General features: G+C 65.2%; 58 protein-coding genes and 1 riboswitch (2 of these 59 cut by a window edge). Of the genes, 23 read left to right on the top strand and 35 right to left on the bottom strand.

What is annotated here, in order from left to right:
* On the bottom strand, positions 1–898 hold the 5' portion of the coding sequence (gene xseA, locus XI03_RS18370; protein WP_271592871.1) for an exodeoxyribonuclease VII large subunit. The gene continues 725 nt to the left of window position 1, outside the view; only the first 898 of its 1,623 coding nucleotides appear in the window; its start codon is at positions 896–898; its stop codon lies off the left edge, out of view.
* Between the two features lie 136 nt (positions 899–1,034).
* Here xseA and XI03_RS18365 point away from each other — a divergent pair, with 136 nt between their 5' ends.
* From XI03_RS18365 to XI03_RS18335, 7 genes are all read left to right on the top strand, one after another.
* A complete protein-coding gene (locus tag XI03_RS18365; RefSeq protein ID WP_271592870.1) occupies positions 1,035–2,141 on the top strand; it encodes an alpha/beta hydrolase in 1,107 nt (368 codons plus the stop codon).
* A complete protein-coding gene (locus XI03_RS18360) occupies positions 2,138–2,692 on the top strand; it encodes a hypothetical protein (RefSeq protein ID WP_038947494.1) in 555 nt (184 codons plus the stop codon). Before XI03_RS18365 ends, XI03_RS18360 begins: the two co-directional genes overlap by 4 nt.
* A 65-nt stretch (positions 2,693–2,757) precedes the next feature.
* The gene (locus XI03_RS18355) at positions 2,758–3,348 is read left to right on the top strand and encodes a hypothetical protein (RefSeq protein ID WP_271592869.1); all 591 of its coding nucleotides are present in this window, start codon (positions 2,758–2,760) and stop codon (positions 3,346–3,348) included.
* A gap of 2 nt (positions 3,349–3,350) precedes the next feature.
* On the top strand, positions 3,351–3,650 hold the full coding sequence (locus tag XI03_RS18350) for a winged helix-turn-helix domain-containing protein (RefSeq protein ID WP_011090236.1): 300 nt from the start codon (positions 3,351–3,353) through the stop codon (positions 3,648–3,650).
* A 163-nt stretch (positions 3,651–3,813) separates the two neighbouring features.
* Positions 3,814–4,620, top strand: coding sequence for an acetoacetate decarboxylase family protein (locus XI03_RS18345; RefSeq protein ID WP_271592868.1), 807 nt, complete (start codon positions 3,814–3,816; stop codon positions 4,618–4,620).
* Positions 4,621–4,770: 150 nt separating this feature from the next.
* Positions 4,771–5,946, top strand: coding sequence for an ABC transporter substrate-binding protein (locus XI03_RS18340; RefSeq protein ID WP_085971675.1), 1,176 nt, complete (start codon positions 4,771–4,773; stop codon positions 5,944–5,946).
* Positions 5,943–6,701 (top strand): SDR family NAD(P)-dependent oxidoreductase, encoded by a 759-nt coding sequence (locus XI03_RS18335; protein WP_271592867.1) that lies wholly within the window; start codon positions 5,943–5,945, stop codon positions 6,699–6,701. Before XI03_RS18340 ends, XI03_RS18335 begins: the two co-directional genes overlap by 4 nt.
* Here XI03_RS18335 and XI03_RS18330 read toward each other — a convergent pair.
* Positions 6,698–7,465, bottom strand: a complete 768-nt coding sequence (locus tag XI03_RS18330; protein ID WP_049801865.1) for an IclR family transcriptional regulator — start codon at positions 7,463–7,465, stop codon at positions 6,698–6,700. The two genes, XI03_RS18335 and XI03_RS18330, sit on opposite strands and share 4 nt — an antisense overlap.
* A 212-nt stretch (positions 7,466–7,677) precedes the next feature.
* On the opposite strand from XI03_RS18330, the gene purD reads away from it, so the two are divergent.
* Positions 7,678–8,961 (top strand): phosphoribosylamine--glycine ligase, encoded by a 1,284-nt coding sequence (gene purD, locus XI03_RS18325; RefSeq protein ID WP_271592866.1) that lies wholly within the window; start codon positions 7,678–7,680, stop codon positions 8,959–8,961.
* 189 nt (positions 8,962–9,150) lie between these two features.
* Positions 9,151–10,056 carry an alpha/beta fold hydrolase gene (locus tag XI03_RS18320; protein WP_271592865.1) on the top strand — a complete coding sequence of 302 codons (906 nt, stop codon included), beginning with the start codon at positions 9,151–9,153 and terminating at the stop codon, positions 10,054–10,056.
* Here the strand turns inward: XI03_RS18320 and XI03_RS18315 are convergent.
* Positions 10,053–10,511: a nucleoside deaminase gene (locus XI03_RS18315; protein ID WP_038947486.1), complete on the bottom strand. Its 459-nt coding sequence runs from the start codon at positions 10,509–10,511 to the stop codon at positions 10,053–10,055. The genes XI03_RS18320 and XI03_RS18315 overlap by 4 nt on opposite strands.
* Positions 10,512–10,631: 120 nt before the next feature.
* Here XI03_RS18315 and XI03_RS18310 point away from each other — a divergent pair, with 120 nt between their 5' ends.
* Together XI03_RS18310 and rsmD are read left to right on the top strand one after the other, a co-directional pair.
* The gene (locus XI03_RS18310) at positions 10,632–12,761 is read left to right on the top strand and encodes a pseudouridine synthase (protein ID WP_271592864.1); all 2,130 of its coding nucleotides are present in this window, start codon (positions 10,632–10,634) and stop codon (positions 12,759–12,761) included.
* A 1-nt stretch (position 12,762) separates the two neighbouring features.
* Positions 12,763–13,317 (top strand): 16S rRNA (guanine(966)-N(2))-methyltransferase RsmD, encoded by a 555-nt coding sequence (rsmD, locus tag XI03_RS18305; RefSeq protein WP_095424801.1) that lies wholly within the window; start codon positions 12,763–12,765, stop codon positions 13,315–13,317.
* Positions 13,318–13,437: 120 nt separating this feature from the next.
* Here the strand turns inward: rsmD and mutL are convergent, their stop codons facing one another.
* A complete protein-coding gene (mutL, locus tag XI03_RS18300; protein ID WP_271592863.1) occupies positions 13,438–15,252 on the bottom strand; it encodes a DNA mismatch repair endonuclease MutL in 1,815 nt (604 codons plus the stop codon).
* Positions 15,253–15,507: 255 nt separating this feature from the next.
* Here mutL and XI03_RS18295 point away from each other — a divergent pair, with 255 nt between their 5' ends.
* Positions 15,508–15,825 carry a ribbon-helix-helix domain-containing protein gene (locus XI03_RS18295; protein ID WP_095424803.1) on the top strand — a complete coding sequence of 106 codons (318 nt, stop codon included), beginning with the start codon at positions 15,508–15,510 and terminating at the stop codon, positions 15,823–15,825.
* A 220-nt stretch (positions 15,826–16,045) separates the two neighbouring features.
* Here XI03_RS18295 and XI03_RS18290 read toward each other — a convergent pair whose 3' ends face one another.
* From XI03_RS18290 to XI03_RS18275, 4 genes are read right to left on the bottom strand one after another with little or no spacing between them, the layout of a single operon-like run.
* A complete protein-coding gene (locus XI03_RS18290; RefSeq protein ID WP_018321944.1) occupies positions 16,046–17,614 on the bottom strand; it encodes a GMC family oxidoreductase in 1,569 nt (522 codons plus the stop codon).
* Between the two features lie 30 nt (positions 17,615–17,644).
* Positions 17,645–18,193, bottom strand: a complete 549-nt coding sequence (locus XI03_RS18285) for a gluconate 2-dehydrogenase subunit 3 family protein (protein ID WP_271592862.1) — start codon at positions 18,191–18,193, stop codon at positions 17,645–17,647.
* Positions 18,194–18,228: 35 nt separating this feature from the next.
* Entirely contained in the window at positions 18,229–18,624 is a 396-nt protein-coding gene (locus XI03_RS18280) for a VOC family protein (protein ID WP_028140132.1), read from the bottom strand.
* Complete coding sequence (locus XI03_RS18275; protein ID WP_028140133.1) at positions 18,625–19,011, bottom strand: c-type cytochrome; 387 nt, start codon at positions 19,009–19,011, stop codon at positions 18,625–18,627.
* 301 nt (positions 19,012–19,312) lie between these two features.
* On the opposite strand from XI03_RS18275, the gene XI03_RS18270 reads away from it, so the two are divergent.
* Positions 19,313–19,621 carry a hypothetical protein gene (locus XI03_RS18270; protein ID WP_028140134.1) on the top strand — a complete coding sequence of 103 codons (309 nt, stop codon included), beginning with the start codon at positions 19,313–19,315 and terminating at the stop codon, positions 19,619–19,621.
* Positions 19,622–19,691: 70 nt separating this feature from the next.
* Here the strand turns inward: XI03_RS18270 and arfB are convergent, their stop codons facing one another.
* The 7 genes from arfB to XI03_RS18235 all read right to left on the bottom strand — a co-directional run bounded on the left by arfB (position 19,692) and on the right by XI03_RS18235 (position 28,683).
* Positions 19,692–20,108 carry an alternative ribosome rescue aminoacyl-tRNA hydrolase ArfB gene (gene arfB / locus XI03_RS18265; protein WP_271592861.1) on the bottom strand — a complete coding sequence of 139 codons (417 nt, stop codon included), beginning with the start codon at positions 20,106–20,108 and terminating at the stop codon, positions 19,692–19,694.
* 116 nt (positions 20,109–20,224) lie between these two features.
* Positions 20,225–21,592, bottom strand: coding sequence for a M16 family metallopeptidase (locus tag XI03_RS18260; protein ID WP_271592860.1), 1,368 nt, complete (start codon positions 21,590–21,592; stop codon positions 20,225–20,227).
* Positions 21,589–22,983, bottom strand: coding sequence for a M16 family metallopeptidase (locus XI03_RS18255; protein WP_404515391.1), 1,395 nt, complete (start codon positions 22,981–22,983; stop codon positions 21,589–21,591). The genes XI03_RS18260 and XI03_RS18255 overlap by 4 nt, the downstream gene beginning before the upstream one ends.
* 190 nt (positions 22,984–23,173) lie before the next feature.
* The gene (locus tag XI03_RS18250; protein WP_271592859.1) at positions 23,174–23,899 is read right to left on the bottom strand and encodes a hypothetical protein; all 726 of its coding nucleotides are present in this window, start codon (positions 23,897–23,899) and stop codon (positions 23,174–23,176) included.
* 95 nt (positions 23,900–23,994) lie between these two features.
* Entirely contained in the window at positions 23,995–24,489 is a 495-nt protein-coding gene (gene lspA, locus XI03_RS18245) for a signal peptidase II (protein ID WP_271592858.1), read from the bottom strand.
* Positions 24,490–24,499: 10 nt separating this feature from the next.
* A complete protein-coding gene (gene ileS, locus XI03_RS18240; protein WP_271592857.1) occupies positions 24,500–27,508 on the bottom strand; it encodes an isoleucine--tRNA ligase in 3,009 nt (1,002 codons plus the stop codon).
* Positions 27,509–27,711: 203 nt separating this feature from the next.
* Positions 27,712–28,683 carry a bifunctional riboflavin kinase/FAD synthetase gene (locus XI03_RS18235; protein WP_271592856.1) on the bottom strand — a complete coding sequence of 324 codons (972 nt, stop codon included), beginning with the start codon at positions 28,681–28,683 and terminating at the stop codon, positions 27,712–27,714.
* Between the two features lie 229 nt (positions 28,684–28,912).
* Here XI03_RS18235 and XI03_RS18230 point away from each other — a divergent pair, with 229 nt between their 5' ends.
* Positions 28,913–29,308, top strand: a complete 396-nt coding sequence (locus XI03_RS18230; protein WP_008567674.1) for a response regulator — start codon at positions 28,913–28,915, stop codon at positions 29,306–29,308.
* A gap of 185 nt (positions 29,309–29,493) precedes the next feature.
* On the opposite strand, the gene XI03_RS18225 is transcribed toward XI03_RS18230, so the two are convergent.
* From XI03_RS18225 to uvrC, 9 genes are all read right to left on the bottom strand, one after another.
* Positions 29,494–30,348 carry a TIGR01459 family HAD-type hydrolase gene (locus tag XI03_RS18225; RefSeq protein WP_028140142.1) on the bottom strand — a complete coding sequence of 285 codons (855 nt, stop codon included), beginning with the start codon at positions 30,346–30,348 and terminating at the stop codon, positions 29,494–29,496.
* Between the two features lie 15 nt (positions 30,349–30,363).
* Complete coding sequence (locus tag XI03_RS18220) at positions 30,364–31,869, bottom strand: EAL domain-containing protein (RefSeq protein WP_271592855.1); 1,506 nt, start codon at positions 31,867–31,869, stop codon at positions 30,364–30,366.
* Positions 31,870–32,018: 149 nt separating this feature from the next.
* A complete protein-coding gene (locus XI03_RS18215) occupies positions 32,019–33,149 on the bottom strand; it encodes a YihY/virulence factor BrkB family protein (RefSeq protein WP_271592854.1) in 1,131 nt (376 codons plus the stop codon).
* The gene (locus tag XI03_RS18210; RefSeq protein ID WP_028140145.1) at positions 33,150–33,737 is read right to left on the bottom strand and encodes a hypothetical protein; all 588 of its coding nucleotides are present in this window, start codon (positions 33,735–33,737) and stop codon (positions 33,150–33,152) included. It abuts the gene before it with no gap.
* A 91-nt stretch (positions 33,738–33,828) separates the two neighbouring features.
* Entirely contained in the window at positions 33,829–34,788 is a 960-nt protein-coding gene (gene prmB / locus XI03_RS18205) for a 50S ribosomal protein L3 N(5)-glutamine methyltransferase (protein ID WP_271592853.1), read from the bottom strand.
* On the bottom strand, positions 34,788–35,270 hold the full coding sequence (locus tag XI03_RS18200) for a molybdenum cofactor biosynthesis protein MoaE (RefSeq protein ID WP_271592852.1): 483 nt from the start codon (positions 35,268–35,270) through the stop codon (positions 34,788–34,790). The genes prmB and XI03_RS18200 overlap by 1 nt, the downstream gene beginning before the upstream one ends.
* 3 nt (positions 35,271–35,273) lie before the next feature.
* Positions 35,274–35,525 carry a molybdopterin converting factor subunit 1 gene (moaD, locus tag XI03_RS18195; protein WP_018318355.1) on the bottom strand — a complete coding sequence of 84 codons (252 nt, stop codon included), beginning with the start codon at positions 35,523–35,525 and terminating at the stop codon, positions 35,274–35,276.
* A complete protein-coding gene (gene pgsA / locus XI03_RS18190; RefSeq protein WP_018318354.1) occupies positions 35,522–36,139 on the bottom strand; it encodes a CDP-diacylglycerol--glycerol-3-phosphate 3-phosphatidyltransferase in 618 nt (205 codons plus the stop codon). The genes moaD and pgsA overlap by 4 nt, the downstream gene beginning before the upstream one ends.
* 97 nt (positions 36,140–36,236) lie before the next feature.
* Complete coding sequence (gene uvrC / locus XI03_RS18185; RefSeq protein ID WP_271592851.1) at positions 36,237–38,291, bottom strand: excinuclease ABC subunit UvrC; 2,055 nt, start codon at positions 38,289–38,291, stop codon at positions 36,237–36,239.
* A 249-nt stretch (positions 38,292–38,540) separates the two neighbouring features.
* Here uvrC and XI03_RS18180 point away from each other — a divergent pair, with 249 nt between their 5' ends.
* Positions 38,541–39,164, top strand: coding sequence for an outer membrane protein (locus XI03_RS18180; RefSeq protein ID WP_028140149.1), 624 nt, complete (start codon positions 38,541–38,543; stop codon positions 39,162–39,164).
* Between the two features lie 114 nt (positions 39,165–39,278).
* Here the strand turns inward: XI03_RS18180 and XI03_RS18175 are convergent, their stop codons facing one another.
* The 4 genes from XI03_RS18175 to XI03_RS18160 all read right to left on the bottom strand — a co-directional run bounded on the left by XI03_RS18175 (position 39,279) and on the right by XI03_RS18160 (position 42,064).
* Positions 39,279–39,494 carry a cold-shock protein gene (locus XI03_RS18175; protein ID WP_008544396.1) on the bottom strand — a complete coding sequence of 72 codons (216 nt, stop codon included), beginning with the start codon at positions 39,492–39,494 and terminating at the stop codon, positions 39,279–39,281.
* A 268-nt stretch (positions 39,495–39,762) separates the two neighbouring features.
* The gene (locus XI03_RS18170; RefSeq protein ID WP_271592850.1) at positions 39,763–40,623 is read right to left on the bottom strand and encodes a 23S rRNA (adenine(2030)-N(6))-methyltransferase RlmJ; all 861 of its coding nucleotides are present in this window, start codon (positions 40,621–40,623) and stop codon (positions 39,763–39,765) included.
* Between the two features lie 155 nt (positions 40,624–40,778).
* A complete protein-coding gene (locus XI03_RS18165; RefSeq protein ID WP_271592849.1) occupies positions 40,779–41,471 on the bottom strand; it encodes a ribonuclease T2 in 693 nt (230 codons plus the stop codon).
* Positions 41,472–41,602: 131 nt separating this feature from the next.
* Positions 41,603–42,064, bottom strand: coding sequence for a hypothetical protein (locus tag XI03_RS18160; RefSeq protein ID WP_028140152.1), 462 nt, complete (start codon positions 42,062–42,064; stop codon positions 41,603–41,605).
* 185 nt (positions 42,065–42,249) lie between these two features.
* On the opposite strand from XI03_RS18160, the gene XI03_RS18155 reads away from it, so the two are divergent.
* Entirely contained in the window at positions 42,250–42,549 is a 300-nt protein-coding gene (locus tag XI03_RS18155) for a hypothetical protein (RefSeq protein WP_028140153.1), read from the top strand.
* 45 nt (positions 42,550–42,594) lie between these two features.
* The gene (locus tag XI03_RS18150; protein ID WP_028140154.1) at positions 42,595–43,125 is read left to right on the top strand and encodes a DUF3617 domain-containing protein; all 531 of its coding nucleotides are present in this window, start codon (positions 42,595–42,597) and stop codon (positions 43,123–43,125) included.
* Between the two features lie 66 nt (positions 43,126–43,191).
* Here the strand turns inward: XI03_RS18150 and XI03_RS18145 are convergent, their stop codons facing one another.
* From XI03_RS18145 to XI03_RS18135, 3 genes are read right to left on the bottom strand one after another with little or no spacing between them, the layout of a single operon-like run.
* Positions 43,192–44,580: an ATP-binding protein gene (locus tag XI03_RS18145; RefSeq protein ID WP_028140155.1), complete on the bottom strand. Its 1,389-nt coding sequence runs from the start codon at positions 44,578–44,580 to the stop codon at positions 43,192–43,194.
* Positions 44,581–44,598: 18 nt separating this feature from the next.
* Positions 44,599–45,330 carry a response regulator gene (locus tag XI03_RS18140; RefSeq protein WP_028140156.1) on the bottom strand — a complete coding sequence of 244 codons (732 nt, stop codon included), beginning with the start codon at positions 45,328–45,330 and terminating at the stop codon, positions 44,599–44,601.
* Positions 45,327–45,869, bottom strand: coding sequence for a MarR family winged helix-turn-helix transcriptional regulator (locus tag XI03_RS18135; RefSeq protein ID WP_028140157.1), 543 nt, complete (start codon positions 45,867–45,869; stop codon positions 45,327–45,329). The genes XI03_RS18140 and XI03_RS18135 overlap by 4 nt, the downstream gene beginning before the upstream one ends.
* A 337-nt stretch (positions 45,870–46,206) precedes the next feature.
* Here XI03_RS18135 and XI03_RS18130 point away from each other — a divergent pair, with 337 nt between their 5' ends.
* The 5 genes from XI03_RS18130 to XI03_RS18110 all read left to right on the top strand — a co-directional run bounded on the left by XI03_RS18130 (position 46,207) and on the right by XI03_RS18110 (position 50,537).
* Complete coding sequence (locus XI03_RS18130; protein WP_028140158.1) at positions 46,207–47,289, top strand: branched-chain amino acid aminotransferase; 1,083 nt, start codon at positions 46,207–46,209, stop codon at positions 47,287–47,289.
* Between the two features lie 135 nt (positions 47,290–47,424).
* Positions 47,425–47,949: a YegJ family protein gene (locus XI03_RS18125; RefSeq protein ID WP_271592848.1), complete on the top strand. Its 525-nt coding sequence runs from the start codon at positions 47,425–47,427 to the stop codon at positions 47,947–47,949.
* Positions 47,950–48,093: 144 nt separating this feature from the next.
* The gene (gene hisS, locus XI03_RS18120) at positions 48,094–49,614 is read left to right on the top strand and encodes a histidine--tRNA ligase (protein WP_271592847.1); all 1,521 of its coding nucleotides are present in this window, start codon (positions 48,094–48,096) and stop codon (positions 49,612–49,614) included.
* A 55-nt stretch (positions 49,615–49,669) separates the two neighbouring features.
* Positions 49,670–49,936: a tautomerase family protein gene (locus XI03_RS18115; RefSeq protein ID WP_109866587.1), complete on the top strand. Its 267-nt coding sequence runs from the start codon at positions 49,670–49,672 to the stop codon at positions 49,934–49,936.
* A 196-nt stretch (positions 49,937–50,132) separates the two neighbouring features.
* The gene (locus XI03_RS18110; RefSeq protein WP_271592846.1) at positions 50,133–50,537 is read left to right on the top strand and encodes a thioesterase family protein; all 405 of its coding nucleotides are present in this window, start codon (positions 50,133–50,135) and stop codon (positions 50,535–50,537) included.
* Between the two features lie 121 nt (positions 50,538–50,658).
* Here XI03_RS18110 and proC read toward each other — a convergent pair whose 3' ends face one another.
* Both proC and XI03_RS18100 read right to left on the bottom strand, forming a co-directional pair.
* Positions 50,659–51,534, bottom strand: a complete 876-nt coding sequence (proC, locus tag XI03_RS18105; protein ID WP_271592893.1) for a pyrroline-5-carboxylate reductase — start codon at positions 51,532–51,534, stop codon at positions 50,659–50,661.
* Positions 51,535–51,660: 126 nt separating this feature from the next.
* The gene (locus XI03_RS18100; protein WP_028140163.1) at positions 51,661–52,161 is read right to left on the bottom strand and encodes a YbjN domain-containing protein; all 501 of its coding nucleotides are present in this window, start codon (positions 52,159–52,161) and stop codon (positions 51,661–51,663) included.
* 411 nt (positions 52,162–52,572) lie between these two features.
* Positions 52,573–52,733: riboswitch (FMN riboswitch) on the top strand.
* Between the two features lie 75 nt (positions 52,734–52,808).
* Here XI03_RS18100 and XI03_RS18095 point away from each other — a divergent pair.
* Positions 52,809–53,369, top strand: a complete 561-nt coding sequence (locus tag XI03_RS18095) for a 6,7-dimethyl-8-ribityllumazine synthase (protein WP_038947465.1) — start codon at positions 52,809–52,811, stop codon at positions 53,367–53,369.
* A gap of 113 nt (positions 53,370–53,482) precedes the next feature.
* On the opposite strand, the gene XI03_RS18090 is transcribed toward XI03_RS18095, so the two are convergent.
* Both XI03_RS18090 and XI03_RS18085 read right to left on the bottom strand, forming a co-directional pair.
* The gene (locus XI03_RS18090) at positions 53,483–54,436 is read right to left on the bottom strand and encodes a ribose-phosphate pyrophosphokinase (RefSeq protein ID WP_026202002.1); all 954 of its coding nucleotides are present in this window, start codon (positions 54,434–54,436) and stop codon (positions 53,483–53,485) included.
* 191 nt (positions 54,437–54,627) lie between these two features.
* Position 54,628, bottom strand: partial view of a hypothetical protein gene (locus XI03_RS18085; RefSeq protein ID WP_028140165.1) — a 1-nt sliver only. The gene runs 614 nt beyond the window's last position; only 1 of the gene's 615 nt is visible here; its start codon lies beyond the right edge, outside the window; only part of the stop codon is in view: it crosses the right edge, with 1 base visible at position 54,628.

Here is a 54,628-nt window from a genome sequence, read left to right as displayed (position 1 = left end):
TCTCCTGGCTGCGTTGCCAATAGGCGCGGGTGCGGCGTCCGAGATCGGCGACCTCGACGAACAATTCGCTGCGCACGGGGACCGCCATCTCGGCCGCCGCCGTCGGCGTCGGCGCGCGCTTGTCGGCGACGAAGTCGATCAGCGTGATGTCGGTCTCGTGCCCCACCGCCGAGATCAGCGGGATCATGCTCTCGGCTGCCGCCCGCACCACGATCTCCTCGTTGAACGACCAGAGGTCCTCCAGCGAGCCGCCGCCGCGCGCGACGATCAGCACATCGGGGCGCGGAATCTTGCCGCCCGGGGCAATCGCGTTGAAGCCGCGGATCGCGGCCGCGACCTGCTCGGCCGAGCCGTCGCCCTGAACTTTCACCGGCCACACCAGCACGCGGCGGGGGAAGCGGTCCTCCAGCCGGTGCAGGATGTCGCGGATCACGGCGCCGGTCGGCGAGGTCACGACGCCGATCACCTCCGGCAGCCACGGCAGCAGCTGCTTGCGCGCCTCGTCGAACAACCCTTCCGCGGCGAGCTTCTTCTTGCGCTCCTCCATCAGCGCCATCAGCGCGCCGATGCCGGCCGGCTCCAGCGCCTCGATCACGATCTGGTACTTCGAGGAGCCCGGATAGGTCGTGAGCTTGCCGGTGGCGATGACCTCGAGCCCTTCCTGGGGCTTGAAGCGCATCCGGCCGTGCACGCCCTTCCAGATCACCGCCTCGATCTTGGCGCTCTCGTCCTTGAGCGCGAAATAGCAATGGCCGGAGGAGTGCGCGCCGCGGAACCCCGAGATCTCACCGCGGACCCGGACATGGCCGTAGGTGTCCTCCACCGTCCGCTTCAGGGATTGGGAGAGCTCGGTGACGGTGAATTCAAACGCGTTGTTCAGTTGTTCCGCAGGCGGCATCGCAAACGATTCGGCATTTTGGGGTCAGACCCGACGTTAAGGATTTTCGCCGCGCGGCGCCAATCCAGGGATTGATCGGGAGAGTACTCTGTGTTATAGAGTTCTCTATTAATTGATCTGTTTGAGGGAGAAGGTCATGGCGGTCCGGTTGCTGCGCGGCATTTTGAGCGGTCTGAAATGGGCCCTGTGTGCGGTCGGCGGCGTGGCGCTGATCCTGACTGCGATGATCGCAACTCCGCTGGAGCGGCCGCCCGAGATGCGGTCGGTCTCCGACTCCGCCAAGGGGATCGACTGGTCCACGCTGCCTCCGCTGGAGCGCTTCCAGGCCCGCGACGGCACCTGGATCGGCTATCGCCACTACGCGGCCAAAGCGTTTTCAAGCGAAGTGGAAGCCGGTTCGCGTGAAGAAAACGCGTCAAAACAGGAATCCGGAGCCCGATCCCATCGGAACGGAAATGGCTCCGGGGGCCCGGCGGCGGGCCGCGGCGCGATCTTCATCCATGGCTCGTCCGGCTCCAGCGGCACCGTCAACCATGCGCTGACCCACGCGATCGCCTCCCGCGGCGTGGAGACCTGGGCGCTCGACATCCGCGGCCATGGCGGCTCCGGCACCCGCGGCGATATCGGCTATGTCGGCCAGCTCGAGGACGATCTCGTCGATTTCGTCGCCGAAATTCGCAAGACCGCGCCGGACCTGCCGCTCACCTTGATCGGCCATTCCGCCGGCGCCGGCTTCTCGCTGCGAGTCGCCGCGACGCCGATCATTCAGGACATGTTCGTGCGCACCGTGCTGCTCGCGCCCTATCTCGGCTATGACGCACCGACCAACCGACCGAGCAATGGTGGCTGGGTCAGTGCCGACATTCCACGTTTCCTGGGACTGACGGCCCTGCGCAAGCTCGGCATCGACTGCTGCGCGCAGCTTCCGGTGCTCGCCTTCGCGGTGCCGGCAAGTTCGGCGAAGTATCTCACCTCGACCTATTCCGATCGCCTGACGCGCAATTTCGCGACGCGCGGCTATCGCGTCGATCTTCCGGCAACCACACGTCCGATCACCATCTTCGGCGGTGCCGAGGACGAGATGATGATCTCGGACAAATATGCTGAAGTGGTGCAGGCGGTGAAGCCGTCGGTCGACGTCAAGGTCATTGACGGCATCAATCATATGGGCATCGTCACCCATCCGAAGGCGATCTCGGTGATCGCCGAGGACGTGGCAACGCGCGGGGCAGGGCAATCATGATCGACAGCAGGGAGGCGTCCGCAGCGCTGGCCGATATCGACGACATCGTCCAGCGCGTGAAGCAATCGCAGCTCTATGAGCTGGCGAGCCTCGCCGCGGTCTGGTGGGGCGTCCTGGTGTTCGCAGCCAATCTCGTGACCTGGCTTTGGCCGATCTACGCCGTCTACGCCTGGGTTGCTGTAGACGTACTGGGCGTCGGTGGTCTGATTGCACTTCGCGTGTTCGATCCGAAAAGCCACCCCTTTGGCGCCGGCGTTGGCATCAGGCTGTTCCTGGTATTCGCACTGTTCTTCGCGTTCGGCTATCTCGTCACCAGCGTTGTCGGTCATTTTGGTCCGCGCCAGTTGGGAACGTTCTGGCCGATCTATTTCATGCTGTTCTACACGCTCGCCGGGCTCTGGTTCGGCTACGCGTTCGTTGCGATCGGCCTCGGCATCACCGCGCTGACGCTGTTCGGCTTCTTCTACATCGGCGAGGCGTTCCCGCTCTGGATGGCCTTCGTCAACGGCGGTGGCCTCGTCCTCGGCGGCCTCTGGATGCGGCGGATCTAGCGCATGCCCGAACTCGACGACATCATCCACCGGCCTGCAGCAAATACCCAGGAAGGAGCGCTCCCGTGACCGACAGCAAGCGGGCTTCCGATGCGCTGAACGAGCGCGAGAATACCATTCGTCCTGTGCGGCGGTCGCAGATCTACCTGGTCTCTGGCCTCGTCCTGCTGCTGTGGGCCGTGCTGCCGTTTGCCGACGATGCCCTGATCTGGTTCTGGCCGCGCTACGGGGCCCATTATTGGAACAGCTGGTTCGTGGTGAATGACGGGCTCTATTTCTGGTTTGCACTCTACGTCGTCTCGGCCTTCGGCCTCGTTGCTCTCGGCGCCTATCATCTTTCGCGAAACGGAATCCGTCTGTCCGACGGCCGCCATCTGCGGGCGCTGCTGCTGATCGTCTCCTTTGGCCTGCTCTTCTGCTATTTCGGCAGGCTCTTGCCGCGCCAGCAAACGGTGTTTTGGCAGGTCTACATCACACTGGTCTACATCGTGGTGGCGGTTCGCTTCGGCTACGCCTTGCCGGCGCTCGGCGCGAGCGTGATCGCATTGACGTTGATCGGACATCTCACCATTGCCGGCGTGCCTCTGTTGCCGTGGATGGCGGCCGTCAATGGCGGCGCGCTGATCGTCGGCGTCCTCCGGCTGCGGCGGGGCTAGCTGTGGCGGAGCTCGACGACATCATCCACCAGCCGCTGCGGCTGAAGATCATGGCAGCGCTGAACGCGCTGCCTGCGACCGCGGGACTGGAGTTCTCGCGGCTGAAGAAGCTGACCGGCGCCACCGACGGCAATCTCGGCGCCCATATCGAGACCCTGGCGAAGGCGGGGTACGTCTCGGTGGAGAAGGCGTTCGTGGGGAAGAAGCCGCAGACCACGGTGACGGCCACCGCTGCGGGGCGGGGGGCGTTTGCAAGGCATGTTGCGACGTTGCAGGAGATTATTGCGGGGAAGCAGGTTTAGGCCGTCAGCCGATAGAGGCTGCCAGCCGAAGCCTTGCCGGAGACCGCCATGCTCGCGCGACCGTGCGAGCCTCGCATGCGGTCGGAAAGCCGCGGCTTGACTCAGCCTTAATTTCATATATGCAATTATAAAATCATATATAAAAACAAAGCGAGCCGAGCCGATGAGCGATGTGATCACCGATCCCGACGATCCGCGTCGGCGCGTGTTTGGCGAATACCGGCTCAAGCCGAACAGCGGGGTCAATCCGCCCTATTCGCCGGCCTATCCGGTGGAGTGGGGCTGCACCTTGCGCACCGTCGAGATCATGACCCGCGTCGCGCCGGGCAAGGTCGCGGCGCTGCTTGCCGACACGCCGTTCGAGATCGCGAGCGATCGCGTCGCTTTCCGCTTCATGCGCTCGCCCGGCCATTCCCTGGCGGTGCACGCCGGAGAGATGTTCGATCTGATGATCTCCGTGCCGGTGCGCTACAACGGGCTGTTCACCGAGACGCATATCTTCATGTATTGCAGCGATCCCATGGGGATCTGCGCGGGGCGCGAGGTGTTCGGCTACACCAAGAAGGATACCCACTACGCCTTCGATGAGCATCCGGACGGATCAATCACCGGGTGGGTCCGTCGTCGCGGCATTTCACTTGCCGATTTCTCCTTCACGCCTGACGCGTCCGCACCGGTCGTCAGGATCGTCGACGGCGATGAGCTGCCGGCCGGTGAAATCCACGTGCGCCGCTTGCCGCATCCCGAGCGGCTCGGCACGGCCTATGCCGACATCGTCTATCGCCGCACGCCATTGAAATACTCCAAGCCGGTGCCGGGCCGCGCCTCCATGACCCTGCACGCCAGCGCGTACGATCCCATCGCCGAACTGAATCCGGAAATCCTCGGCGCGCATTTCATGGTGTCGGACGTCTATGGCGGCGGGTTCGAGGTCGAGGACCGGCGGCTCATCGAGCGGCTTACCCCGTAAACAAAAGATCAGCCTGCGCGCGATGTACGTGCGGGCGGCTAATAGCGCGCGGAAAGCGCGGGCAAAGCAAGGGAGGGTTCGGACATGGCAGGACAATATCGTGTAAGCCGCCGCCGACTTTTGGCCGGCGCCGGCGGCCTTGCGTTGGGCATGACGGGCCTCGGTGCGCAGGCGCAGGAGGCAAAGCCGCTTCGGATCGGCGTGTTGACGGACATGTCCAGCCTCTATGCCGATGTCACCGGCCCGGGCTCGCTGCTGGCAGCCAAAATGGCGGTCGAGGATTTTCAGGCCTCGGCTCACAAGATGACCCGACCGATCGAAGTCATCAGCGGCGACCACATGAACAAGGCCGATCTTGGCGCCAACATCGCGCGCGAGTGGATCGATCGCCAGAGTGTCGACGTCATTGTCGATGCGCCGAATTCAGCCGTCGCACTCGCGGTGCGCAGCGTCGTGCAGCAGAACAACAAGACGCTGCTGGTATCGGGCGCCTCCTCGTCCGATCTGACCGGCAAGTCCTGCTCGCCCAATCTCGTGCACTGGACGTACGATACCTATGCGCTCTCGTCGGGCGTTGCGCGCGCGGTGGTCGAGAGTGGCGGCAAGAGCTGGTTCCTGCTGACTGCGGACTACGCGTTCGGCCACGCCATGGAAGGCGACATCAAGAATGTCGTGCAGAAATTCGGCGGAAAGATCCTCGGCGGGGTGCGTACGCCGATCAATACACAGGACTTCTCCTCCTTCCTGCTGCAGGCCCAGGCTTCGAAGGCGGAAATCATCGCGTTGGTCAATGCCGGCGGCGACACCATCAATTCCATCAAGCAGGCGGTGGAGTTCGGTATTCCGCAGGGCGGCCAGCGCGTGGTTGCGACGGTGCTCTATCTGAGCGATGTGCATTCGCTCGGCCTCAAGATCGCGCAGGGGCTGCAGTTCACCGAATCCTTCTACTGGGACCTGAACGAGGATACCCGCGCCTGGACCAAACGGTTTGCACCGCGCAACAACGGCCGCTACCCGACCGCTTTGCATGCCGGTGCCTACGCGACGACCCTGCATTACCTGAAGGCGGTCGATGCGCTCGGCGCTTCCAGCGACGGCAAGGCCGTCGTCGAACAAATGAAGAAGCTGCCGACCGATGATCCCCTGTTCGGCAAGGGCAGCGTGCGGGCTGACGGTCGCAAGCTGCACAACATGTATCTGTTCGAGGTGAAGACGCCCGCGGAATCCAAGCAGCCCTGGGATTACTACAAGCTGGTCAAGACCATTGCACCGTCCGAGGCCTGGCGGCCTCTGGAGGAGGGCGGCTGCGAGTTCCTGAAATCATGACCGCAAATGACCGGCGGCCGGTGGCGCTCGTCACCGGCGGCGGGGGCGATATTGGTCGGGCCATTGCGCTGAGGTTGACGCAGATGAGCGCTGCGGTCGCGATCGTCGACCGCGATGAAGTGGCGGCAAACGCCAGTGCGCGCCTTGTCGAGGACGCCGGCGTGAGGGCGCTTGCCATCCGCGCCGATGTCTCCAGTGCCCTCGATACGGCGGCCTTCGTCGAAACGGTCGAAGCAGAGTTGGGGCCGATCGGCATATTCGCCAACAATGCAGGCATCGAGGGCGTTGTCGCTCCTCTCCACGAATATCCCGACGAGACATTTGATCGGCTGCTGCAGGTCAACGTGAAGGGGGTCTTTCTCGGCCTCAAGCATGTGCTTGCACGAATGACGCAACGTGGCGCGGGCGCGATCATCAATACGGCGTCGACGTCGGCGATCCGCGGGCGTGCGGGGCTCGCCGGCTATGTCGCGTCCAAGCACGCGGTGCTTGGACTGACGCGGACGGCGGCGCTCGAGGTGAGCGGGACCGGCATTAGGGTCAATGCCGTTCTCCCCGGACCGATCGAGTCGCGCATGATCCGGGAATTGGAGGGACAGGCGCGCGATAACGCCGTTTCGTTGCGCCGAAGCGGCGCGGTTGTTCATGGCCGGCCGCGGGATGTCGCCAATATCGTGGCGTTTCTGGCCTCCGACGAGGCCGCGCATGTCAACGGTGCGGCCTGGGTCGTCGACGGCGGTACCACGGTCGCTTAAGCGACGCCGCCGATCTTCTCGGAAACGATCCTGGCGGCGCTGCGCAGCTCGGCCGCAATGGTGTCGGCTTCGTTCGCGGGAATCCGATCCTGCCTCACCAGTGGAACGGTCAATGCGGCGGCCGCGCGGCCGGAGGCTTCGATGATCGGGCAGCTATAGGCCAGGATGCGCGTGTAGCCGTCGTCATTGGAGAAGTTTCCTCCCTCCGAGGAAATGCGGTCGAGCGCTGCCAGCGCCTTCTTGGCGCTGATGCGATCGTGTTCAGCGATGACATGGGCAAGCTCCTGGCGCCGGCCTTCGAGCTGAAATGCGGCCAGGACCTTCGCAGAAGCGTATTGCTGGGTGAGGGGAAATACTGCTCCCACCTTGACCGACCAGCCCATCAACCATTCCGGCTCGATGCGGGCAATCACCATGAACTGCTCGCCGTGCAACACCGTGAGGTGGCAAGACAACTGCACGCGGGAAGCGAGCTGCTCCATCACCGGCAGCGCCGCCTTCAGCAGCCGCTCGGTCGGCGGGAATTGCGAGGCGATCCGGAACAGTTTCAGCGTCAACGTGTATTCGCCGGTCGCCGGGTCCCGCGCGACATAGCCGCGGCGCTCCAGCGCCACCAGCATCCGGAAAATCTCGCTGACGGAGCGGCCGACGCACTCGGCGAGCTGCTTCTGGCTGAGCCCGCGCGACGCGCCCGCCAGCGCTTCCAACAGGTCCAGTCCCTTCTCCAGGGCCGGAGCGCCCGGCTGCAGCTTCTCAGGGTTCATCCATCAGCCCTTGTACGATCCGCCCCGGCAAGCGCGCTGTGGGACGGCAGACCGTGTACCTGATCGTGCGCACGGCGAAAAGTCGTGGTCCGAGCGGGCGTACCCTGAATGACGGGCAGATTGAATGGCGGGGAGTTCGGGACAAGCCCCTTGAGACGCGAGCCGATTCGTGCGACCTCCGCCCCCAGCAAACCCCTCATTCTGAGCCCTCGATGCACATTCTCCTGCTCGGTTCCGGCGGCCGCGAACATGCCCTGGCGTGGAAGATCGCGGCCTCCCCCCTGGTGACCAGGTTCTGGTGCGCGCCCGGCAATGCCGGCATCGCGCGAGAGGCGGAATGCGTGGCGCTCGATATCGCCGACCATGCCGCGGTGATCGACTTCTGCAAGACGAACAAGGTCGAGCTCGTGGTGGTCGGGCCGGAGACGCCGCTGGCGGCCGGCATCGTCGATGATCTCGCCGCTGCCGGCATCAAGGCGTTCGGCCCAAGCAAGATCCCCGCCCAGCTCGAAAGCTCCAAGGGTTTTACCAAGGCGCTCTGCACCGAGTTCGGCATTCCGACCGGCGCCTACAAGCGCTTCACCAACGCCGATGACGCGCGTGCCTATGTGCAGAGCCAGGGCGCGCCGATCGTGGTGAAGGCCGACGGGCTCGCCGCCGGCAAGGGTGTCGTCGTCGCCAAGACCGTGCGCGAGGCCGAAGACGCCATCGCCATGATGTTCGAGGGCGCGTTCGGCGAGGCCGGCGCTGAGGTCGTGATCGAGGAGTTCTTGCCGGGCCGCGAGATCAGCTTCTTTGCGCTGTGCGACGGCGAGACGGCCATTCCGCTGGCCTCCGCCCAGGACCACAAGCGCGTGTTCGACCACGACGTCGGACCGAACACCGGCGGCATGGGCGCCTATTCGCCGACGCCTTTGGTGACGCCCGCGATCCACGACGCGATCATGGCGAAGATCATCTTGCCGACGGTATCAGGCATGAAGCAGCGCGGCACGCCGTTCCGCGGCATTCTCTACGCCGGCATCATGCTGACGACGCAGGGCCCGAAGCTGTTCGAGTTCAACGTCCGCTTCGGCGATCCCGAGTGCCAGGTCCTGATGCTGCGCATGATGTCGGACATCGTGCCGGCCTTCCTCGCCGCCTGCGACGGCCAGCTGAAGAATTTCGATCTGCGCTGGCATCCGGACTCCGCGCTCACGGTGGTGATGGCGGCGAAGGGTTATCCCGGCGACTACCAGAAGGGTACGCGGATCGACGGACTCGATGACGCGGCGAAGGTGGACACCGTCGAGATCTTCCACGCCGGCACGGTCGAGAAGGACGGCGCGATCCTCGCCAATGGCGGCCGTGTGCTCAATGTCTGCGCGCTCGGCAAGACCGTGACGGAGGCCCAGGCCCGCGCCTATCAGGCCGTCGACCGCATCAGCTGGCCCGAGGGCTTCTGCCGCCGCGACATCGGCTGGCAGGCGGTGGAGGCGGAGAAGGCCAAGGGCTGAGCGAGGGCTCGTCCAGAGCTAGCTTGGCGCGGTCGTTGTCACCGGATGGCCACATGTGCACCCCAGAATGTCTAATCAGTCGCGGGGCTTACTGACCCCGATGATGATACCGGTACTGTGCATGGGGTTGTTTTCGCAATTTTAGGTGTCGGGGCCGGCCCCGACTGACCCTTTAAAGGATGCAACAAGATGTCCGATCTCGCCGACCTCTATCCGGGCTTTGCCTCCGAATGGATCAATACCTCCTTCGGTCGCATCTTCGCCCGCGTCGGCGGCAGCGGGCCGCCGCTGCTGCTCCTGCACGGCTTCTCCGAGACCCATGTGATGTGGCACCAGGTCGCGCCTGAGTTGGCCAAGCACTTCACGCTGATCATCGCCGATTTGCCGGGCTATGGCTGGTCCGACATGCTCGAGAGCGATGCGCTGCACATCCCCTACAGCAAGCGCGCCATGGCCAAGGCGATGGTGGAGGTGATGGAGCGGCTCGGTCACGTGCACTTCGCGCTGGCTGGCCACGACCGCGGCGGCCGCGTCTCCTATCGCCTCGCGCTCGACCATCCGGGCCGGCTGTCGAAGCTCGCGGTGCTCGATATCCTGCCGACCTATAATTACTGGGAGCGGATGAACCGCGCCTACGCGCTGAAGATCTATCACTGGACCTTCCTGGCGCAGCCCTATCCGCTGCCGGAGACGCTGGTCTCGAGCAATGGCGAGTTCTTCCTGCGCTTCAAGATGGCGAGCCAGACCAAGTTCAAGACATTGGATGCGATCGACCCGCGCGCGCTCGAGCATTACATCGCCCCGTTCCGCGATCCCGCCCGCGTGCATGCGATGTGCGAGGACTATCGCGCCGGCGCCTATTTCGACTACGACCTCGACAAGGCCGATTTCGAAGCCGGCAAGAAGATCACCATTCCCATGCTGGCGCTGTGGGGCAATGCCGGCGTGGCCCAGGCCGCGGCGACGCCACTCGACACCTGGCAGCAATGGGCGACGAACGTGGTGGGCATGCCGGTGGATTCCGGTCACTTCCTCACGGAGGAGAACCCGGATGTGACAGCCCAGGCGCTGCGCGAGTTTTTCGCAGGCAGCTAGCGCCGCTCGCGAAAGAACTCCTTGAGCAGCCGCGCCGCCTCGCTCTCGCCGACTCCGGAATAGACGTCCGGCGCGTGGTGGCAGGTCGGGGAGGCGAAGAACCGCACGCCGGACTCGACCGCGCCCCCCTTGGGATCGGCGGCGCCGTAATAGAGGCGCCTCACCCTTGCAAACGAGATCGCGCCCGCACACATGGTGCAGGGCTCCAGCGTCACGTAGAGGTCGCAGTCGACGAGGCGCTCGCTGCCGATCTTTTTCGCGGCCTCGCGCAGCGCGACGATCTCGGCATGGGCGGTGGGGTCATAATCGGTCAGCGTCCGGTTCGCCGCGGTGGCGATCACCTCGTAATTGCGGACCACCACGCACCCGATCGGAACTTCGCCCGCTTTTCCGGCATTTTCGGCCGTTCTGAGCGCCAAATCCATGAAGGAGGGGGCTTTCAAGCCTCGTATCATCGCCAGAAACCTGCTAGTAGCTGCGCCTTCAGCAGAAGTGCTTACCGGTTTTGCCTGGGCATGCGGCTCCGAACGAGCGCGCACAATGCCTAACGGCCACCCCCTTGAGTGAGATCATTCATGCCTCGCGACAGCGACAAAGACAACGATTCCCGCGGCCGGCGAGGCCCGGCCAAAGGCGGCCGTTCCGGCAAGGCGCGCGGCCCCGAGAAGAAGTTCGCCAAGCGCGGTTTTGAGGGCAAGAGCGAAGGGAGGGGCGATCGCGACAGCCGCCCGCCCCGTGGCGACCGCGACAACCGCGCGCCCCGCGAGGGTCAACCGTTCCGCCGCCGCGAGGAGGGCGATGCCCCGCGCCGCGATTTTTCCGACCGTCCCCGCTTCAAGCGCGATGACCGCGGCAGCGAGGGTCGCGGCGAGCGCAGCTTCAAGCCGCGTGGCGACCGTCCGTTTTCCGATCGCTCCTCGCGTGATGGCGAGAAGCGTCCCTTCAAGCCGCGTGGCGATCGCCCCTCCTATGGCCGCGACGACCGTCCGCCGCGCAGGGATCGCGACGATTCCCGCCCGGCCGGCCGGACCGGTGACAGAAAGTTTGGCGACAAGAAGCCCTACGCGCCGCGTGGCGACCGCCCGGAACGCAAGTTCGACGGCGAGCGGAAGTTCTCGCGGGGCGCACCCGATCGCGGGCCGCGCGAAGATCGTGGCGAGCGCAGTTTTAAGCCGCGTGGAGACCGCCCGAATTTCGATCGCGGTGATCGTGCGCCGCGTGGCGACCGTCCGGAGCGCAAGTTCGACGGCGAGCGAAAGTTTTCGCGAGGCGCACCTGATCGCGGCCCGCGCAAGGATTTTGGCGGCCGCGACCGCGGCGGGGACAAGCCCTGGCAAAAGCGCGAAGGCGGCGAGGACCGTCCGCGGTTCTCGCGCTCGCGCGACGATCGCACATCGGGCGATCGTCCGTTCCGCGAGCGGCCCAAATTCGATCGGCCGCGCGAGGACCGTCCGAAATTCGATCGGCCCCGTCGCGATGGCGATGGCGACCGCGGCGGGCGTGGCGGTGACCGGCCGAAATTCAATCGTCCGCGCGAGCGGTCGGAAGGCCGTTCCGATTGGCACGAGCATCCGCGCAGCGAAGGCCGTTTCGGTGATCGCCCGCGCCGTGAAAACGAAGACGATAGCAGGATTTTTGAGAAACGCCCCGCCTTCGGCGGCCGCGGCGCCTATCGCGAGCGCGACCGTGATTTCGACCGGCGGCCGCGCCGGGAAGAAGAGCCGAAGCCGAAGAAGGCCGGCGAGCGCATCGCCAAGGCGCTGGCCCGCGCGGGGCTTGCCTCGCGCCGCGATGCCGAGGAGATGGTCACGCAGGGCCGCGTCACCGTCAACGGCCGCGTCATCAACTCGCCGGCGCTCGACATCACCAAGAACGACGTCGTTCTGGTCGACGGCAAGCCGTTGCCGGAGCGCGAGCGCACGCGGCTGTTCCTCTATCACAAGCCGCGCGGGCTGATGACCACGCATGACGATCCCGAGGGTCGTCCGACCGTGTTCGACAATCTGCCCGAAGGCCTGCCGCGGCTGATCTCGATCGGCCGGCTCGATTTCAATACCGAGGGCCTGCTGCTGCTCACCAATGACGGCGGCCTCGCGCGGACGCTCGAGCTGCCGGACACCGGCTGGCTGCGCCGCTACCGCGTCCGCGCCCATGGCGACGTCACCCAGGCGCAACTCGACGAGCTCAAGAACGGCATCGAGGTCGAGGGCGTCAAATACGGTCCGATCGAAGCGACGCTGGAGCGCGACCAGGGCGCCAACGTCTGGCTGGTGTTCGCGATCCGCGAAGGCAAGAACCGCGAGGTGCGCAATGTCTGCGCCCATCTCGGGCTCGAGGTGAACCGGTTGATCCGGGTCTCCTACGGTCCGTTCCAGCTCGGCGAGGTGCCCGAAGGTCAGGTCGAGGAGATCAAGTCGCGCGTGCTGCGCGACCAGCTCGGCGACAAGGTGATCGAGAAGTCGGGGGCGCAGTTCGACGTGCCCTCGAAATCCGCCTCGCGCGTCGACGATGCGCCGCGCGAGACGAAGCCCGCCAGCAAGCGTGCCGTCATCAACGACCGCAAGGGCCGCCGCGTGCTGGTGCAGCGCACCGGCAGCGAGGAGGCGCGCGAGCGCAACGAGGAGGAGGCGAGCGGCTACGGCCCGCCGCGCCGTCCGAAACGCGGGTATCACGGCAAGCGCGACCTGACGCCGAAGGAGGACTAGCTTGCGCGTCGTCGGCGGTCGTTTGAAGGGGCGCAATCTCGCCTCACCGTCCTCGCGCGACATCCGCCCCACGGCGGACCGCCTGCGCGAGTCCGTGTTCAACATCCTCGTGCATGCCTATGACGATCCGATTGAAGACGCGCGCGTGCTCGATCTCTTCGCCGGCACCGGCGCGCTCGGCATCGAGGCGTCGTCGCGCGGGGCGAAGTTCACGCTGTTCGTCGATAATGGCGCGGAAGCGCGGGCGCTGCTGCGCAATAACGTCGAGTCGCTCGGCCTCGGCGGCGTGACGAAAGTCTATCGCCGCGATGCGACCGATCTCGGCCCCGCGCATCCCGTCGAGCCGTTCTCGCTCGCGTTCCTCGATCCGCCCTATGGCAAGGGCTTTGCGGAGAAGGCGCTGGCAAGCTTGCGCGATGGCGGCTGGCTCACGCCCGGCGCGCTGCTGGTGGTGGAGGAGGCGAAGGCCGCGCAGTTCGCGACGCCGGAAGGTTACGAGGAATTGGAGCGGCGGGCGTATGACGACACGGAGTTCGTGTTTTTGAGGAGATCGTAGTCTCGCTCTCGTAGGGTGGGCAAAGGCGCAACGCGCCGTGCCCACGATCTCCGCATGATCGAGAGAGGTGGTGGGCACGCTACGCTTTGCCCACCCTACGGCACCGTCACCACGGCACCGTCACCTTCGCCCGAACAGTTTCTCCACATCGCTCAGCTTCAGCTCGACATAGGTCGGCCGGCCGTGGTTGCACTGCCCGGAGTTCGGGGTGTCCTCCATCTCGCGGAGCAGGGCGTTCATCTCTTCCGGCCGCAGCCTGCGGCCGGCGCGCACCGAGCCGTGGCAGGCCATGGTCGCCGCGACGTGCATCAGGCGGCGCTCCAGCGGCAGCGCCTCGTCCCATTCGGCCATGTGCTCGGAGAGATCGCGCAAGAGGCCGCCCGCATTGGTCTTGCCGAGCAGCGAGGGTGTCTCGCGCACCGCGACCGCGCCGGGGCCGAAGGATTCGATGGCGAGGCCGAACGATGCCAGCTCCTCGCTGCGCTCCAGGAGGCGCTCGACCGTCGCCTCGTCCATCTCGACGATCTCGGGGATCAAGAGGATCTGCCGCTGCACGCCGTTCGCGGCCAGCGAGGCCTTCAACCGCTCATAGACGATGCGTTCATGCGCGGCGTGCTGGTCGACGATGATCAATCCGTCGCGGGTCTGCGAGACGATGTAGGTCTCGTGGATCTGCGTGCGCGCCGCGCCGAGCGGGCGGTCGACGAGGTCGCTGACGGGCTGCGACTCGATCCTCACGTCCGCACTGGGCGTGCCGACGTCGAAGGCGGCCTGCGTGCGCTCTGCGAAAGCGGGTGCGGCGGCACCTTCAAATGACGGCATCGGCGCAACGGGCGCGGACGGCGAAGCCCGCCAGTCCCAGCTTGCGGGGCGCGGCGGCGTGAAGGCCGGCCGGAACGAGGACAACGCGCTCTCACCGCTGTTGGCGGCCGTGCGTCGGCCCTCCCGCGCGAGGCCTTCCTTCAGCCCGTGCACGATCAGCGCGCGGACGAGGCCGGCGTTGCGGAAGCGCACCTCGGTCTTGGCCGGGTGCACGTTGGCGTCAACCTCGCGCGGATCGAGCGTGACGAATAGCGCCAGCACGGGATGCCGGTCGCGCGGCAGATAGTCGGCATAGGCGCCGCGCACCGCCCCCAGGATCAGCTTGTCGCGGACCGGGCGGCCGTTGACGAAGAGATATTGCCCGAGCGCATTGGCTTTGGTCAGTGCAGGAGCTGCGGCATAGCCGCTGACCACCACGCCCTCGCGTTCGGCGTGGACTTCGAAGGCATGGCTGCGAAACTCGGCGCCCAGAATGTCGCCGAGCCGCGTCAGCCGTCCGGCCGCGCCGGGCAGCGCGGCAGCCCAGGTCACCGGTGCGCGCTCCTCGCCCGCCAGCGTAAAGGCGATATCGGGCCGCGCCATCGCGAGGCGCCGCACCACCTCGCGGATCGCCTCGGCCTCGGTGCGGTCGGTCTTCAAAAATTTCAGCCGGGCCGGCGTTGCATAGAAGAGGTCGCCAACCTCGACGCGCGTGCCATGCGCCAGCGCCGCCGGCATGATCTCGGACTTCTCGCCGCCCTCGACCGTGAGCGCCCAGGCGTGCGGCTCACCGGCATGCCGGGTGGTGATGGACAGTCGCGCCACCGAGCCGATCGAGGGCAGCGCCTCGCCGCGGAACCCGAGCGTGCGGATCTGCAGCAGATCCTCGTCGTCGAGCTTGGACGTGGCGTGGCGCTCGACCGCGAGCGCGAGGTCTTTCGCGGTCATGCCGCCGCCGTCATCGGTGATGCCGATCCGCCGCCGCCCGCCGCCGTCGGTGAAGACGTCGATCCGGCTCGCGCCGGCATCGATGGCGTTCTCGACCAGCTCCTTGACCACGCTCGCCGGCCGCTCGACCACCTCGCCGGCGGCGATGCGGTTGACGACCTGTTCTGGCAATTGGCGGACGGGCATGAGGTTCTGAGTTTAGGCTTACGAATCTGGATTCGCGGACAGCGCTATTCTAGGCCGTGTTGCGTCAAAAGCATGTGTTGGGCAACAGCCGTGCAGCCGCCTGGGGAAGAGGGCTACCTATCACATTGAAGATATTGAGCGTTCGAGAAAATTGCGCAACCCGGGATCGGCCGACATCCGACGACGGTCCGGATTGTGAGCTGCCGGGCAGCGGTGTAGCATCGTGAAAAAACGGCAACAGGACGGGAGGACGCCATGTGCCATCTCTTCGCGCATCAGCCCCAACGTGATTACGAATCCCAGACCCGCTCCTTGCGGATCGATGGCCATTGCACCTCGATCCGGCTGGAAATGGCGTTCTGGGACACGCTGGAGGAGATCGCGGCCAGGGAGAATATGAGCGTCGGCAAGTTCCTGACCACGCTCTACAACGAGGTCCTCGACCATCACGGCGAGGTCAACAATTTCGCCTCGCTGCTGCGCTGCTCGTGTCTGATCTATCGCTCGAAGAGCATGGCGACGGTGCCGGAGTTCAAGGCGACGGTGGCGCCGATTCTCGATGCGGCGGAGTAGCAGTTGGGCGCGAGCACGCTTCCACAATGTCGTCCCGGCGAACGCCGGGACCCATACCGCGTGATCTCGCTGTTGCAGAAGGTCGGTGTACCGAACGATCAATCTTCGCCGAATGTCTCCCTGTGGTTATGGGTCCCGGCGTTCGCCGGGACGACACCTTGGGTGTGGATACGCAATCCCTCAACGTCGCCATCGCTGGCGCGGTGACAACACCCCCTCCTCAAATCTCCTTCTTCTGCATCGCCCCCGCAATGTAATCCGCCTGCCGGATCGCCAGCGCGACGATGGTCAGCGTCGGGTTGCAGGCAGCCCCGCTGGTGAACTGGCTGCCGTCCGAGACGAACAGGTTCTTGACGTCGTGGCTCTGTCCGAACTTGTTGACCACGCCGTCGCGCGGCTTCTCGCTCATGCGGTTGGTGCCGAGATTGTGGGTGCTCGGATAGGGCGGCGTCGGATAGGTCACGGTGGCGCCGACGGCGTCGTAGACCGCAGCGCCCTGCTTGTAGGCGTGCGCGCGCATCGCGAGATCGTTGGGATGATCGTCGAAATGTACGCTCGCGACCGGCTGCCCGAACTTGTCCTTCACGCGAGGGTCGAGCGTGATGCGGTTGGTCTCCTGCGGCATGTCCTCGCCGACCAGCCACATGCCGGCCATCCTGGGATAACCGTCGAGCGCTGCGGTGAATGGACGGCCCCAGGCGCCGGGATTGAGGAACGCCGCCATGAACGGCAGCCCGATCGACAGCGTCTCCATCTCGTAGCCGCCGACGAAGCCGCGCTTCGGATTGTTGGCGGCTTCATCGCGGATGATCCCGGCCATGGTGGTGCCGCGATACATGTGCACGGACTTCTCGAATACGGCATAGACGCTGCCGGTCATGTGCCGCATGTAGTTGCGGCCGACCTGGCCCGATGAATTGCCAAGGCCGTCGGGGAACATGGTCGAGGCGCTGTTGAGCAGCAGCCGCGGGCTCTCGATCGAATTGCCGGCGACCGCGACGATGCGCGCCTTCTGCCGTTGCATCGCGCCGCTCTCGTCGGCGTAGACGACGCCGGTGACCTTGCCCCCAGCGTCATGCTCGATCTTGATCGCCATGCTGCTCGGTCGCACTTCGAGATTGCCGGTCGCCTCGCCCTTGGGGATCTCGGTGTAGAGCGTCGACCATTTCGCGCCGGATTTGCAGCCCTGGAAGCAGAAGCCGATCTGCTGGCAGGCGCCGCGGCCGTCGCGCGGCTGGCTGTTGATCGCCATGTTGCCGGTGTGCACCGTCTTGTAGCCAAGCTTCCTGGCGCCGGCTTCCAGCACCTTGAAATTATTGTTGCCGGGAAGGCCGGGAATGCCGTTGGTGCGGGTCACGCCCATCTTGTTCTCGGCCTTGGCGTACCACGGCTCCATTTCGGCGAGGGTAACCGGCCAGTCGAGGAGGTTTGCGCCGGGAAGGTTGCCGTAGGTGCTCTTCACCCTGAACTCGTGCTCGTCGAAGCGCAGCGAGGCGCCGGCCCAATGGGTCGTCGAGCCGCCGACCGCCTTGACGATCCAGGCGGGAAGGCCGGAAAAATCCTTGGCGACGCGCCACGTGCCCGACGTGGTGCGTGCATCGGTCCAGGCGAGCTGGGAAAAACTCTCCCATTCGTCGTTGACGAAGTCGTGGTTCTCGATGCGGGGACCCGCTTCGAGAATGACCACCTTGACGCCCTTCTGCGCGAGCTCGTTGCCCAGCGTGCCGCCGCCGGCACCGGAGCCGACGATCACCACAACGCTGGAGTCGTTCAGATCGAATTTTGCCATATGCGTTCTCCTGAACCGTTGGGGTGGGTCTCAAGCCTTCGGCAGCCAGTCGATGTCGGCGAAGCCACGGTTGATGTAGCCGCCGTGCTCGGCCGAGGAGCCCTCGTAGCCGAAGCGTGGCCAGACCTCCTTCTGGTTGTAGAGCGACACGATGAGGTCGCCGCGCACCTTCTGGAAGAAGTCGCTTCCCTCGATCTCCTTCAAGAGCACGACCCGGTCGGCTTCCCATGGCACTTCGACATAGGGCACCTTGTGGCGATCCCGCGCATTCTGATCGAGCCGCGTGATGCCGTCGCTGATCAGCGACTTGACGGCGGGATCCTTCGCCGCCTTGCCGTCCCACGGCTTGATCGCGGTGATGTAGTAGTTGTCGCCGAGCACGTCGTGCGGGTAGATGTCGCGCGCGACTTTCAGCAATGTCTTCATCGTTGCGGGCGAGAGCGCGCTGGAATCATCGGCCCACGCATCCTCGATGCTCACAGCGACGCTGGTCGCGACGGCCACGACCGGCACGGCGGTCGCTGCGCCCTTGAGAAAGACGCGGCGGCTGTGCTTGCTTCGACGATCGACTTCTCTCATGGCATTCCTCCGTCAATTTTGATTTTATGATTGGATCAGTTGAAACGTCCGCCCCGCTGGATCACCTCGATCTTGTAGCCATCGGGATCGCTGACGAAGAAGAAGCGCGCCAGCGTCCTGCCGTCGTGCTTGAAATCGCGTAGCGGCCCCGGCGCGAGCTTCTCGCGCTCGAAGCGGGCATGCTCGGTCTCGAGATCCTCGACCACGACGGCGAGATGGCCGTAGCCGTCGCCGGGCTGGTACGGCTCCTTGCGATCGAAATTCACCGTCAGCTCGACCTCGAAAGGTGAGGAGGGGTGACGCAGATAGATCAGGGCAAAGTCCGCGAATTTCAGATGGTCGGCGACTTCGAGGCCGAAGGCACGCCGGTAGAAGTCGAGCGAGCGCGCTTCATCAAGCACGCGGATCATGGAATGCACCGGCTTTGCCATTCAGTGCTGCTCCTTCAGGTAAGCGATGATGGCGGCGCGCGTCTCCGGCTTGCCTTGCCGGTAAGCCATGACGACGCCGGGAATGACGGCCTGCGGATTGGTCAGCCACGCGTCGAGCCGGGCTTCGTCCCAGGTGAAATCCGCGTTCGCGAGGCCTTGCGAATACCTGAAGCCCTCGACCTTGCCGGCGGGACGGCCCACGACCTTGAGCAGCGGCGGGCCCTGGCGCGCCGGCTCCGACAGGCTCAACGTGTGGCACGCCGCGCATTGTTGCTTGAAGAGTGTCGCGCCGGCTGGCGGCATCGCGGCCGGCAAAGGCATTTGCGCGTCGGCAACCCGCACCACCAGCACCATCGCGGTGCACAATCCCAGCACGAACGCGCGCATCGTCTAGAGCCGCCCATCCACATCAACCTGCGCAAACTCTAGGCGGCGTCAGATGGGCGGTGGTAGTAGCGGGCTGTTTCGTTGCGCGCGGAGATGCTCGTGATGCGCACTGTTCCGCGCCGCCTTATATGCGGAGCACAATTCCGCGAAACCGCCGTCAAATCCCTAAACGATCACCACACCATGCGCATTGCATGACGATTGCGCCGCTCGAATTCTCGACGCGATGCAATGGCCCGGTACAGACGAGCGGCGTGAAAGCCGCCGGGCCATTCATCGCGAAAAAATCCAGGAGAAATGGATGAAGTTGGTCAAGACCTCGATGATCGCATGCGCTCTGTCGGCTCTCATTGCGACGCCCGTTCTCGCGCAAAGCGCGCCCCCCACCGCCAAGCCGGGCGGCACCGTGCAGAGCAAACCCATGCAAGGCAGCACGATGGGCAGCGGCGACGAGGAGATGAATGCTCAGCCGGGCGCGGCGGGCGAGAAGGCCGGCATGAAATCGACCAAGGGCACCAGGGGTACGGTCGGCACCACGGGCAGCGCTGCGCACAAGGGAACGGCCGACGATGCGGCGACGGGCGGCGCAGCCCCTTCCAAGCGTTACTAGTCCAGCCGCGTAAGACGGCACAACTCCGGTCGCCTCGCGGCCGGAGTTTTTTGCCGCGCTAATTAGCTAATTAGTCGTCGAAGCGCCCGCCGCGTCCGGCCTTGACGTCGCTGCGGCGCTTCTTGCCGTCGAGCCGGCGCTGCTTGGAGGCAAAGGTCGGCCGCGTCGCGCGCCGCGGCGTCGGCCGTATCATGGCTTCGCGCAGCATCTCCGTGAGGCGGTCGATGGCATCCTGGCGGTTGCGCTCCTGGGTACGGAAGCGCTGCGCCTGGATCACGATCACGCCGTCCTTGGTCATGCGCTGACCGGCGAGGCGGGCAAGGCGCAGGGCCGCATCCTCCGGCAAGGTCAGCTTGCTGGCGTCGAAGCGCAGCTGCGCCGAGGTCGCGACCTTGTTGACGTTCTGCCCGCCCGGGCCGGAGGCGCGGACAAAGCCGATCTCGATGTCGTCCTCGTCGATGACGAGATCGCGGGATATCCGCAGCATGGTGGCACCATTCGTGATGTCCGGACATATCGCGGACGTCCACGTTCGGCAATGGCGCATCCTGGAAACGCAAATGGCCGGGCGGAGCCCGGCCATTTCAGCAGACGTCAGGGGTGTCAGTTCGACTTCGTCGCCGGAGCCGCGGACGGCTGCGCCGCGGCCTGCGGGGCGCGGCCGACGACGACGGTCAGGAGACCCTGGCCCCAAAGGCGCTTGGCGGCGGCCTTGGCGTCGTCCAGCGTCACGGCGTCGACAATGGCATTGCGCTTCTCGATATAGTCGATCGGCAGCTTGTCCTGCTGGTACTGCAGCAGCGCCTGCGCCAGCTTGGAGGAGGTGTCGAGCGCCAGCATCTGCGAGCCCTTGAGGTAGGACTTGGCCTCGTCGAGCTCCTTCTGCGTCGGGCCTTCCTCGGCGATCCGGCGCACTTCCTTGTCGATGGCGTCGATGGTGTCGCCGGCGCGGTCGGCGCGCGTGCCGGTATTGCCGATGAACACCGCCGAATGCTCCATCCAGAGCAGCGATTCGAACACCGAATAGGCGAGGCCTCGCTTCTCGCGGACCTCGCGATAGAGCCTGGAGGACAAGCCACCGCCGCCGAGGATGTGATTGACGACATAGGCCGCCATGAAGTTCGGATCGCTGCGCTTCACCCCTGGGCCACCAAAGGTGATCACGGTCTGCGGCACGTCGAGCGTCACGAAGGCGCGCTGCGGCGGCTTTGCGGCCTCGACGTCCGGAACCGGCGTGAGGTTGGCCTTGGCGGGCAGGCTGCCGAATGTATGGTCGAGCAGCTTGCCGAGGGTCGCCGGATCGACGTCGCCGACGACAGCGATCTTCAGCCCATCCTTTGCAAGCACGCGGCCGACATAGTCTTTCATGTCGGGGACCGTGATGGTCGGCACGCTGTCGAGGTTGCCGTTGGTCTGCCGGCCATAGGGATGATCGCCGAAGGCGACCTCCAGGAACTTGCGGCTCGCCAGCGAGGTCGGATTGGTGGTCTCGCGGCGCAGGCCCGAGACGACCTGCGAGCGGATGCGTTCGACATCGGCGGTGTCGAAATGCGGCGAGGTCAACGCGCTCCTGAGCAGGTCGAAAGCCTCGTCCTTGTTGTCGCGCAACATGCGCAGGCTGCCGCGGAAGGTGTCGCGGGTGGCGCTGAAGGAGAGCTCGATGGCGCGGCGGTCGAGCCGCTCGTGGAAGGTCTTGGAGTCGAGATCGCCGGAGCCTTCGTCGAGCAGGTCGCCGACCAGGTTGGCGACGCCCGGCTTGTCCTTGGGATCCTGCGCCGAGCCGCCGGCAAAGGAATATTCCATGGCGATCAGCGGCACGGTTGCGTCCTGCACGAACCAGGCTTCGATACCGCCCGGCGAGATCAGGTGCTGGATCTTTGCGGCCGCCTGTGACGGCGAGACCGCAGCGAGCGCGAGCGCAGCGCCGGTGGCAAAAGAGAATGCAGCGCGTCGAAGGAAGGGATAGGTCACGAACGCTTCTCCTCGCGCTTGGTGGCGGCAGTGTCCTTGATCAGATAGCCCGTCACCGAGCGCTTCTTCTCGAGCCATTTCTGCGCAACGGCGCGGACCTGCTCGGCGGTGACCGCGCGGATGCGGTCGGGCCAGCTCCTGATGTCCTCGATCGACAGGCCCGTGGTCAGCGCGCCGCCATACCAGCGTGCCAGCACCGCCTGGTTGTCCTGGGCGTAGATCGCCTCCGCGATCAGCTGGGTCTTGACCCGCTCCAGATCCTCGGCGCGGATCGGGTTCTGCGCGACGTTGGCGATGACGCCGTCGACCGCCTGCTCGACCTCGGCAAAGCTGACGCCGGGTTTCGGTGAGGCCGAGATCGCGAACTGGGTCGGGTCGAGTGAGATGCTCGAATAGCTGGCGTTGGCGGAGACCGCGAGCGGCTTGTCGACGACGAGGGCGCGGTAGAGATAGGAATTGCTGCCGCTGCCCATCAGCTGCGCCAGCACGTCGAGGGCCGCGCTTTCACCGGCCGCGGCCGTGGTTGCCGAGGGCACCAGATAATAGCGCCGCATGCTCGGCTGCTCTACGCGCGGGTCGGCCAGCGTGACGGTGCGCGGCGCGGCGGGCTCCGGCTCCTGCGGACGGACGCGCCGCGCCGGAATCGCTGATTGCGCCGGGATGGAGCCGAAATTGCGCTCCACCAGCGGGCGTATGTCGGCGGCCTCGACGTCGCCGGCGATCACCAGGATCGCGTTGTTCGGCGCATAGAAGCGGCGGTAGAAGGCGAGTGCGTCCTCGCGGTCGAGCTTCTCGATCTCCTGATGCCAGCCGATCACGGGACGGCCGTAGGGATGATTGAGATAGAGCGCGGCCATGATCTGCTCGTTCAGCCGCGCGTCCGGATTGTTGGCGACGCGCATATTGTACTCTTCGAGCACGACGTCGCGCTCGGGCAGCACGTTCTCGTCCTTCAGGATGAGGCCCGTCATGCGGTCGGCCTCGAACTCCATCATGGTCGGCAGCTGCTCTTTCGGCACGCGCTGGTAATAGTTGGTGTAGTCGACCGAGGTCGAGGCGTTCTCGTTGCCGCCGACGCGAAGCACGGTCTGGGAGAATTCGCCGACGGGATGCTTCGAGGTGCCCTTGAACATCAGGTGCTCGAGGAAGTGGGCGAGGCCGGACTTGCCCGGCGTCTCGTCGGCCGAGCCGACCTTGTACCAGATCATCTCGGTGACGACGGGCGTGCGGTGGTCGGGGATCACCACGACCTGCATGCCGTTGCTGAGCGTGAAGCTGGCGGGCGGGGCCGATGTTACCGTGGTCTGGGCAAGGGCCGCGCCGGCCGAGAGGATGCTCGTCGAAAGCAGCGCGGCAAGGAGGCAGGCAGCCGATCGGTAAGAGGACATCATGATCCTTTTGAAAGGCCGAGGTCCGGATGTCCGGCTCGGACGGCACGGCATGCTACACCGTGAGGCTGAGGCTTCGCGTCACGAAGCAGAGAACTCAACGCGGTGGCAAGTTACTGATCAGCAATTTATGCGCCTCGGCCGGCGTACATGAAGCGCCGGCGCGGGGTTTCGGGTCTGTGGAACAGGAACGCTATTGTTCCTTGTCCTTGCCGGACATGATGTCGAAATAGGTCCGCCGCGACTTGTCCGGTCCGGCGCCATAGGAGTAGTTCGGAGACGGCGTCTGATAGCCCGGCGGCGGCTCGACCAGCGACTGGCGCGGCGGCTCCTCGGTGAATTTCTTTTCTTCGGTGGCGTTGCCGCCCTTCATCATATTCCACAGGCCGCCGGAGAAGCCGAGTTCGGCGGGGCTGAGTGACGGATTGCCGTTGGTGCCCGGCTGGATCGGGTCATTGCTTGTCCGGGGGGCTGCGGCGACCTGGCCGGCCTTCATCTCGGCAGGCGTCAGCTGTCGGGCGGCCTGCCAGTTTTCCGTTTCCTTGGTTGCCTTCTTGCGCGCGGCGATGGCTTCCTTGCGGCGCTTCTCCTCGGGGTCCTTGGGCCAGTTCGGAGCGGCCTTGGCCTGGGTCGCGGGAGGCGGCAGGTCGAGCTTGGGCGGCACCACCAGCGGCGAGCGCTCGCGGTATTCGATGCCGGGCTTTTCCATGCTCTTGGCGCCGATGCCGGACATCAGATTGTCGATGATCTTCTCTTCGAAGGTCATCCCGTCATCATCATCGTCGTCATCACCGGCACGCGCTGCGCCGACCGACATGACGAGACCGATGCCGAGCGCGACGGCGGACAATTTCAACGCCTGCCAATGCCCCGATCGGGGGTCTCGAACCATCGAAAAGCTGGTCTTCGAGCTGCGCATTACTGTACCTGTTCCATATTGTGTCAGATCGCCGCTCGCACGCGGCAAACCCTCGCAAAGGCCGGGTTCCACCTGCCGGTCCGTATCGGCCGGGATCAGGGCGCTTTTGCGGCGGGTACCCCCAGGAAGGAATCATACAATAGCCCCGCCACCCCAGCAACGATGGCCACGTCGGCGAGGTTAAACACATACCAATTATAGGTATTTCCGCCGATCTCGATGTGGAGCAGGGCGAAATCGACCACCGCGCCGTAGGCCAGGCGGTCGATGCCGTTGCCGATGGCACCGCCGATGATCAGGCCCAGCGCGACCGTGGCCAGCTGGGTGTGCGAGCGGGCCATCCAGATCGCCAGCGCGACCACGGCGACGGCCTTGACCGCCATCAGCGCGAGCTGCGCGGCCTGGCTGTCGTTCTGGAGCCAGCCAAAGCTGATGCCGATGTTCCAGGCCAGCACCAGGTCGAAGAACGGCGTCACCTTCACCACGCCGCGACGGGCGAGGTCAAACCCGTTCAGCAGCCAGAGCTTCGAGGCCTGGTCGGCCACAAGCGTGACCAGGGCCGCGAGGATGCCGGCGCGGAGCGGGGTCATGGGGTGCCGATCAGACGCTCACGCCCAACGCCTTCCACTCGCGCAGTGCTTGTGCGTCGCGCGGGGTGACGTCGGGGTATTCAGCGTCTTCGCCGATCGTCGGGGAGATCTTCCAGGAGCGGGCGCATTTGGTGCCGACCGCCTTCTCCACCACGACCGCGACACCGGGCACGGCATCGAGCCGGAATGCATCGGCGGGAGCCTCGCCCTCACGCACCTCGTAGTTCGAGGTGATGCAGATTTCGGCGAGGTCGACGTCGAACAGCGTCATCAGCATGTCCCGGTCGGCGACATAGATCACCGGCGAGGCTTCCAGCGACGAGCCGATGTTCTTGGCGGCGCGTTCGAGCTCGAGCGCGCCCGTGACGACACGGCGGACGTTACGGATCGCTTCCCATTTCGCGGCGAGCTTGTCGTCGCGCAAGGCTTCGAGATCGTTCGGGAACTGGGTCAGATGCACCGACGGTTCGGCGTTGGGGCGATACATGCGCCAGCCTTCCTCCGCGGTGAAGCTGAGGATCGGCGCCAGCCATTTCAGGACCGAGGCGCACAACAGGTCGATCGTCGTCAGCGCCGCCTTGCGCGTCGGCGACGACGGCGGATCGCAATAAAGCGTGTCCTTGCGGATGTCGAAATAGAACGCCGAGAGTTCGCTGTTCAGGAAAGCGGACAGGATCGCGACCACCGACTTGAAGTCGAACTCCTGATAGGCCTTGCCGATGGCGGCGGCGCGGATCGCGAGCTCGTGCAGCATCAGCCGTTCGAGCTCGGGCATCTCGGCGGGCGCGACCGCCTCAGTCGGCTTGTAATGATGCAGCGTGCCGAGCATCCAGCGCACGGTGTTGCGCAGCTTGCGGTAGGTCTCGACCGTGTTCTTCAGGATCTCGGGACCGATGCGCTGGTCGTCGGTGTAGTCGCAAGACGCGACCCAGAGCCTCAAGATGTCGGCGCCGGATTCCTTGATGACGGCCTGCGGCTCGATGGTGTTGCCGAGTGACTTCGACATCTTGCGGCCGTCCTCGGCCTGGGTGAAGCCGTGGGTCAGCACGATGTCGTAAGGAGCCCGACCGCGCGTGCCGCAGCTCTCCAGCAGCGAGGAGTGGAACCAGCCGCGATGCTGGTCCGAGCCTTCCAGATACATCACCGTGTCGGTGCCGCCGTCGACCTTGCGCTTGATGCCGGCGAGCCCGGGAAACTGCACGGGGTCTTCGAGCACGAAGGCGTGCGTCGAGCCGGAATCGAACCAGACGTCGAGAATGTCGTCGACCTTCTGCCAGTCTTCATTGGCACGCGCTCCCAGGAAGCGCTCGCGCGCGCCTTTCGCGTACCAGGCATCGGCGCCTTCCTGCTCGAAGGCATCGCCGATACGGGTATTGACGGCCTCGTCCTGGAGGATCTCGGCGGAGCCGTCGCCCTTCTCGCGCACGAACACGGCGATCGGCACGCCCCAGGCGCGCTGGCGCGAGATCACCCAATCGGGCCGCGCCTCGATCATGCCGTTGATGCGGTTTTCGCCTGAAGGCGGCACCCATTGCGTCACCGAGATCGCGTGCAGCGCGCGGGCCCGCAGCGTGTCGCCGCTCTTCGCCTTGCCGCTCGCCGCAACGTCCTTGTCCATCGCGATGAACCATTGCGGCGTATTGCGGAAGATCACCGGCTTCTTGGAGCGCCAGGAGTGCGGATATTGGTGCTTGAGCCGGCCGCGCGCCAGCAGCATGCCTCTTTCGACGAGCGCCTTGATCACGGCCTCGTTGGCGTCGCCCTTCTCGCCCTTGTCGTTGATGACACGCTTGCCGGCAAAGCCCGGCGCATGATCGGTGTAGGCGCCGTTCTCGTCGACGGTATAGGGGATTGCCGTGGTGATGCCGCGTGCATCGAGATCGCGCGCCTGCGCCATCCAGGCATCGAAGTCCTCGCGACCATGGCCAGGCGCGGTGTGCACGAAGCCGGTGCCGGTGTCGTCGGTGACGTGGTCGCCGGGCAATAGCGGCACGATGAAGTCGTAGCCGCCGGCAAGGCCCTTCAGCGGATGGGCGCATTCGATCGCGTCCATGGTGTCGCCGGGGATATCGCGCACCTTCTCGAAGGCCGTCACGCGGGCCTGCTTGAAGACCTCTTCAGCGAGCGCATCGGCGAGGATCAGGAGGTCGCCCGTCTTGGTCCAATTGTCGGCGGGCGCGTCCGTCACCTTGTACAGGCCGTAGGCGATCTTCGGCGAGAACGAGATGGCGCGGTTGCCCGGCAGGGTCCACGGCGTGGTGGTCCAGATCACGACGCTTGCGGAGGCGAGAGTGCCGTGCGCGGGCGACGTAACCGGGAATTTCACCCACACCGTATCGGAGGTGTGGTCCTCGTACTCGACCTCGGCTTCGGCCAATGCGGTCTTCTCGACCACGCTCCACATCACCGGCTTGGAGCCGCGATAGAGCGTGCCGTTGGCGGCGAACTTCATCAGCTCGCGCGCGATCTGGGCTTCGGCCGGATAGCTCATGGTGGCGTAGGGATGATCCCAATCGCCGATGACGCCGAGGCGCTTGAACTCCTCGCGTTGCACGCCGAGCCAATGCGTGGCGTAGGCGCGGCACTCCTTGCGGAAGTCGATCATCGCGGTGGAGTCGCGGAAATCGGGCTTCTGCTTGCCCTTCTTGCGATAGTGCTCTTCCTCGACCTTCCATTCGATCGGCAGGCCGTGGCAGTCCCAGCCTGGCACGTAGTTGGAATCGAAGCCGAGCATCTGCTGGCTCTTGGTGACGAGATCCTTGAGGATCTTGTTCAGCGCCGTGCCGATATGGATGTTGCCGTTGGCATAGGGCGGGCCGTCATGCAGCACGAACTTGGCGCGGCCCTTCGCGCTCTCGCGCAGTCTCTCGTAGAGGCCGATCTCGTACCAGCGCTTGAGGATCTCCGGCTCGCGCTGCGGCAGGCCGGCGCGCATCGGGAATTCGGTCTGCGGCAGGAACAGGGTCTTCGAATAGTCTTTGGCTTCAGACTTTGGGGACTTTTGCGGCTTTTCGGACATGAGGCTGACTGGCTCGGAAGGGCGCGGGAACGGATGGCGATGCGGAATCGCGGGGTGAAACGACAAAATCCCGGTCTTGCGCCGAGCCCTCAGGCTCAGGCGGAAGCCGGGCCGCTAATCCCTATGATGCGCCGCGCAAACATGGGCTCTCCATAGCAGGGGGCCAAGGGAAGCGCAAAGGTTCGGGGAAGCCGGGTTCGGGCTCAATCGATGGTGCCGAGCCGCGGAAACGCGTCCGGGGCGGCCGCCAGGATGGCGCGGGCACGGGCGGAATCGTCGTCCATCTGCCGGATCAAGGCCTCCAGACTGTCGAATTTCAGCTCCTCGCGAATGAAGCCGACGAAGGCGCAGTCCAGAGCCTGCCCGTAGAGGTCGCCCTTGAAGTCGAACAGGAAGATCTCGAGGAGGGGAGCGCCATTATCAAAGGTCGGGCGGCGGCCGAAGCTCGCCACCCCGTCCAGCCGCTCACTGCCGCGACCGACCCGCACCGCATAGATGCCGTGCTTCAGTCCGCAATTGGCGTCGAGGCGGATATTGGCGGTGGGGTAGCCGAGATCGCGGCCGCGCTTCTCGCCGTGAATCACCTCGCCAGTGACGAACCAGGGTGCGCTCAGCATGGTGGTGGCCTCGTCCAGCTGGCCTTCGGCGAGTGCGATCCGGATCGCGCTGGAGGACACCGGCCGCTCGTCGATATCGACATGGGGCTGCACGTCGACCTCGATGCCGAGCCGGGGCGCTTCGTTGACCAGAAGGCTCGGCGAGCCGACGCGTCCTTTGCCGAAATGGAAGTCATAGCCGACCGCGATCCCGCTGACGCCGAGCCGCCCGATCAGGTCATGGTGAATGAAATCTTGCGCGCTGGTTCCGGCACGGGCCTTGTCGAAGGTCATGACCACGGCGCCGGCAAGCCCGGTGCCGGCCAGAAGCCGCAACTTGGCCCGCTCGTCCGTCAGACGGAATTGAGGGGTGTTGGGGCTGAAAAACCGCCGCGGATGCGGCTCGAAGGTCAATGCCAGCGCAGGGCGGCCCTGCGCCCGGCCCATTTCCAGGGCTGCGGCGATCACGGCGCGGTGGCCGAGATGAACCCCGTCGAAATTGCCCATGGCAACCACGGCACCCCTTGGAATAGCGGAGACCGGCGTGGTGTCGCGGATAATGGTAAAATGCGGAGCCATCAGGGGAATTCTCAAACCGGCAGGACCGGCCGGGACCGTGGCGCGACCGGCCGGATGAAGTCAAGCGGGAGGGGGCGGCCGCATCGAACGCGATTTCAGTTCTTGGGAGGCGTCCCCAATTAACGCGCTGTTTAACGCCTTGGTGCTAGTCCTTGAGCGTGGAACTGCCGGGCTCCGGCTTGGGCAGGTCCGATCGTAATATTCCTGCGTTTGTGTTGGGGGAGTCGAGATGGCGGTTGATTTGTCGATGCCGGTTCTGGTGGTGGATGACTACAGCACCATGATCCGTATCATCAGGAATCTGCTGAAGCAGCTTGGCTTCGAGAACATTGATGATGCCAGCGACGGTTCGGCAGCACTGAACAAGATGCGCGGCAAGAAATACGGGCTCGTGATCTCCGACTGGAACATGGAGCCGATGACGGGTTACGACCTGCTGCGCGAAGTGCGCGCGGATCCGAACCTCGCCACCACGCCCTTCATCATGATCACCGCGGAATCCAAGACCGAGAACGTGATCGCAGCCAAGAAGGCCGGCGTGAACAACTACATCGTCAAGCCGTTCAACGCGGCGACGCTGAAGACCAAGATCGAGGCGGTCTTCCCGGACATGGCGAGCGCGTAAAGCGCCGCCTGATCCAAACACAGCTTTCAAAAGAGATCGTCATGCCCGGGCTTGTCCCGGGCATTTGGCGTTACCGTCGTTCCGGGGCGCCCGAAGGGGCGAACTATGGTGCGCGATTGCACCTGAGAACCTCGAGATTCCGGGTTCAGTGCTGCGCACTGCCCCGGAATGACGGAGCTAGAAAATCACCACTTCAGTTCGCGCATCAGCGCCTTCGGCGGGTGGCCGAACAATTCCATCACCGATGCCGGGTCGAGCTGGTCGAGACCCTCGAACTCCTCGGCATGGATGCCGCGGGTCACGAACAGGCAGTCGATGCCGAATTCGCGCGCGCCGGTTAAGTCGGTGCGGACGGAATCGCCGATCGCCAGCACTTTCTTCCGGTCGATCGGGTGGCCCTGGCGTTCGCCGGCGAGTGCCATCGCGCGCTCGTAGATCGGACGGTGCGGCTTGCCGTAGAAGATCACCTCGCCGCCGAGCTCGCGATAGAGCTCCGCGATGGCGCCGGCGCAATAGATCAGCCGGTCGCCGCGTTCCACCACGATGTCGGGGTTGGCGCAGACCAGCGTCAGCTTGCGCTCGCGCGCCTTCAGCATCATGCCGCGATAGTCTTCCGCCGTTTCGGTCTCGTCGTCATAGAGGCCGGTGCAGACAATGTAGTCGGCTTCCTCCAGCGGCGCGGTTTTCGCATCGAGGCCGCGATAGATCGAGTTGTCGCGCTCGGGGCCGAGCCAGAACATCTTGCGGCCGGGATGCTCGGCGACATAGAGCCGGGTCAGGTCGCCCGAAGACACGATCGCGTCATAGGTCTCGTCGGCGACGCCGAGCTTGCGCAATTGCCGCTGCACGCTATCGGCCGGGCGCGGTGCGTTGGTGATCAGGATCACCGTACCCCCGCGGCTGCGATAAGTGTGCAGCGCCTCGCAGGCCTCGGGGAAGGATTCGAGACCGTTATGGACCACGCCCCAGATGTCGCTGAGCACGACATCGACACCGCCCACGAGCTCGCGCAGGCTTTCGGCGAAATGCAGCGTGGTCATGATGCGCAGCGCCGATCAGATGCGGCGCGCGAGCGCCGCGTTGCCGGTGATGCGTTGCGCCGGAGGAGCGGTTGACGTTGCGCCAGGTGTCGCGCCAGATTTCGTACCTTGGCTGGGGGGAGCGGAGCCATTGGATCCCTGAATGTCCTGCGCCTGGTTCGGCGAGGCCCCGCCGGTAGCAGATGCCCCCTCAGGCCGCAATGGCCGGGGCGGCGCGAACAGGAACCCCTGGCCGAACCGCACGTCATAGTCGAGCAGGTCCACGACCGCGCGCTCGCCTTCGATCCGCTCCGCGATCAGGTCGATGCCGAAGCGGCCGAGCAGGTCGGAGAGGTCGGAGGGATGGATGTCCGAGGCCGAGGCCTGCCTGGGGTCGAGCAGCAGCGTGGCCGGCACCTTGATGAAGCGCACCCCGCGGTCGGCCAGCTCGCGCGGCTCGATGCGCAAATCGGTGACATGGTCGATCGAGAAACGGAAGCCGCGCTGAGCGAGCGCCGCGAGATTCTCGGTCTCGGCCGGGCCGAGACTGCGGAAGGTCGATTGCTTGAACTCCAGCACCAGCGAGGGCGCCAGCGCCCGGTTGGCTTCGAGGAAGTCGAGGCATTGCGCGAAGGTGGTGGAATTACCGAGCGTGGAGGCCGCGACGTTGCAGAACACGCCGACGTCCTTGTTGCGCACCATCAGGCGCCGCAGCACCTGCACACAGCGCAGCATCACCATGTTGTCGATGCGACCGATCAGCCCGGACGCTTCCGCGATGCTGATGAACTCCTCGGCGGCGATCAGCTGGTCGCGCTCGTCACGCAGGCGCGTCACCGCCTCGTAGAACCGCACCTTGCGTTGCGGCAGCGTCACCATCGGCTGCAGGAAGATGTCGATGCGGTTTTCGTCGATCGCGTTGCGCAGCGTCGCCAGCAGCTGGGTCTGGTTGCGCCCGGTGACTGCCGGAACCGGATTGGCGGCCTGGCTCTGGATCGCCGGTGCCGGTCGTGACGGCGGTGCGGGCAACGGGGGAGGGGCCGCCGGCCGCTCCTCGAACGGCGCAATCAGGTCGATCGGCGCCTCCGGCTCCAGCCTGGCGATCGGAGCGGGAACGGGAGCCGGCGCTGGCGCATGGCCGGCCAACAGATCCTCGTGGGTCGATACGGTGGTGGCGAGCTGCCTGACCAATCCGCCGAGCTCGTTGATCTCGCCGACCACCGACTGGATGCGGTCGGAGTTGGTCGAATTGGACGAGGCGATGCGTCCCTCGATCGCGGCTAACCGGCGGCCGAACTCCGCCACCTGGCGGGCCAGATCGGCGGTGCCGCGCGACAAATCGGCGATCTGGCCGCCGACGTCGCTGCGGTCGCGCAGCCGCATCGACACCGCGTTGTAGAGGATCAGGAAGGTCAGCGCGGTCAGGGCCACGATCGCGGATTCGGTTCCGCTGATGCCGGCGACGGCGTAGAGCACAAGCCCGAGCGAGGCCGCGACCAGTACCATGCAGATGGCGATGAAGATCGTCGAAATGCGAATCATGCCGCGCGTTACGCCTCAAAGAGCTGACTGCCTCACCCGGGAAAACACGGGTCACTGTGCGAACCCGTCACGCCTCATGCTCCCCCTAGGCCGTATGAGCTTAGCATCATTGTTGATTCGAGGGGATAGCAGCCCGTTCCCGGGCGCGGTCAGGCTGGCGCGGCGGCTCCGACCGTGTCGGCCGAGACGGCGTCGCGGGTGCCGAGCGGCTTGGATGGCCCTTCGGTCGTGTCCTTCAGCGTCTGCCGTTCGATCTCCGAATTCAGCTCGGCGCCGAACATGATGACGATCGCCGACATCCACATCCAGGTCATCAGGCCGATTGCGGCGCCGAGGGAGCCGTAGGTCGCATTGTAGTTGGCAAACTCGGAGAGGTACCAGGAGAGCAGCGCCGAGCCGGCGATCCAGAGAATGGCGGCAATCACCGCGCCGAGGCTGAGCCATTGCCAGCGCGGCGCATCGCGGCTGGGCGCGAAGCGGTAGAGGATGGCAAGCGCCACCAGCAGGACGAGGAACATGAGCGGCCATCGTGCCAGCGCCACGATCAGCTTGCTTTCGGGCGCCATGCCGAGATGATTGAGCGCCAGCGGGAAGGCAACGACGAGCCCCACCATCACCAGCAGCGCCACGATGCCGCCGACCGTGAAGGCCAGAGATACCATATTAAGCTTGATGAAGCTGCGCTTCTCGCGCTCCTCATAAGCGACGTTGAGTGCATCGAAGATCGCCTTGACGCCCGCATTGGCGCTCCAGATCGCCAGCACAAGGCCGAACAGGAACGTCGCACCGAGTGTGGTACTGCCATGCGAGACCACGCGCGCCACCTGATCCTCGACGATCTGGAACGAGCCCTCAGGGAGCATCGTCGCGAGCATCTGCAAATTGGCGCTGATCGTCTTAGGATCGGCGAACAGGCCGTAGGAGGAAACCAGCGCCGTAACCGCCGGAAAGATCGCGAGCAGCCCAAAGAACACGACGCCGCCCGCTGTCGCCAGAAGGCGATCCTCGTCGATGCGCTGATAGGTCCGCCAGAAGATATCCTTCCAGCCCTTCCAGGGGATCTCAAGCGGGCTCTTGGCGCGGCGGCCATGGCCGGGCTGCACGGCCGCGCGCGCGGGGTGCGTCTCCGGAGAATTCGCCTCGCCTTTGCGATGGTCTTGCGGCGGCCCCGATGGGACCAGGTCCCTGTCCTGAAAGTAGCGCTCCGCCGTCAGCACGAAGACGGCCGTCGCCGCCACCAGCAGCCAGGAGTCGAGCTGTTCGGAGCGCCGCAGCAGCATTCAAGCGTCCAATCTTTGACCGTGACGTCTGCGGCGCGCCGCCGTAAACCCCGCCAGCCCAATCGCCGCGAGCATCAGGCCAAGCTGCACGGGCCGGTTGGTGCGAACGGGTGAGGCCCTTCTGCCATGGCCGCGCTCGCCCGGCGCGAGCGGCACCAGGGGAATCGTCGTCGCGACCTCCTTCACCGCCTGCTTGACCGTTCCGCGCGGAATCCGAGGGGAGGCGATCGCAACGCGCATCCGGCTGGCGAGCGGTACGATCTGCTTGGTCGGCCGCTTCATCATCGCCATGGCGACGCCGGCGCAAACCGCGGCGAGCACCAGCAGCACGGCGGCGACGGCACCAAAGCCCCAGAATTGTCCGTAGGTGATTGCAACCCAGCGGTAGAGGGCGATCAGGCCGACGAAGAAGGTCGCGATCACGAACAGCCCGGCCACCGCGAACAGACCGGCCGCGACCGCGTAGGACGTCGCGCGCCCGGTGGCCTGGCTGGTGCGGTCACGCAAATAGGATTGCGCGGCGCGCTTGAGGTGGTTGAGTTTCAGCGCCATGCCGGCGCGCAGCAATTCGCCCGATGGCGCGAGCATGCGGACATCCTCCGAGAGCGAGAAAATTCGTTCGGGGGATGAACGTGGCGGAATTTGACTTGTTCCGACGGAGCTCCGTCCGTTTGGTGAATCAGGCGAGATCGGCGGCCGCGATCCAGAACACCTCGCCCTCGGAGTCCTCGGTGTCGAGCCAGAGCAGCGGCAGTTCCGGAAAGGCCTCGTCGACCAATTCCCGGCCGCGGCCGATCTCGCAGATCAGTCCGCCGTCCGGGGTGAGGTGATCGGGCGCCTCAGCCAGGATGCGGCGGACCACGTCGAGGCCGTCGGCGCCGCCGTCGAACGCGAGCTTGGGTTCGGCCCGGCACTCAGGCGGCAGTGCGGCCATGCCTTCTGCGTCGACATAGGGCGGGTTGGTGATGATCAGGTCGTAACGCGCATCGCCGAGCGGGGCGAACAGATCGCCGCGATACAGGCTGATCCGGTCCTCGAGCCCGTATTCGCCGACATTGCGCGTGGCGACCTCGAACGCGCCCTTGGAGATGTCGACGGCATCGACGGCGGCGTTCGGGAAATGATGCGCGGCGAGGATGGCGAGGCATCCCGATCCCGTGCAGAGATCGAGCACGCGCTCGACGCCCGTAGGGTCGTCGATCAGCGCTCCAGCATTGCCTTCGCCGCCGAAATGCGACTCCAGGAGCTCGCCGATGAAGGAGCGTGGAACGATGACGCGCTCGTCGACATAGAAGGGCAGGCCGCGCATGTAGATCTTGTTGACCAGATAGGCGGCCGGCTTGCGCGTGGTGACGCGTTGATGGACGAGGTCGAGGATGGTCTTGCCCTCCGCCGCCGTGACCCGTGCGTTGGCAAAAATCTCGAACTGCTCGGGATTGAGATGCAGCGCTTCGCTCACCAGGAAGGCTGCTTCGGCAATCGGATCGGTCGTCCCGTGCGCAAAGGCGAGCTCGGCTTCGACAAAGCGGCTCACCCCGTAGCGGACGAAATCGAGCAGCGTGAGAAGATCGCCCGGGCCGACTTTGGCGAGCTTGGGCGCGGCGCGGCCGCCGACGGTCTTTTTGGATGCTTTTGCCATCAGGATCGGGTCCAGCGCGCGGCGGCCTCGTCGTCACCGGCGTGGGCCTCGACCCAGCCGGTGCCGGCTTCGCTCTCTTCCTTCTTCCAGAACGGGGCACTGGTCTTGAGGTAGTCCATCAGGAACTCGGCGGCATGGAATGCGGCCTGGCGGTGCTGCGAGGCGGTCAGCACCAGCACGATGTTCTGGCCCGGCATGAAGCGGCCGACGCGATGGATCACGGTGACGCCGTTCAGCGGCCAGCGCGAGGTCGCCTCGTCGGCATGACGCCTGATCTCTTCCTCGGCCATGCCAGGATAGTGCTCGAGCGTGAGCGCGGCGACCTTGGCGCTGTCATCGTCCGCGCGGCAGATGCCGGAGAAGCTCACGACCGCGCCGATGTCGGTCCGGCTCTTGGTCAGGACCGCGATCTCGCGCGCGATGTCGAAATCGTCTTCTTGAATACGGATGGTGACGGGGCAGCTGGCGACAGGGGAAGACATGGCCTAACCGCCGGTCATCGGCGGGAAGAACGCGATCTCGCGGGCGCCCGCGATCGCGGCATCCGATTTGACATGGGCATGGTCGATCGCGGTGCGGATCACCTTCGGCTTCTCGAATGCGTAGGCATAGGCCTCGCTCTGGCCGGACAGCCAGGCGATCAGCTCCTCGACGGTGCGCACGGTCGCCGGCGGCTCGATGGTCTCCTCCGCCTTGCCGACGCGCTCGCGCACCCAGGCGAAATATTTCACCTTCATCCCTCGTCCTCCTTGATGAGGTGATGGATGCCGGCGCGGAAATAATCGTAGCCGGTGTAGATAGTCACGATCGCCGAGGCCCACAGCAGCGCGAGGCCAATCATCGAGACGACGGGCACCACCTCGTCGCCGGCAGGTCCCGCGAGCAGGAAGCCGATGGCGACCAGCTGGACCGTGGTCTTCCACTTCGCAAGCTTGGTCACGGGCACGCTGACCCTGAGCGCGGCGAGGTATTCGCGCAGGCCCGAGACCAGGATCTCGCGGCACAGGATGACGATGGCGGCCCAGAGCGACCAGCCGTGGATGATGCCGTCGGCGGCCAGCATCAGCAGGCACGAGGCGACCAGCAGCTTGTCGGCGATCGGGTCGAGCATCCGGCCGAACGCCGATTGCTGATTCCAGATCCGCGCGTAATAGCCGTCGAGGTAATCGGTGACCGCGGCCGCGATGAAGAGGGCCACCGCCACCCAACGCAGCCAGAGCGGCTGATCCAGAATCGACTGCGCATAGATGCATCCGACGACAACCGGGATCGCGGCGATCCGGCCATAGGTCAGGATGTTGGGGAGGGACATCGCGCGGCTGGTCGTCCCTCGTGTGGTGGCGATGTTCATCCGTCCTACCAATACCGCTGCTGCCTGAACGTCAACCGTCCCGCGCACCAAATGAGGTGCGGACACGACGATCATATGACTGCGGTCCCCCTTTAATTCATCCCGGCTGGGGATGGAAATACTCGAAAATCCTGCGCGCGCTCTCGGCACTGACCCCCGGAACCTTGCCGAGATCGGCGATCGAGGCCCGTTCGATCTCCTTCAGGGTTCCGAAATGATGCAGCAAGGCACGTTTGCGTGACGGGCCGATGCCCGGAATTTCCTGCAAACCAGCCTCGCGGATATCCTTCTTGCGCAGCTTGCGGTGGGAGCCGATGACGAAGCGGTGGGCCTCGTCGCGCAGCCGCTGGATGAAATAGAGCACGGGATCGCGCGGCTCCAGCTTGATCGCCTCACGCTCCGGCATGAACAGGGTCTCGCGGCCGGCATCCCGGTCCGGTCCCTTGGCGACCGACATCAGCGACACCTGGGTCAGGCCGAGATTTGCAAAGATCTCGCGCACGGCGTTGAGCTGGCCGCGGCCGCCGTCGATGATGACGAGATCGGGCCATTGCGGGAAATCGTCGTCCTTGGCTTTGGCCGCCCCTTCCTCGGGCGGATTGATCAGGCGCTTGAAGCGCCGCTCCAGCACCTCGCGCATCATGGCGAAGTCGTCGCCCGGCGTGATCCCTTCCGACTTGATGTTGAACTTGCGGTACTGGTTCTTCACGAAACCGTCGGGGCCGGCGACGATCATGGCGCCGACCGCATTGGTGCCCTGGATGTGGCTGTTGTCGTAGACCTCGATGCGCTTGGGCGAATGCGGCAGGCTCAGCGTCGTGGCGATGGCGTCGAGCAGGCGGCTTTGCGTGGCGGTGTCCGCGAGCTTGCGGCCGAGGGCCTCGCGCGCATTGGTCAGCGCGTGGGCGACGAGTTCCTTCTTCTCGCCGCGCTTGGGCGCGGCGACCTCGATCTTGTGGCCGGCCTTGATCGAGAGCGCATTGGCGAGCAGCTCGCTCTCCTCGATCTCGTGCGAGAGCAGGATGTTCCTCGGCGGCGGCTTGTCGTCGTAGAACTGGGCGAGGAAGGAGCCGAGCACCTCTTCGGGGGTGTACGTCTTCTCCGCGCGCGGAAAATAGGCCCGGTTGCCCCAGTTCTGGCCGGTGCGGAAGAAGAACACCTCGACGCAGGAGAAGCCGCCCTCCTGATGGATGGCGAACACGTCGGCTTCCTCGACGGTGCGCGGATTGATGCCCTGCTGCGACTGGATCGCCGACAAAGCGGCGAGGCGGTCACGGTAGAGTGCGGCGCGCTCGAACTCGAGCTCACCGGACGCCTTCTCCATCTCGCCCGCAAGCTCCTGCTTCACCGCATGGCTCTTGCCGGACAGGAAGTCGCTCGCCTCGCGCACCAGGGTCGTATAGCCGGGAAAGTCGATCTCGCGGGTGCAGGGGCCGGCGCAGCGGCGGATCTGGTAGAGCAGGCAGGGCCGGCTGCGGCTCTCGAAGAAGGAATCCGTGCAGGAGCGGATCAGGAAGGCGCGCTGCAGCGCCGTGATGGTGCGGTTGACCGCGCCGGCGGAGGCGAACGGACCGAAATAGCGCCCGGGCCGGCTCTGCGCGCCGCGATGTTTCAGGATCTGCGGCGCCCAATGGTCACCGGTGATCAGGATGTAGGGAAACGATTTGTCGTCGCGCAGCTGCACGTTGAAGCGCGGCCGCAGCTGCTTGATGAGGTTGGCTTCCAGCAGCAACGCCTCGGTCTCGGTGTTGGTCGAGACGATCTCCACGGTCACCGTGGCCGCGATCATGCGCAGGATGCGGGCCGGCTGTGGCGCATTCTGGCGGGCATAGTTGGAGAGGCGCTTTTTGACGTTCTTGGCCTTGCCGACATAGAGCACGTCGGCATTCGCATTGAGCATGCGATAGACGCCGGGCGAGGTCGGGGCGAGCCGGACCGCGCGCTCGATCGCCTCATGGCCGGACGCCAGCGGGCCTTCGCCGACGGCGCCGCTCTCTTCCAGGATATCGGGCAGCCGCGCATCGTCCTCGTCATCGCCGCCGCTGGTGGCGGGATCGAGATCCGGAGGCGTCTCGGCTGGGACGTCCGGCGCGGTGCCACGCACGGGTTTGGGCGCGCGGTCGTCCGGATTGTCGGTGGAATCGTGAACCATGGAGCGAATTTAGGCGCTGGGGGTGCCGATTTGAAGTTCCGGCCGTGCGGCACGCACAGGATGGCGGCGCAGTTCCCGGTAACGCTTGCTTAAGCCTGTTAACAGCGCGGTAACCCGGCTTAACAGCCCTTTAACTTAAAACTCTCGATAAATCTTACGCGAAAAGGTCGTGGTTCCGTAACCATGCGGTTTGCCTGGCGCGGCGGCGCGGGCGCCGCACCGGTGACGGCAGTTGCGTTGGAGTGTGTGATGAAGAGGCTCGTTGTGGGCGCAGCCGCGTTGGTTGCCGCCGGCTGGACAGCTTCGGCGGAGGCCGCCGACATGAATTACGGTCAGCGCGCGCCCTATACCGTCAACCAGCCGCTCAACGCGTATAGCTGGGCAGGCCCCTATCTCGGCGGCAACATTGGCTATGAATGGGGCTCGGTGGACAACAACCCCTCGAAGCCGTCGGGCTTCGTCGGCGGCGTGCAGGCCGGTTACAACTTCCAGAATGGCCCGTTTGTGTTCGGCGTCGAGGGCGACATCCAGGCCGCCGGTGCCGACGATACCTTCGCACCGTGGAAATTCTCCAATCCGTGGTTCGGCACCCTGCGCGGCCGCGCCGGCTATGCCTTCAGCAACGTGCTGTTCTATGGCACCGCCGGCCTCGCCTTCGGCGAGCTGCGTGCGCAGACCTTCGGCTGGACGGAATCGCACACCACCGCCGGCTGGACCATCGGCGCCGGTGCGGAAGTCGGTCTGGCCCCCAACTGGAGCGCCAAGCTGGAATATCTCTACATCGATCTGTCGACGACACAGTTCGCAATTACAGGGGTGTCAAACGGCTATAGCGCCAGCGTTGTGCGCGCAGGCGTGAACTATCGTTTCTGATAGCTGAAGAAGAAAATACCGGACCACAACCTCCCGGCCGCTCGCGGCCGGGAATTTTTTGCGCCAGGTATTCTTTGCGCCAAGTATTGCGCCGAATGTTGTGCGTCAGGCCCGCTAGGACAGGATGACCAGATTGACCGCCTTCGGTCCCTTCCCCTTCTTGTCGGGTTCGACTTCGAAAGTAATACGCTGTCCTTCCGCAAGGTCCTTCAGTCCGGCTCGCTCCACAGCAGTAATATGTACGAATACGTCGCGGCCGCCGTCGTCAGGCTTGATGAAACCGTAGCCGCGTTCGCCGTTGAAAAACTTGACCGTTCCCGTCATGGCCATCGGGAAACTCCCCCTCATTGCTCCTCCGCCGCGACGCAGACTCACGTCACGGCATGACCGGGCGTTACGAAGCCCGGGAGCTGGCCATCCTTGGGCGGACCGCTGGCGGTCCGGCCGGATCTTTCTTAGGCCTTCACTCCGCCGCAACCATTCGCGGAAGCGGAACGTAAAGCCAGTCACGGAAACAGCATAATACGGTTCTCTGCAGATTGACTACCGCTCCTGCATATTTTTCCCAAGAATGCCGGAGTGTTACGGCTTCTTGGCTCTAGGGCTTGGGCACCTCCAATCGGAATCTGGCAGCACCACCTTGGCCGAGCGGCATTTCCAGCTCGGGCAGGATCGTCTTGAGCTCGCCCTGCAGCGTGTAGGGCGGATTGACGATCAGGAGCCCGGTGGAGGCGAGAGCCCCGCCATCGAGCTGAGGCGCGACGCTGAACTCGAGGCGCAGACAATTTCCCGGCGGCTTTGCTGCAGCTGCGAGCCGCGCCACCGTTTGGACCAGTGTGTCGGTGGCGCGCCGGTTCTTGGCGGGATACCAAATGACGTAGATGCCGGTCGGCCATTTCGCGAAGGCGGTGGAGAAGGCTTCGCCCAGCCGCTCGAACTCGTCCTTGGCCTCGAAGGGCGGATCGATCAGCACGAGGCCGCGCCGCTCCTTCGGCGGCACGAAGGCCGGCAGCGCCACCCAGCCGTCGAGGTCGACCACGCGCGCCTGTTCGTCGCGGCGCAGCACGGCGATCAGCGCTTTCCGCGCCTTCGGCTCGAGCTCGCAGGCGACGAGTCGGTCTTGCGGCCGGAGCAGGCCGCGCGCAATCAACGGCGAGCCCGGATAGGCTTTGAGCTCACCCTTCGGATTGAAGGCGCGGACGACATCGAGATAGGGTTGTACCAGCGCCAGGGTCTCGTTCGACAGGCGTGCCTGCATCAGCCGCGCGATGCCGGTCAGCCATTCGCCGCCCCGGCGCGCCTCGTCGCTGTCGAGATCGTAGAGGCCGGCGCCGGCATGGGTGTCGATGACGCGGAACGCCCCCGGCTTGTCCTGCAGATAGGTGATGATGCGCGCCAGCACGATGTGCTTGATGACATCGGCGAAGTTGCCGGCGTGGAAGGCGTGACGGTAATTCATGGCGGAGAGTTACGACATCGCGCGATGAAAGTAACTGCCGTCATTCTCCGGGGCGGTGCGCAGCACCGAGCCCGGAATCCATTTCGCCACCGGCTATGCGGGACAATGGATTCTTCGCGCTTCGCGGCCCCGGAATGACGGTCTGAGAAGTCGGCCTATCCACCCCTGATCGGCGGCATGGTGACCTGGTCGCGGCGGCAGGTGCGGCGTTCGATCTCGTCGCAAGCGCGGAATTGCAGGTCCTTGCTGAGGCAGATACGGACCTCGGACAGCCGCGTCCGGTTGCAGGTGACCGAGACGGCGGCATTGCTCAGTCCCGGATTGGCCTTGATGAAGGCTTCCTCGACCTCCGCCGGCGCCACGGACTTGGCCTGCGGCAAATCGAGATATTCGGTCGGGATCTTGATCGCAGCGCGCGCCTTGCGGATCGTCTCGAAATAACTGCGGCCCTCGAGGCCCGAGCAGGTGCCGTGCTTATCCCATTCGTTAAAGATCAGGCCCGGCGCCGGCATCAAATCGAGCATCGAGGAGACGATGCTGCGGTTCAGGCGCGGTGCGGGCCGCTGGCAATATTCCGGGAAGCCGTTCTCATATTGCGGCCACAGCCCATGCACCACGAAGGCGTAGGGCCGACCGCTGCACTGGATCTGCGAGCGGCCGCCACGCTCAGCCGCCTCCTCGCAGAACGAGGGCGACCACGATAGCGACAGCACATAGAAGTCGAATTCGCCGGGCGCGTTCTGCCGCTTGTCCTGGGCGTTTGCGCTGCCGGCGAGCAAGGCCAGTCCGGCGGCAAGGGTCAGGGAGATCACGAGACGGGAAAACAAATGCAATCTGGAATGAAACATGGCGACGCCCCTCAACTAGACTGTGCGAGGAAGCCTAGCAGGCGATGGGAACATTTCAAGAACAAAATTCGGGCGGCCGCCGTTCGGCGCCTCGAGCGACCAATCAGGGCTTCCTAATCAGGGCTTCCCGATCAGGGCTTGGCGGCGCGGCAGGCCGGATTGTAGGCCCAGTTGCGGTCGAGCCCGACCACGCACCATTCGACGCCGTTGCCATAGCCGGCGAAGCCGCCATCCTCGATGATCGAGAAGTGCACCTTGCGCACCTTGCCGTCATTGAGCATGGCCTCGCCGGTGCAATAGCGGCGCGGAATGTTGTCGGACTGCCAGGGCCGGAATGCGGTCTCGCGAACGGCGGAGAAGCCGGTGATCCTCAACGAGGAATTCCAGAACGTGCTTTCCTTTTCCCAGAACTGGGTGGCGATGGTCGGCAGCGCCCTGTCGCAATCGGCGACGGCGCCGTCATAGCGCGGTCCGCTCAGCCAGAAGTTCAGCTCCAGCGGATTGGCGGCCCTGGCCTCACCGAGCGACATCGCTCCGAACATGAGGCCGAGCACAGCGGCATAGCGGAGCAATTTCAGGAGGGGGGCGCGCATGGTCAATCCGGACAGCTAAAGTCTTGCGAAGGTTGGACGGTGCCGCGAAGGCCGGGGGAGGTCAAGTGCAGCGCGGCAACACTTCGCCAGGAGTTGACCACAACTTCGTGGTTGGCAGGGCTTGGGTTCTTTCCACTTTCCTTCCGGCACCGTAAACTGGAGACCAGCCAATTGGAGTGACGGGAATGCGAATCATTGCGGCCGCGGGTCTTCTCGCCAGCCTGGTTGTCTCGGGTCTGATGGCGAGCCAGTCGGCGCGCGCCGATTATGTGCCGCCGTTCAAGGGCAACGACACCGGCGGCATCATCGCCTATTCGATGGCCACCCAGGTCGACGCCCGGCAGGCCGCGGTCGATCACTGCGCGCGCTATGGCAAGGTCGTGAAATTCCTGGCGGTGCAGGCCTATGAGGGCGGTTACATCTCGTTCTCCTGCCGCTGGGTGCCGTATGGCGCCGCCGACCAGCCGATCCGCACGCTCTACTGAGGCGCTGTCGTAACGCCGCACTCTCTCAGCCGGGAGCCTTTTCACATGACGCGCAAACTCGCTTTGCTCGGCTCGGCCCTTTGCCTCGTGGTTTCGGCAGGCGGTGCCTTTGCCGACGACCTGCCGGTGCGCAAGGCCGGTCTTTGGGAGATGAAGCTGGTCACGAGCGGCTCGCCCGTGCCCGAGATGACCATGCAGCACTGCACCGACGAGACCGTCGACAAGGAGATGAGCAACAACGTCTCCCCGATGGCCAAGCAGATTTGCGCCAAGCAGGAGATCAAGAAGACCGCGACCGGCTATGTCAGCGATTCCGAGTGCAGCGTCGCCGGCGTCAGCACGACCTCGCATGCCGAGATCACGGGCGATTTCAACTCGGCCTATACGGTGAAGACCTCCTCGCACGCACAAGGCGGTGTCGCCGGCGCTGCGGGACGCGATACCACCATGACGCTGCAAGCCAAATGGCTTGGGGCCTGCAAACCGGACCAGAAGCCCGGCGACATCGTGATGCCCGGCGGCTTCAAGATGAACGTGCGCGACATGGATAAGCTGAAGGCGCTGCTGCCGAAGTAGGTAAGCGTTGCCCCGAAACCGGTGCGCTCCCTCGCCCCGTTCTTACGGGGAGAGGTGAGGCTGCAGCTACACCGGTATCCGCACGCTGGCCCTCAATCCCCCCATCGGACTGTCGCCGAGGGTGATGTCGCCGCCATGCGAGCGGGCGATGTCGCGGGCGATGGCAAGGCCAAGGCCCGTGCCGCCTTCATCCTGGTTGCGGGCGTTGTCGAGCCGCAGGAACGGCTTGAACACTTCTTCGCGCAAATGCGCGGGAATGCCGGGGCCGTCGTCGTCGATCGTCACGGTCAAATAACGGTGATCGCGCTGGCCGGTGATGGCGATGGCCTTGCCGTAGCGCGCCGCGTTGGTGACGAGATTGGCGAGGCAGCGTTTGAACGAGGCCGGCTTCACCGTCACGACGGGCAGGCCGTGGAAGGCGACGGTCGCGGTGTGACCGTGGCGCTCGGCGTCGCCGCGCAGCTCCTCGAGCGCCTGCGCCATGTCGGTCGGCTGCGACTGCTCGCCGGAATCGCCGCGGGCGAAGGCGAGGTAATCCTCCAGCATCATCGACATTTCGTCGACGTCCTTGCGCATGCCCTCGAGCTCGGGGCTGTCGCCGATCAGCGCCAGCTCCAGCTTGAAGCGGGTCAGGATGGTGCGCAGATCGTGACTGACGCCGGCGAGCATCGCGGTGCGCTGCTCCATGGTGCGCTCGATGCGCGATTTCATCTCGAGGAAGGCGACCGCCGCGCGCCGCACCTCGCGCGCGCCCCTGGGGCGGAAGTTCGGCGCTTCGCGGCCCTTGCCGAAGCTTTCGGCGGCGTCGGCAAGACGCAGGATCGGCTTGATCTGGTTGCGCAGGAACAGCACGGCCACGATCAGCAGGATCGAGGAGGTGCCGACCATCCAGAACAGGAATATCTCCGAGTTGGAGGCATAGGCGGCGCTGCGCTGCGCGAACACGCGCATCACGGCATCGTCGAGCTGGATGCGGATCTCGACGAGATTGGAGCGGCCGACCGTGTCAATCCAGAACGAGCGCCCGATCTGGCGGCCGAGCTGCACCGACAGCGTCTGGTCGAGTAGCGAGAAGAACGGCTTTGGTCCCGGCGGCGGCATGTCGCCGGCGGGCAGGAAATCGACGACGAGGCCGAGGCGCTGCTGGGCGATGCGGCGGATCTGCTCGCGATCCCGGTCTTGCGGATACCCCTTGTAGACGTCGATCAGCGCGGCGATGTCCTGCACCACGGCGGCCGACAGTCGGCGCGTCACCGTATTCCAGTGCCGCTCCATGAACACGAAGGCCACGACCGATTGCAGCACCACCATCGGCACAATCATGATGAGCAGCGCGCGGGCGTAGAGGCCGGTCGGCATCCACCCCTTGAACGCGTTGCCCATCCAGCCGTTGACGGCGGAGACGCGGCCGGCGGCGCTTCGGAGCAGCGTCAGGCCGGTATCGATCGTGCTCATCGGTCGCGCTTCACTGATTTATGGCGAGGCTACCAGCCGGTAGCCGATGCCGCGCACCGCCTGGAGGAACAGCGGATTGGCGGGGTCTGTCTCGATCTTGCGCCTGAGGCGGTTGATCTGCACGTCGACGGCGCGCTCGTTGACGCTGCCGTTGCCGGTCAGCGCACTGCGCGGCACGGTCTCGCCCGGCGTCTCCGAGAGGATGCGCAGCATCTCGCGCTCGCGGTCGGTGAGGTGGATGACCTCCTCGCCCTGGCGCAGTTCACCGCGATCGAGATGATAGACGTAGGGACCGAACGCGATCTTCTCCACCGCCGTGGCCTGCGGCGGCGGCGCGGCGCGCTTGAGGATGTTGTTGATGCGCAGCGCCAGCTCGCGCGGCTCGAACGGTTTCGCCACGTAGTCGTCGGCGCCGATCTGCAGGCCCTCGATGCGCGCTTCCGCCTCGTGTCGTGCCGTCAGCATCACGATCGGCACGGAGGAGGATGTCCGGATGAAGCGGGCGAGATCGAAGCCGGTCTCGCCGGGCATCATCACGTCGAGGATCAAGAGGTCGAAATGCAGGCCCAGCAGTTTCGAGCGTGCATCGCCGGCGCTCGCGGCGGTGGTGACGCGGTAGCCCTCGGCGGCGAGGAAGCGCGAGAGCAGATCGCGGATGCGGCGGTCGTCGTCGACGAGCAGCAGATGCGGCGCGTCATCGGCCGGACGCGCTGGCGGGCGGGCGAGAGTGGCAGCGAGCGTCACGGTCACTCCTTGGCGTCGTGGTTGACGGAAGCGAAGATCGTCTCGAGCACCTTGTCCGGATCGTCGCGATCAATCATCGCGCGCAGGAAGCGCTTGACGGTTTCCGCATCCTGCGGACCCATTTCGGCGAGCGCCTTGGTGATCCGCGTGGTCTGCAGACCGGCGAGCTTCTGCACCAGCGCCTCGCCCTTCGGCGTCGCGTAGAGCAGGCGCTGGCGGCGGTCATTGTCGCCGGTCTTCTGTACGATGTAGCCCTCGTCCAGCAGCTGCTTGAGCACGCGGCCGAGCGATTGCTTGGTGATGCGCAGGACGTCGAGCAGATCGGCGACCTTGAGGCCGGGATAGCGGTAGACGAAGTGCATGACCCGGTGGTGGGCGCGGCCGAAGCCGAAAGCCTCCAGCTCCTGGTCGGGATCGCCGACGAAGTCGCGATAGGCGAAGAACAGTAGCTCGATGATATCCCAGCGCAAATTGCCTCCGTCGTCTGCGGCCGGCTTGGGCTCGGCGGCGTCGTGAGAGGAAGTCGCGAAATTTATGTCAGGCATATTGACGTATCTTGGGTTCAATGTTACAAAACGATTGACCAGCACGAAATTTTAGATCGTTTCGCGCGGGTGGCATCGAAGCAGGGCGGCTGGAGAGAGCCGGACAGGCGACGACGGCCGGATCAGATCTACCGTGCGATTGTCGAGCGGCGTTTCGGCAAAACATACTGGACTTCCGCCTTCCGCAAAAGCATGTCCTCGGCGATATGCTGGCCACGGAAACCGGCCGTAACAAGGCTGGCGGCGGTCCGGCCTAAAACCAATCAAGCCAGCCGGGCCCGAAAAGGGCAGGCCGGCGCCAGAACGGCGCCGCCACCGGCAAGCGGGAGGCAAGGACATGAGCATGAAATTCGACATCCAGCCCGCATCCAATCCGACGTCCGAGAAGGACCGCGTGGCCAAGCTGGTGGACCCCGGCTTCGGACGAGTCTTCACCGATCACATGGCGATCGTGCGCTACAACCAGGCCAAGGGCGGCTGGTACGAGGCGAAGATCGAGGCACGCGCCAATTTCCAGATGGATCCGGCCGGCGCGGTGCTGCACTACGCCCAGGAAATCTTCGAGGGCCTCAAGGCCTACAAGCGCGACGATGGCGGCGTGAACCTGTTCCGTCCCGACGCCAATGCGCGGCGCTTCAAGGATTCCGCCGACCGCATGGCGATGGCGCAGCTGCCCGAGGACGTCTTCATCGAGGCGGTCGAGCAGGTCGTGCGTATCGACCGCGCCTGGATGCCGGGTGGCGAGGGCAGCCTCTACCTGCGACCCTTCATGATCGCGAGCGAGACCTTCCTCGGCGTCAAGCCGTCGTCCGAATATATCTTCGCCGTCATCGCTTCGCCGGTCGGCTCCTACTTCAAGGGCGGGCCTGCGCCGGTGTCGATCTGGGTCTCGGAGAATTACACGCGCGCGGCCGTCGGCGGCACCGGTGCCGTTAAATGCGGCGGCAACTATGCCGCGAGCCTGCGCGCCCAGGCCGAAGCGATCCAGCATGGCTGTGATCAGGTCGTCTTCCTCGACGCGGTCGAGCGCCGTTACATCGAGGAGCTCGGCGGCATGAACGTGTTCTTCGTGTTCGATGACGGTTCGCTCTCGACGCCGCCGCTCGGCACCATCCTGCCCGGCATCACCCGCGATTCCATCATCGCGCTGGCCAAGGATGCCGGCAAGACCGTGCGCGAGGAGCCGTATTCGCTCGACCAGTGGCGCAAGGATGCGGCCAGCGGCAAGCTGAAGGAAGCGTTTGCCTGTGGCACAGCGGCCGTGATCTCGCCGATCGGCAAGGTGCGCTCGGTGAGCGGTGATTTCGAAATCAGCGGCGGCGCCGCCGGCCCCGTCGCCATGGGCCTGCGCAAGCAGCTCGTCGACATCCAGTACGGCCGCACCAACGATCCCCACAACTGGATCCGCAAGGTGTTTTGAGATGCGGCGATGCGCGTTTCCCCTCTCGTGAGGAGAGGGGAAACGCGCATCGTTTGTGGTTTTTCGTGCACTGAACGTGCCGTTGCCGACATGCGACAAAGTCTGGACACATCTGGACATCAGGACTTCGCAACCATGGCAACGAAACTCTCCCAACCCATGAAATGGGTCGTTCTCGCCGCAATCGCCGGCGTTTCCGTTTTCGGCATCCTGACCATCGGCCCGATGCATGAGGTGGTCGCGCAAGATCGCTCGCCGATCGTCGATGTGCGCACCAGCGATCCCGAGATGAATGCCGCGATCGCGCGCGCCCGTGGCTCGCTTCCAACTTTCTGGGCCTCCTATGACACGCCGAAGCCGTCGGAGGCTGGGCACGCCCTGAAGGTGCGCTTCTCGACCCGCAAGGGCGGTGAGCACATCTGGATCGGCGAGGTGAAGAAGCTGCCGAATGGGGCCTATTCCGGCCTGTTCGCCAACGAGCCGCGCGACCTGCCGGGCAAGCGGGCAGGCGACAAGGTCGAATTTGGCGAGGCCGACATCTCGGACTGGATGTTCATGCGCAACGGCAAGATCGTCGGCGGCGAAACCATCAAGCCGACGCTGAAGTCGCTGCCGAAGGCGGACGCGGATGCCCTGAGAGCGCGGATGGAGAAGCCGTAAAGGTTGGCCGTCATTCCGGGATGGTCCGAAGGACCAGACCCGGAATCTCGAGATTCCGGGTTCGATGCTTGCGCATCGCCCCGGAATGACGGCGTCCCCTAAGCACCGGTTGCCGCTTCGCGCCCCGGCTGGTAAATGCCGCGCATGGCCGAGAAACCCAAAAAACCCCAGAAACTGAAGGCGCGCCTGCCGCGCGGGCTCGAGGATCGCGATCCCTCAGCGATCCGGGCGACGCGCGAGATGGTCGAGAAGATCCGCGCCGTCTACGAGCTCTACGGCTTCGAGCCGGTGGAGACGCCGGCGATGGAATACACCGACGCGCTCGGCAAGTTCCTGCCCGACCAGGACCGTCCGAACGAAGGCGTGTTCTCGTTCCAGGACGACGACGAGCAGTGGATCAGCCTGCGCTACGATTTGACCGCGCCACTCGCCCGCTACGTCGGCGAGCGCTACGGCACCGACGCTCTTGTCTTGCCCTACCGCAGCTACCGGGTCGGCCATGTCTTCCGCAACGAAAAGCCCGGCCCGGGCCGATTCCGGCAGTTCATGCAGTTCGACGCCGACACCGTCGGCTCGGCAACGCCGGCGGCGGATGCCGAGATCTGCATGATGGCCGCGGACACGATGGAGGCGCTCGGCATCGCGCGCGGCTCCTATGTCGTGAAGGTCAACAACCGCAAAGTGCTCGACGGCGTGCTGGAAGCCATCGGGCTCGGTGGCGACGAGAACGCAGGCCGCAGGCTGACCGTGCTGCGCGCGATCGACAAGCTCGACAAGTTTTCCGCCGATGAAGTGCGCAAGCTGCTTGGCCCAGGACGATGGGACGGCGGCGAGGAAGGCAAGGGCGACTTCACCAAGGGCGCCAATCTGAGCGCCGCTGAAGCTGACGTCGTGCTCGCCATCACCAAGCCGCGCGACGATTGGAAAGAGGCCATTGCCGCGGCCGAAACCTACCTCGCCAAGAGCGAGATCGGTCAAGCCGGCGTCAGCGAGCTGGAAGAGATTGCCAAGCTGGTCACGGCGTCGGGTTACGGTGCGGACCGCATCAAGATCGATCCGTCCGTCGTGCGCGGTCTCGAGTATTACACCGGCCCCGTCTACGAGGTCGAACTGCTGCTCGAGACCAAGGACGAGAAAGGCCGCCCGGTGCGCTTCGGCTCGGTCGGCGGCGGCGGTCGCTATGATGGTCTCGTCTCGCGCTTCCGCGGCGAGCCGGTGCCGGCGACCGGCTTCTCGATCGGCGTCTCGCGGCTCCAGGCCGCGCTGACGCTGCTCGGCAAGCTCGACACCAAGCCGGAGTTCGGTCCCGTCGTCGTGACCGTGTTCGACCGCGACCGCGTCGCCGACTATCAGAAGATGGTGGCTAGCTTGCGCACCGCCGGCATCCGCGCCGAGCTCTATCTCGGCAATCCCAAGAACATGGGCAACCAGCTCAAATATGCCGACCGCCGCAATTCACCGTGCGTGATCATCCAGGGCTCGGATGAAAAGGCGCGCAGCGAGCTGCAGATCAAGGATCTGATCGAAGGCGCGAAGGCGGCCGCGGCGATCGCCTCCAACCAGGAATGGCGCGAGAGCCGACCGGCGCAGTTCTCGTGCAGCGAAGCCGATCTCGTCACCAAGGTGCGTGAGGTCCTGGCCCGTCATGACGTAAAGTGGGGATAGCTATTCCGCCAGGCCGTCATGCCCGGGCTTGTCCCGGGCATCGACGTCTTGTTTGATGGATAAGCACGTGAATGGCCGGGACAAGCCCGGCCATGACGACAGCAACAGGGAGAAAACAATGCCTGAGATCACTGTCAGCATGGCCGAAGGCCGCACCGACGAGCAGAAGGCCGGCATGATGCGCGACATCACCCAGGCGTTGGTGAAGAATCTCGGCGTCGATGCCGATGCCGTCGTCATCCAGATCAACGAAGCCCCGCTCCGTCACAAGATGAAGGGCGGCAAGACCTTCGTGGAGCGCGCGGCGGCGGCGAAGAAATAGCCACTGGCGGTTCGGCATTCACCGCTGTCGTCCCGGACAAGCGTCAGCGCAGATCCGGGACCCATAACCACAGGGAGCGGTTATCTGGCCAGCTGGTAACTCCGAATCTTCGCCAAACTCGATCCTGTGGTTATGGGTCCCGGATCAGCGCTCGCTACGCTCGCTTGTCCGGGACGACAGCGGAGTTTGAGGCACCATGGACGCACGCGATTTCATCAAGGTCGGCATGAATGCCGAGCGCACGCTGGTGGTCCCGGCGGAGCGCACGGTCGGGCATTTCGTGCCGGGCATGCCGTTTGTCTACGCGACGCCGATGATGATCCTGGAAATGGAGATGACCGCGGGCGATTCGATCCGCGCTGCGCTTCAGCCCGGCTGGGTCACTGTCGGCACCGAGGTCGACATCCGCCATCTCGCAGCCGCGCTCGTCGGCGCGACGGTGCGGACCACCGCGAAGGTCGTCGCCGTCGAACGCCGCGTCATCCGCTTCGAGGTCGAGGCGTTCGAGGGCACGCGCAAGCTCGGCGAAGGCCGCCACGCGCGCGGGCTCGTCAATGTCGAGATGTTCAACAGGCGGTTAGCCGCGGGCACGACGCCGTAGGGTGGATTAGCCCTGCGGACTACGCGAAGCGTAGACCGCTTGGCGTAATCCACCAGGTCTGCGTCCTCGGAAATAGAAGAGGTGGGTTACGGCTTCGCCTAACCCACCCTACGGCACCTGCTTACTTCGCCAATTCCTTCGACCGCTTTGTCGCCGCCGCGATCGCGCGGATCATGAGATCTCGCAGACCCGGCTCGGCCATCAGCACACCGAGCGCGGCGGCCGTGGTGCCGCCGGGCGAGGTGACGTTCTGACGCAACGTGCTCGATGGCAGCTCCGACTGGTGCAGCAGCTCGCCGGAGCCGGCCACGGTCTCGCGCGCCAGCCTGGTCGCGAGCGACTCGGGCAATCCGGCCTCGACGCCGGCGCGGGCGAGCTCCTCGGCGAGCAGAAACACATAGGCCGGGCCGGAGCCGGAGACGGCGGTCACCGCGTCCATCAGGCTCTCGTCATCGACCCATTCGACTGAGCCGGTGGCGCGCAGCAGCGCATCGGCCACCGCGCGCTGCGCGGCGCTGACGTTCTTCGCGGCGACCGCAACGGTGATGCCGCGGCCGATCGCGGCCGGCGTGTTCGGCATCGCGCGCACCACGGCGCCGCCGCAGACCTCGGCAAGCGATGCGATTGTGGTTCCCGCCATGATCGAGACCACCGAGGTCTTGTCCGAGACGAACGATTTCAGCTTCGCGCCGGCCTCGCGGAACATCTGCGGTTTCACCGCGACGACCAGCGTCTCAACCGTGCCGACCGTTGTCACATCAGGATTGAGCGCGACGCCCTTGGCGGCAAGCGCGGTGATCTCGGGCGAGATGTGCGGATCGACCACCGCGACACGGCGCGGGTCGAGTCCGCCCGACAGCCATCCGGTGAGCATCGCGCCGCCCATCTTGCCGGCGCCGGCGAGGAGGATGGTGCCGGTGATGTTTTGGAGGGTGCTGCTATCTGCCACTGCGATCACCTTGCAAACGGTGTCGTCCCTGCGAACGCAGGGACCCATAACCACCGGCGGTTCTAGTGGATCGAGAGCAGAGCAACAAGCCGCGCGCCACAAGAGGCATCACGCGGTATGGCCCCGGATCTTCGCTTCGCTTGTCCGGGACGACGGCGCAGCGCTGGGCGAGACTTACGCCTCTCCCACCGTGTCGAACATCGCCGCGTCCATCGCTTCGGTCGTGGTCTTGCCCGCCCACACCACGAACTGGAACGCGGGGAAATAGCGCTCGCAGGCGTGGATGGCGCCGGCGAGCATGGCCTCGCATTGCGCGGTCGAGGCGGTCAGGCCGCCGGGCAGCACCAGGGCCTGGCGGTGCATGACCATGCCGGTGTTGGTCCACAAATCGAAATGACCGACCCACAACTGCTCGTTCACGGCGGCGACGAGCCGCTGCACCTCGCCGCGGCGCGCAACCGGAATCTTCATGTCGAACGCGCAGGCCAGATGCAGCGCCTCGATCTCGCCCATCCAGGTGAAGGAGAGCTGGTAGTCGGTCCATTGTCCCTTGGAGACAATGGTGAGTTCGTCCTCGCCGGAGCGTTCGAACGGCCAGTTGTTGCTGGCAGCGATATCCTCGACCACCGCGAGCGGATGGCTTTTGGAATCGATAGTGCTTTCGAGCAGGGACATGCCGTCTCGACCTCTTGCCTTCTTGTTGTCCTTGATACGCACGCGGTCGGCCCGGCACGCTCCCTCAACGTCGCTGGTGCGATCCCTCGGATCAGCGCGGGCCTGTCGCGGATCAAGTGATGTGATTTGCGGAATCTGCGCAACGGGGTCCCGAGTCCGTCCACAAGTCAGGACTCGTTCGTCCACAGCTCATCTCCGCCACAATTCTTAACGGAGGGAAGTCCTCGATCCGGATGGATGAGAACAAACCGGAATCGGATTCGCGGGGGAGGGCGCCATTCGTTAATTCCGCCGCGCGAGGGCCGGGCCGCCATGACGGCATGGGACCATGCGCTTTCCCCATGCGGAACACGCTTGCTGCGGCCGCCGGCTGGCGTCATATTTCCAGCCAGGCCGTTCATCCCGGACGGCCGATGTTCTCAGGGCGGGGTGAAAGTCCCCACCGGCGGTAAGGGCCGAAAGGCCTAAGCCCGCGAGCGCCTTGCCTAAGGTCTTCTTGCCGAGGGGAAGGGTCAGCAGATTCGGTGCAACTCCGAAGCCGACGGTTAAAGTCCGGATGAAAGAGAACGGTCGGAGGCAGACGCATCGCAAGATGCGGCTGTTTGTCGTTCCGTGTGCCCTGATTCTGGTCCTTGAGAAGGAAAGCCATGAATCAGATGCTGCAAGACCCCAAAACCGAAACTTCTGAAGCCGCCCAACCGCCGGTTCCGCATGACCCGGCGCCCGACCACCCGCGCTTTGCCAAGCCGCAGCGGGTGGCCTTCGTGCAGGCCTGCTGGCACCGCGACGTGGTCGAGGAGGCGCGTATCGCCTTCATCAAGGAGGCCGAGGCGCGCCATCTCACCCATGTCGACGTGTTCGAGGTACCTGGCTCGTTCGAGATCCCGCTGCACGCGCAGGTCCTCGCCAAGACGCGGCGCTATACCGCCATCGTCGCGGCCGGCCTGGTCGTCGATGGTGGCATCTATCGCCACGAATTCGTCGCCGACACCGTGATCAAGGCGTTGATGGACGTGCAGCTGCGCACCGAAGTGCCGGTGTTCTCCGCGGTGCTGACGCCGCAGCAATTCCACGAGACCGAGGTGCACTACGACTTCTTCCGCAAGCATTTTGCGATCAAGGGCGTCGAGGTCGCGGCCGCTTGTGCGGAGACGTTGCTCGGCCTGGAACGCCTGCGCGGCCAGGTCGCGGCGGGGATCGTGGGGTAGGCATGGTCATTCCGGGGCGCGCGAAGCGCGAGCCCGGAATCCATTGATCGACACGGATTGCTGCAAGATGGATTCCGGGTTCGGCGCTCTCGCGCCGCCCCGGAATGACGGTGTCAGTCGAACAGGCTCGACACCGACTCTTCCGCCGCCGTGCGCGCGATCGCGTCGGAGATCAGGCTGGCGATCGGCAGCGTGCGGATGTTCGGCGCCTTGGTCACCGCGTCCGTCGGCAGGATCGAATCGGTGATCACGAGCTCCTTCAGCCGCGAGCCCGCGATGCGGGCGGCCGCGCCGCCGGAGAGCACGCCGTGGGTGATGTAGGCGTAGACGTCCTTGGCACCCTTGGCGATCAGCGCGTCGGCCGCGTTCACCAGCGTTCCGCCGGAGTCCACGATGTCGTCGATCAGGATACAGGTGTAGCCGGCGACGTCGCCGATCACGTTCATGACCTCGGATTCGCCCGCCCGTTCGCGGCGCTTGTCGACGATCGCGAGCGGAGTGTTGATGCGCTTGGCGAGGCCGCGCGCGCGGGCCACGCCGCCGACGTCGGGCGAGATCACCATGGTCTTGGAGAGGTCGAACCTCTCCTTGATGTCGCGCACCATCAGTGGCGCCGCGTAAAGGTTGTCGGTCGGGATGTCGAAGAAGCCCTGGATCTGGCCGGCGTGCAGATCGAGCGTCATGACGCGGTCGACGCCGGCCTGCGTGATCAGGTTGGCGACCAGCTTGGCCGAGATCGGCGTGCGCGAGCCCGACTTACGGTCCTGCCGGGCGTAGCCGAAATAGGGCAGCACCGCCGTGATGCGGCGCGCCGAGGAGCGGCGCAGCGCGTCGGTGATGATCAGCAATTCCATCAGATGGTCGTTCGCCGGGAACGAAGTCGACTGGATGATGAAGGCATCCGAGCCGCGCACGTTCTCCTGGATCTCGACGAAGATCTCCATGTCGGCGAAGCGCCGCACCACCGCCTTGGTCAGCGGCAGGTCCAGGCCCTGCGCGATCGCCTGCGCGAGGGCCGGATTGGAGTTGCCGGCGACGAGCTTGATGGAGCCGTTTTTGGCCGACATAGACGCTTCCTCCCGCGCTTTGCTGGATACGACGTTCAACATCTCAGATCCCACTGGAAGCACGGTTACGACGGGCGAGGAAATATCAGGCCGGAGGCTGCAATGGCAACCCGGGATGCTACGTTTTCCCTTCGAAATCCTGAGTCGGGCCAACGGCTTGGCCGCAACTTGAGGCCGTGGTTTAGCGGGGGT

The sequence above is a fragment of the Bradyrhizobium sp. CCBAU 65884 genome (genome assembly GCF_028128835.1).
Classification (GTDB): domain Bacteria; phylum Pseudomonadota; class Alphaproteobacteria; order Rhizobiales; family Xanthobacteraceae; genus Bradyrhizobium; species Bradyrhizobium ottawaense.
The sequence above is the reverse complement of the archived record's forward strand: the minus strand, read 5'-3'. Positions and strand labels throughout refer to the sequence as shown.

Excerpts from the sequence above, each read along its gene's own strand:
- XI03_RS18365 (WP_271592870.1), top strand. The coding sequence starts at position 1,035 with ATGGCGGTCCGGTTGCTGCGCGGCATTTTGAGCGGTCTGAAATGGGCC.
- XI03_RS18360 (WP_038947494.1), top strand. The coding sequence starts at position 2,138 with ATGATCGACAGCAGGGAGGCGTCCGCAGCGCTGGCCGATATCGACGAC.
- XI03_RS18345 (WP_271592868.1), top strand. The coding sequence starts at position 3,814 with ATGAGCGATGTGATCACCGATCCCGACGATCCGCGTCGGCGCGTGTTT.
- XI03_RS18340 (WP_085971675.1), top strand. The coding sequence starts at position 4,771 with ATGACGGGCCTCGGTGCGCAGGCGCAGGAGGCAAAGCCGCTTCGGATC.
- XI03_RS18335 (WP_271592867.1), top strand. The coding sequence starts at position 5,943 with ATGACCGCAAATGACCGGCGGCCGGTGGCGCTCGTCACCGGCGGCGGG.
- XI03_RS18330 (WP_049801865.1), bottom strand. The coding sequence starts at position 7,465 with ATGAACCCTGAGAAGCTGCAGCCGGGCGCTCCGGCCCTGGAGAAGGGA.
- purD (WP_271592866.1), top strand. The coding sequence starts at position 7,678 with ATGCACATTCTCCTGCTCGGTTCCGGCGGCCGCGAACATGCCCTGGCG.
- XI03_RS18320 (WP_271592865.1), top strand. The coding sequence starts at position 9,151 with ATGTCCGATCTCGCCGACCTCTATCCGGGCTTTGCCTCCGAATGGATC.
- XI03_RS18315 (WP_038947486.1), bottom strand. The coding sequence starts at position 10,511 with ATGATACGAGGCTTGAAAGCCCCCTCCTTCATGGATTTGGCGCTCAGA.
- XI03_RS18310 (WP_271592864.1), top strand. The coding sequence starts at position 10,632 with ATGCCTCGCGACAGCGACAAAGACAACGATTCCCGCGGCCGGCGAGGC.
- mutL (WP_271592863.1), bottom strand. The coding sequence starts at position 15,252 with ATGCCCGTCCGCCAATTGCCAGAACAGGTCGTCAACCGCATCGCCGCC.
- XI03_RS18295 (WP_095424803.1), top strand. The coding sequence starts at position 15,508 with ATGTGCCATCTCTTCGCGCATCAGCCCCAACGTGATTACGAATCCCAG.
- XI03_RS18290 (WP_018321944.1), bottom strand. The coding sequence starts at position 17,614 with ATGGCAAAATTCGATCTGAACGACTCCAGCGTTGTGGTGATCGTCGGC.
- XI03_RS18285 (WP_271592862.1), bottom strand. The coding sequence starts at position 18,193 with ATGAGAGAAGTCGATCGTCGAAGCAAGCACAGCCGCCGCGTCTTTCTC.
- XI03_RS18280 (WP_028140132.1), bottom strand. The coding sequence starts at position 18,624 with ATGGCAAAGCCGGTGCATTCCATGATCCGCGTGCTTGATGAAGCGCGC.
- XI03_RS18275 (WP_028140133.1), bottom strand. The coding sequence starts at position 19,011 with ATGCGCGCGTTCGTGCTGGGATTGTGCACCGCGATGGTGCTGGTGGTG.
- XI03_RS18270 (WP_028140134.1), top strand. The coding sequence starts at position 19,313 with ATGAAGTTGGTCAAGACCTCGATGATCGCATGCGCTCTGTCGGCTCTC.
- arfB (WP_271592861.1), bottom strand. The coding sequence starts at position 20,108 with ATGCTGCGGATATCCCGCGATCTCGTCATCGACGAGGACGACATCGAG.
- XI03_RS18255 (WP_404515391.1), bottom strand. The coding sequence starts at position 22,983 with ATGATGTCCTCTTACCGATCGGCTGCCTGCCTCCTTGCCGCGCTGCTT.
- XI03_RS18250 (WP_271592859.1), bottom strand. The coding sequence starts at position 23,899 with ATGCGCAGCTCGAAGACCAGCTTTTCGATGGTTCGAGACCCCCGATCG.
- lspA (WP_271592858.1), bottom strand. The coding sequence starts at position 24,489 with ATGACCCCGCTCCGCGCCGGCATCCTCGCGGCCCTGGTCACGCTTGTG.
- ileS (WP_271592857.1), bottom strand. The coding sequence starts at position 27,508 with ATGTCCGAAAAGCCGCAAAAGTCCCCAAAGTCTGAAGCCAAAGACTAT.
- XI03_RS18235 (WP_271592856.1), bottom strand. The coding sequence starts at position 28,683 with ATGGCTCCGCATTTTACCATTATCCGCGACACCACGCCGGTCTCCGCT.
- XI03_RS18230 (WP_008567674.1), top strand. The coding sequence starts at position 28,913 with ATGGCGGTTGATTTGTCGATGCCGGTTCTGGTGGTGGATGACTACAGC.
- XI03_RS18225 (WP_028140142.1), bottom strand. The coding sequence starts at position 30,348 with ATGACCACGCTGCATTTCGCCGAAAGCCTGCGCGAGCTCGTGGGCGGT.
- XI03_RS18220 (WP_271592855.1), bottom strand. The coding sequence starts at position 31,869 with ATGATTCGCATTTCGACGATCTTCATCGCCATCTGCATGGTACTGGTC.
- XI03_RS18215 (WP_271592854.1), bottom strand. The coding sequence starts at position 33,149 with ATGCTGCTGCGGCGCTCCGAACAGCTCGACTCCTGGCTGCTGGTGGCG.
- XI03_RS18210 (WP_028140145.1), bottom strand. The coding sequence starts at position 33,737 with ATGCTCGCGCCATCGGGCGAATTGCTGCGCGCCGGCATGGCGCTGAAA.
- prmB (WP_271592853.1), bottom strand. The coding sequence starts at position 34,788 with ATGGCAAAAGCATCCAAAAAGACCGTCGGCGGCCGCGCCGCGCCCAAG.
- XI03_RS18200 (WP_271592852.1), bottom strand. The coding sequence starts at position 35,270 with ATGTCTTCCCCTGTCGCCAGCTGCCCCGTCACCATCCGTATTCAAGAA.
- moaD (WP_018318355.1), bottom strand. The coding sequence starts at position 35,525 with ATGAAGGTGAAATATTTCGCCTGGGTGCGCGAGCGCGTCGGCAAGGCG.
- pgsA (WP_018318354.1), bottom strand. The coding sequence starts at position 36,139 with ATGAACATCGCCACCACACGAGGGACGACCAGCCGCGCGATGTCCCTC.
- uvrC (WP_271592851.1), bottom strand. The coding sequence starts at position 38,291 with ATGGTTCACGATTCCACCGACAATCCGGACGACCGCGCGCCCAAACCC.
- XI03_RS18180 (WP_028140149.1), top strand. The coding sequence starts at position 38,541 with ATGAAGAGGCTCGTTGTGGGCGCAGCCGCGTTGGTTGCCGCCGGCTGG.
- XI03_RS18175 (WP_008544396.1), bottom strand. The coding sequence starts at position 39,494 with ATGGCCATGACGGGAACGGTCAAGTTTTTCAACGGCGAACGCGGCTAC.
- XI03_RS18170 (WP_271592850.1), bottom strand. The coding sequence starts at position 40,623 with ATGAATTACCGTCACGCCTTCCACGCCGGCAACTTCGCCGATGTCATC.
- XI03_RS18165 (WP_271592849.1), bottom strand. The coding sequence starts at position 41,471 with ATGTTTCATTCCAGATTGCATTTGTTTTCCCGTCTCGTGATCTCCCTG.
- XI03_RS18160 (WP_028140152.1), bottom strand. The coding sequence starts at position 42,064 with ATGCGCGCCCCCCTCCTGAAATTGCTCCGCTATGCCGCTGTGCTCGGC.
- XI03_RS18155 (WP_028140153.1), top strand. The coding sequence starts at position 42,250 with ATGCGAATCATTGCGGCCGCGGGTCTTCTCGCCAGCCTGGTTGTCTCG.
- XI03_RS18150 (WP_028140154.1), top strand. The coding sequence starts at position 42,595 with ATGACGCGCAAACTCGCTTTGCTCGGCTCGGCCCTTTGCCTCGTGGTT.
- XI03_RS18145 (WP_028140155.1), bottom strand. The coding sequence starts at position 44,580 with ATGAGCACGATCGATACCGGCCTGACGCTGCTCCGAAGCGCCGCCGGC.
- XI03_RS18135 (WP_028140157.1), bottom strand. The coding sequence starts at position 45,869 with ATGCCTGACATAAATTTCGCGACTTCCTCTCACGACGCCGCCGAGCCC.
- XI03_RS18130 (WP_028140158.1), top strand. The coding sequence starts at position 46,207 with ATGAGCATGAAATTCGACATCCAGCCCGCATCCAATCCGACGTCCGAG.
- XI03_RS18125 (WP_271592848.1), top strand. The coding sequence starts at position 47,425 with ATGGCAACGAAACTCTCCCAACCCATGAAATGGGTCGTTCTCGCCGCA.
- hisS (WP_271592847.1), top strand. The coding sequence starts at position 48,094 with ATGGCCGAGAAACCCAAAAAACCCCAGAAACTGAAGGCGCGCCTGCCG.
- XI03_RS18115 (WP_109866587.1), top strand. The coding sequence starts at position 49,670 with ATGGATAAGCACGTGAATGGCCGGGACAAGCCCGGCCATGACGACAGC.
- XI03_RS18110 (WP_271592846.1), top strand. The coding sequence starts at position 50,133 with ATGGACGCACGCGATTTCATCAAGGTCGGCATGAATGCCGAGCGCACG.
- proC (WP_271592893.1), bottom strand. The coding sequence starts at position 51,534 with ATGGGTCCCTGCGTTCGCAGGGACGACACCGTTTGCAAGGTGATCGCA.
- XI03_RS18100 (WP_028140163.1), bottom strand. The coding sequence starts at position 52,161 with ATGTCCCTGCTCGAAAGCACTATCGATTCCAAAAGCCATCCGCTCGCG.
- XI03_RS18095 (WP_038947465.1), top strand. The coding sequence starts at position 52,809 with ATGAATCAGATGCTGCAAGACCCCAAAACCGAAACTTCTGAAGCCGCC.
- XI03_RS18090 (WP_026202002.1), bottom strand. The coding sequence starts at position 54,436 with ATGTCGGCCAAAAACGGCTCCATCAAGCTCGTCGCCGGCAACTCCAAT.